Raw genomic sequence first — 57671 nt, 5'->3', positions numbered from 1 at the left:
TCTGCTCCTTGCTGTGCCAGTGGGCGCCCACCGCCATCTTCAGCGCGCCTTCGCCCAGCTGCATCAGCTCGCGGCTGCCCGAAATGTCGAAGTAGGTCAGGTCGGACTCGAGGGTGTTCGAGAAGCGCGGGATCACGTTCGCCAGCACGCCGGGCGAGTTGCCGCCGAGCGGATTGTAGCTGCCGTTCAGCACGCCGTTGATCAGCGCCGCACGGTTGACGTAACCGGCGTAGTCGATCTCGGTCTTGACTTTGCTGTAGCCCAGCGCCGCGTTGACGTCCCAGCCCAGCGCCGAGCCGGTCAGGTCGGCCGCGTAGCGGGTGGCACGCGAGGTATTGTCCGACTGGATGCCGGCGCCGGCTTCGGTCACATAGCCGTACAGGCGGGCCGGTGCGCCCAGCTTGTTCAGCGGGTGGTTGGCGGGCAGGCGCGTGTCGGCGATGCGGCCGACGCCCGGGGTCAGCACGCCGTTGTTATAGGTCGTGAAGCCGGCGAAGGTGCTCGGCGAATAGGTGGTCGGGGTGCCGCGGTTGTTCTGGCTGTGGCGCTCGAACATCGACGCCTTCAGCGACAGGGTCCAGTCGTCGCTCAGGCGCTTGGTGCCGCCCACCAGGATGTTCAGGTTGTCCGAGGGCGGCTGGATCCAGGACCAGACGTCGCGCACCACGCACTGGCCGGCGCGGTAGAGTTGGTAGTTGCAGCTCGGATCGAGGAACTGGAAGTTGGCCGCGTTGTTGGCGCCGCCCGGGCCGGCCGGGTTGTACAGGAAGGGAACGCTGGTCGGGGTGACGAAGCTGTTCAGCGGGGTCGGCACGCCACGGCGCAGGTCGTAGCCGCCACGCGCGCGGTAGTCGCCGTTGGCCCACTCGCGGTCGTCGCGCTGCGACAGGCGGATGCCTTCGCCGTCGCGGTACTCGATGCTGCCGAACACGTTGAAGCCCTGCTCGCCCAGGTCGCCATAGCCGGTGGTGATCGAGGCCTTCTTGGTATTGCCGCCGCCGTGCTGGGCATTGCCGGCTTCCGCGTTCAGGCGCAGGCCGTTGAAGTTCTTCTTCAGGATGATGTTGACCACGCCGGCAACCGCGTCCGAGCCGTAGATCGACGAAGCGCCACCCTTCAGGACCTCGACGCGATCGACCAGGTCGAATGGAATGTTCGAGACGTCGACGAAGGAACGCTGCGCGTCGTCCGACAGCGGATAGGAAGCCATGCGATGGCCGTCGATCAGCACCAGGGTCAGGCCGACGGTCAGGCCGCGCAGCGAAACGCCGGATGCGCCGTTCGCGAACGCGCCCGGGAAGCCGGTGCCGAGCGCACCCTGGCCGTTGGCCGCCAGCTCGGCCAGGACTTCGGCAACCGAGGTCTTGCCGGTCTTCGCCATTTCTTCGGCGGTGATCACCTGGATCGGGCTCGGGGTTTCCAGGTCGCCCCGGCTGATCAGCGAGCCGGTAACGACCACGCGCTGCGGCGATGCGCCTTCGGCGGCGGCGGTTTGCGCGAATGCCGGAGCGGCGCCGACCAGTGCGCCGCTGGCGATCACCGATGCGACCGCGAACGGCAGCGACTTCAATTTGAACGTCATGGGTACTTCTCCTTCTTGGCTTTTCTTGGATGGTTTTGTGCCACCGCCCGCAGGGCTCACCCGCGCAACGGCCGTCTCCTGCAAACCCTGCGCCGACTGCGCGCTCCCGGCTGCGCTGGTGGCGGCCGGGGGGTTGAAGGGCTGAAACATGCATATAACGCTACGTCTGTATATCGCCGTTTTTTAACAGCAATATTCTTCCGTGCCTGGACATCTAGGACGTGTAGCCTCGAATAACGGTCAAATGGAAAATGTTATTCAAGTAAATATATGGAACCATGGCGCCCAGAAAAGTGTCAATTGAACACGGATAGGTATGAGTGTCACGCCCCCCGCATTCGCCGCTAACACGGCTGACAAGCAGCGTGCCGGCGACCGGACCGGGCGCCGGGAAAGGGGACTGGCAATCGGGCGGATACGCGCGTTTCGCGCGAGAAGATGGCAGATTGGCCGGAATTGACGTAATGACGAAGGTGACATCTGCATATGTCACGCCCTGGCCGATGGTCATGGACCGCATATGCATGTGCAGCCCTGGAACGGGCACCGCCGCCCTGCTGAAGCGTTGCGCAATCACAACGCTTATTGACATGCATATTTCACACTCTCCTCCTAAAGAGAGAGCGCAGAACCGGTCCCAGGCCTGGGCCGGAAAGAACAACACCCTATAAGCCTGGAAGCTTATAGGGTGAAGGGGGAGTATCTCGGCAGCCGCCCGAAGGCGGCTTCAGCAGTAAAAGAGCCTGGGAATCAGAACTCGTACTGCGCCATGAAGCGGAAGCTGCGGCCGGTCTGCAGCGACAGCGGCTGCAGGTAGGTCGGGTTCGGCGTACCCAGTGCAGATTCGCCGGCCTCTTCTACCGAAGTCACGCCGCGTTCGTTGAAGACGTTCAGGACATCAACGCTGAAGGTCGTACCTTTCAGCCACTTCGGCTGGTAGGTCGCCTGCAGGCCCAGTTCACGGGTCCACTCGAGGTTACCGAGCGTGCCGCGCGGGTTCAGCTCGCGGTTGCACCAGAACGATGCTGCGCGGTAGTAGATCGACACTTCGTCCAGGTTACCCGCGTAGTAGCCGATGCAGTTCACCGGACGGCCACTCTGAACGATCGCGTTCGCACCGAGACGCCATTCCGGGGTCACCTGATAGGCGCCAAACAGCTTCAGGGTGTGACGGCGGTCGTTCGGCAGGTAGCCATAGGCGCCTTCCATCAGGCCTGGGTAATCCCAATCCTGACTGATGCCGGCGTCGTCCTGGCCGATGTCCGACTTGACGTAGCCTTCGGTATTGCCGCGCGACTTGGCCCAGACGTAGGAACCCTGCAGGTTCCAGACGCCGTCCCAGGCACGCTCGAAGGTGAACTCGAGCGCGGTCCACTTGCGCACCGGCTTCTCGAAGCCGAGCGAAGCTGCTGGAATCGTGATCTGGGTGAAGCCCTTGCCGTCTTCCAGGTCGATGTTCGCGGTCAGGTCGCCGCCCGGGTTGTACAGGAAGCAGTGGTCGATCGCGCCGCCGATGATCGCGGCCTGATCGGCACTGTAGTTATTAGCCAGCGCCCATTGTTCGGCGCCCGGACCGTTACACATGTCGTCCATCACGCTCTGCAGCTTGCGGTGGGTGACCTTGGCGCCGACCGACCAGCGGTTGCCCAGGGCCTGCTGGAAGCCGACGATGAACTCGTCCTGGTACATCGGCTTGATGTTGGGGTCGACCACCGAGCGCGGATCGCCCGCTTCGCCGTTCGAGCTCACCACACGCTCGCCCAGTTGCTCGCCGAGGATCGGACGCTGGAAGGCGTCGCTGGTGTTGGTGCCGGTGTAGCGGAAGTAGTCGGTGTAGTCGAGCTCAGCGCCCGACAGGCGGACGTTGGTGTTCGACATGACCGGGATGTAGTAGCGGCCGGCGTTAGCGAAGATCTTCATCGACTGGTCGCCCTTGACGTCCCAGCTCAGGCCGAGGCGCGGCGCCCAGGTGTTCTTGACCTTGATGAAGGTTTTGTCTTCAGCGTTCAGGTTCTCGAACGATTCGTTACGGATACCGATGTTCGCCACCACGTTCTTGGTGACCTGCCAGTTGTCTTCCAGGTAATAGGCCGCGTTCTTGGTGGTGAAGGCGCCGCCGTTCTGGAAGAAGCGAACATCGACGTAGTCGAAGGCCGCACCGGTGTTGTTGGTGTAGCCGCTTGCCAGGCTCGAGCCCGGGTTCAGGGTGCGGATATTCTGCACGCCGCCGCCGGTGCTGGTGCTGCCGCTGATGACCTTGTATTCGTCATTGTCCAGGCCGAAACGCAGGCCATGGTCGCCCAGGTTCCACTCGGCATCGATACGGTAGGCGCGGCGCTCGTCCATCGCGTTCGGATCATTGAACGCGGTGTTGGTGCCGCAGCCGATCAGGCGCGCCGGCGCCTTGCGGCGATCGACGATGTACGGGCAGGTCGACGAACCGATGATTTCACCCTTGTTGTAGCGGCCCAGGCCGGCCAGGGCGGACACGGTGAAGTCGTCGGTCAGCCACGACGTCAGCTTGGCGATGTAGTTCTCGCCACCCGTGGTGAACTCGTCCGGCGCCTTTTCGGTGGTGCGCGATTCGCGGTACGGCGTCGCCAGGTTGAAGGTACGGACCTTGTCCTTGGACTTGTCGCTGAAGGCGGTGACTTCGAGTGTATTGCTGTCGTTGATGTTCCAGTCGGCCTTCACCAGGTAGCGCGGGGTGCTGTTCTTCGTTTCGGTCAGGGTGCTGGCGCCATAGGTCTCCTGCTTGATATCGGCGCCCTGGACCAGGCCGAAGATGAACAGCTTGTCCTGGACGATCGGACCGCCGGCCCAGACGTTGGCCTGCAGGTCATCGACGCCGCCCGGACGCTCGCTCAGCAGCCAGGAACCGTTGGTCGGGCTCTTTTCGGTGTACACCGACTTGGCGCGCAGGTCGACCGGGGTCCAGATGACGTTGGCGCCGCCCTTCCACTCGTTGGTGCCGCGCTTGGTGGTGACCGCCAGCACGCCGCCCAACGAACGGCCATATTCCGGACCGTAGCCGCCGGTCTTGACCTGCTGCTGTGCGATCGCTTCGAACGGCGCTTGGTTGAACGCCACGCCGTTGAGCATGTTGGTGACGTTGAAGCCGTTGATGTAATAGACGTTTTCCGCCGGCGAAGCGCCGCCCAACGAAGGCACGTTGCCGGCGCGCAGGCTGGTCTGGCCGATACGGGAGTCGCCGCGGGTCGCGCCCGGGGCCAGCAAGGCCACGGCGGTCACGTCGCGCGCCACCGGGATGCGGTCGATCGCGGCTTCGTTCAGGACCAGGCTCGACTCAGGCGACTTGACGTCGATGCGGCTCAGGCGGCCGGTCACGACGACGGTCTTGGTGGCGGCGTCGAAGTTGGCCGAAGTGCCCTCGCCGGCATTGACCGACACGGTGCGTTCCTCGATCGAACCGTCCGGACGCTTGGCGCGCACGACGTAGTTGCCCGGAGCCAGCATGGTCAGCTGGTAGTCGCCGTTCTTGTTGACGGTCAGGGTGCGGGTGAAGCCGATCGACTTGTTTTCGATCGTGATCACGGTACCTGCCGCGGCGCGGCCAACGATGTCGCCGGCCGAGTTCGAGGCAGCGTGGGCGCTGCCCGACACCAGGACGACGGAACCAAGCGAGGCGGCAAACGCGATGCCCAAGGCACGTGCCAACACGGTCTTTTTCAACATATTATGAATCCTATGATTGCGGGCCGATTCTGCGAGCCCGCTGTGGTTGTTATACGAATCATGGAAGGCCGGCAGCGCTGTCCTGACTACTGCATGCCGACGATTGTCCTTCTACCAACAAGTAGTGAACTTTCAACATAGAAACATGCATATATAGACAAGTCAAACTTTTCAATACGTCAATACGCATGGAAACAACACATTGATTTCATTAGCTTTTTTCCCGACCAACCATAGTGCAGCGCAGCACCACGGTGGCGCGGAAAAGCACAACATTGGTGCAAATGTAGATGCATATAAAGGCTTGTTCGTGTTTGCGCGCCGCAACAAAATCGGCCGATGGAAAATGCGATGCCGTCCCGCCGGCGCCGGCTCTTGGGTAAAATAGCGGTTTGAGCGGCCTTCCCGGCCGCTCCTCTTTTTGTTGCATTGCCAGCAACCTCTTCGATTACTCCCATGCTCCGAATCAGCGAACTCAAACTCCCCCTCAACCATCCGGAACCCGCCCTGCGCGAAGCCATCCTGGCGCGCCTCGGCATCCAGGCCGCCGACCTGGTCGATTTCACCGTCTTCAAGCGCAGCTACGACGCGCGCAAGAAGTCAGCCATCGTGCTGATCTATGCGATCGACGTCGAGCTACGCGACGAAGCCGCGGTGCTGGCGCGCTTCCAGCAGGACCAGTACGTCGGCCGCTCGCCCGACACCGGCTACAAGTTCGTCCCCGCCGCCAGGCCGGCGCCGGGCACGCCGCGTCCGGTGGTGGTCGGCATGGGTCCCTGCGGCATGTTCGTGGCCCTGATCCTGGCCCAGATGGGCCTGAACCCGCTGGTGCTGGAGCGCGGCAAGGTGGTGCGCGAGCGCACCGTCGACACCTTCGGTTTCTGGCGCAAGCGCAAGCTCAATACCGAGTCGAACGTGCAGTTCGGCGAGGGCGGCGCAGGCACCTTCTCGGACGGCAAGCTGTACAGCCAGATCAAGGACCCGAAGCACTACGGCCGCAAGGTGCTGACCGAGTTCGTCAAGGCCGGCGCGCCGGAAGAGATCTTGTACGTGAGCAAGCCCCACATCGGCACCTTCCGCCTGGTGAAGATGGTCGAGCAGATCCGCGCCGAGATCACGGCCCTGGGCGGCGAGATCCGTTTCGAGACGCGCGTGGACGACATCTACGTGAGCGAAGAGGCCGGCGTGCGCCAGGTGCAGGGCGTGCGCCTGTCCAGCGGCGAAGAAATCCCGACCCGCCACCTGGTGATGGCGATCGGCCACAGCGCGCGCGACACCTTCGAGCTGCTGTACGAGCGCGGCGTCTACGTCGAGGCCAAGCCCTTCTCGATCGGTTTCCGCGTGGAGCACCCGCAATCGCTGATCGACGTCTGCCGCTTCGGTCCGAACGCCGGCAACAAGCTGCTCGGCGCGGCCGACTACAAGATCGTGCACCACGCCTCCAACGGCCGTTCGGTGTACAGCTTCTGCATGTGCCCGGGCGGCACCGTGGTGGCGGCATCGAGCGAGGAAGGCCGCGTGGTCACCAACGGCATGAGCCAGTACTCGCGCAACGAGCGCAACGCCAACAGCGCCATCGTGGTCGGCATCACGCCCGAGGATTATCCGGGCCATCCGCTGGCCGGCATCGCCTTCCAGCGCGAGCTGGAGTCGCGCGCCTTCGTGCTCGGCGGCTCCAACTACGACGCGCCGGGCCAGTTGATGGGCGACTTCGTGAAAGGCGTGGCCTCCAAGGAGTTCGGCTCGGTGGTCCCCTCGTTCAAGCCGGCGGTGCACCTAACCGACCTCGCGCCTTCGCTACCCGACTACGCGATTGTCGCGATGCGCGAAGCCTTCGTCGCCTTCGACAAGCAGATCAAGGGCTACTACAAGCACGACGCGGTGCTGACCGGGGTCGAGACCCGCACCTCCTCGCCGATCCGCATCAAGCGCAATGACGGCGACCTGCAAAGCCTGAACACGCGCGGCCTGTTCCCGGCCGGCGAAGGCGCGGGCTACGCCGGCGGCATCATGTCGGCGGCGGTGGACGGCATCCGCGTGGCGGAAGCCGTGGCGCTGGCGATGGCTGCGTGAAACCGATCGCAGGTGCGCCGGCAGGCAGCGGGACCCTCGGTCCCGGCCTGGCGATCCTGGCCTCGATGGTGTCGGTCAACGCCGGCGCCGCCTGGGCCAAGCACCTGTTCCCGCTGGTCGGCAGCCAGGGCGTGACCGCCGTGCGGGTCGGCCTGGCGGCGCTGATCATGCTCGCGCTCGTGCGCCCGTGGCGCCGCCTGCCGGCGCGGCGCGATGCGCTCAACCTGCTCGTCTACGGCCTGATGCTGGGCTGCATGAACCTGCTCATCTACGGCGCCTTCGCGCGCATCCCGATCGGCATCGCGGTCGCCATCGAGGTGGTCGGTCCGCTCGGCGTGGTGGTGCTGTCCTCGCGCCGCGCGCGCGACTTCGGCTGGGTGCTGCTGGCGGCCTTTGGCCTGTGGCTGCTGGCGCCGGTGCATGCGGGCGTGGCGCCCCTGGATCCGCTAGGGGTGGCGTATGCGCTGGGCGCGGCCTTCTGCTGGGCGATGTACATCGTGTTCGGCAAGCGCGTCTCGCATCTCGACGGCGGCCAGGCGGTGGCCTGGGGCATGCTGGCGGCGGCGCTGTTCACGGTGCCGGTCGGCGTGCTTCATGCCGGCGGCGCGCTGCTCCTGCCGTCCGTGCTGGCGGGCGGCCTGGCGGTGGCGGTGCTGTCCAGCGCCCTGCCCTATACCCTCGAGATGGCCGCGCTGGCGCGCCTGCCGCGCCGCGTGTTCGGCATGTTGGTGAGCGCCGGGCCGGCGTTCGCGGCGCTCGCGGCCTGGGTGGTGCTTGGGGAGATGCTCACAATGATGCAGTGGCTGGCGATCGCCTTAGTAGTGGTGGCCTGCGGCGGCGCAGCGGCCACAGCCAAAAAGTGAGCGGTCAACAACCGCCTATCAATCGAACGAACTTGAAGTTTGCGAGAGTTCGTTGACATATAGACCTGATTCAGCCGAAAAATTACCCAAAATTTCCCCGTCCACTCTCGGAAAACCAAGTCCAGATATCGGGTCGGAGTGTTGAAACTTCGGGAGAGATAGAAGCTCACCGATCATGGTCGGCGGCGCAACATTAAAGTCAGATTTCGTCTCGCGCTCCGCTATAAACTCGAAGTTTGCGTGGGGCTCCTGGAAAGACTATGACATGTCGGTGATTGGTGTAAATAGGGAAAGTCCCTGCTGATATCGCACTTCTGGCCTTCACCAGTCGGCATGCACGCTCGAACGATTATTTATACTGCATGGAATCCACTATTGAGAGGCATGCATATGTGGAATACAATTCCTTACGCTATTGGGAGTAGTCGTCTCAATAGTGAATAGATGGTTTCGTAAAATTTTCTCTAGTAAGGAATACCTATGAAACGTAAGACTCTCATGCTCGCTCTCATTGCGAGCCTCTTCAGCATCACTAGTATTGGGTATGCTGCAATCAATAAGGGATATCGGGCAGTCTATTATTCAGATGCGACTTTTACGACGCCTGTGGGCGAAGGCGGAATCTCGTGCTTTAACAACGACAAGTTTATGTGGTGGGGCGTGAGAACTGAGTTTTATGTTAAGGTGGAAGAATACGATTGCTGTCTAAATAGTTGCCTGCCCCCAGAGGGCAGCTATTAACGCGCATTAGACAAATCAAGAACCGGTCCGGTCTGTAGCCAGTTGAGGGGCCACTGGACCATATTTCCCCCTCCCTCTGCATTCAAATTCAATTTCAATTTCAAATTTTCCAGCTACATATTTGTCGACTTAACTAAGGATATTTAAGTGCCGGCGGTTTAGTATTCTCTGTGAGTTCAGCGACTCTCTTGATCCGTGCCAGCGAAGCTTCGCGGTAAAGCCAATGCGAGAGAGTGCCCTGCAATGAATAGCATAGGCGCCCGATGAACCCGGGTAAAGTAATCAAAGCCATCCTGCCCTCTTGAAGCGCCGGTACAGGTAGAAGCACACCCCGGCCATCGTGCACAGCGCCACCGGGTACCCGTACTTCCACCTCAGCTCCGGCATGAATTCGAAGTTCATGCCCCAGATGCCGGCAAAGGCGGTAAACACGGCGAAGATCGCCGCGTAGGAAGCCAGCTTCTTGCTGATGTCGTTTTCTTCGATCGCCACCATCGACAGCGTCACCTGGATCGCGGTGTTGATGGTGTCGCGCACCGCATCCAGCCGGCCGAGGATGCGCAGCAGGTGGTCGTGGACGTCGCGCAGGTAGTCCTGGGTCTCGATCACCACGCCGGGCACGCGCCCGCCGTGCAGGCGCCCGATCGCATCCATCAGCGGCACCACCGCATGGCGCAGGATCTGCGACTTGCGCTTGAGCTCATACAGGCGCTCGACATTGCCGCGCTGCGCGCCTTGCTGGCCGAAGATGTGGTCCTCGATCGACTCCAGTTCGGACTCGAGCATGTCGGCCACCGGGAAGTAGCGGTCCACCACCGCGTCCACCAGCGCGTACAGCACGAATCCGGAACCTTTCTTGAGCTGGTGCGGCTCGCGCTCGGCGCGGGCGCGCACGCCCAGGAAGCCGCGGTTGGCGTCGCGCCGTACCGACAGCACGTAGTTCGGGCCGGCGAAGATCGCCAGTTCGCCGGCGTTGATCTCGTCGCCATCGAGCTCGATGATGTGCACGGTCATGAAGACGCAGTCGCCGTACTCCTCCATCTTGGGACGCTGGTGGCCGCGCGCGGCGTCTTCCACCGCCAGTTCGTGCAGGCCGAATTCTTCCTGCATGGTGAGGATCTCGGCCTGGTCCGGATCGCGCAGGGCGACCCAGACGAAGGTTCCGGGTTCTTTCAGGTGTTCGCTGATGTCCTCGACCGCGATGTCGGACAGTTTCTTGCCTTCCTGGTAGGCGACGCAGTTAATCAGCATGGCGGTGGTGTAAGTGCATGAAGCCGCAGCTTACACCATCGCCCCCGCGCGCCGGGCGCGCTACTCTTCGCGTGCGCCATCGATGCCGAGTTCGCCGATCTTGCGCGTGATGGTATTGCGGCCGATCCCGAGCCGCACCGCGGCATCGTTCTTGCGTCCGTGCGTGTGCTTGAGGGCGGTCTTGATCAGGGCCGATTCGAACTGGCGGCCGAGCGTGTCCATCACGTCCACCTGGCCGGCGCTGAGCATGCCGGCAGCCTGCTGTTCGAGTAGCGCGATCCAGCCCTCGGGCAGGATCGGCGCCACGGCGGCCGACGGGGATGCGGCGGCCTGCGGCGTGCCGGCCGGCTCCGGCGCCTGCTGGCCCGAGGGCGCCGCCTGGCCCTGGATCAGCTCGCGCGGCAGGTCTTTCACCTCGACGGTCTGGCCGGGGGCCATCACGGTAATCCAGTTGCACAGGTTTTCCAGCTGGCGCACGTTGCCCGGTAGTTCGAGCCCGGCCAGGCAGCGCATCGCGCCCTCGCTCAGCCGCTTCGGTTCGACGCCCAACTGGCGTGCACTCTGCACCAGGAAGTGGCGCGCCAGGATCGGTATGTCCTCGCTGCGCTCGCGCAGCGACGGCAGGCGCAGGCGGATCACGTTCAGGCGGTGGTACAGGTCTTCGCGGAACAGGCCGTCGCGCACGCGCTGTTCCAGGTTCTGGTGGGTGGCGGCGATGACGCGCACATTGGCCTTGACCGGCTGGTGCCCGCCGACGCGGTAGAAGTGGCCGTCCGACAGCACCCGCAGAAGACGCGTCTGCAGGTCGAATGGCATGTCCCCGATTTCATCCAGGAACAGGGTGCCGTTCTCGGCCTGCTCGAAGCGGCCGCGCCGCATGGCCTGGGCGCCGGTGAAGGCGCCGCGCTCGTGGCCGAACAGTTCCGATTCCAGCAGGTCTTTCGGAATCGCCGCGGTGTTCAGCGCGATGAAGGGCTGCGCGGCGCGCGGGCTGTGCTTGTGCAGGGCGCGCGCCACCAGCTCCTTGCCGCTACCCGATTCGCCCGTGATCAATACCGTCACGTTCGACTGCGACAGGCGGCCGATGGCGCGGAACACTTCCTGCATCGCCGGCGCGTGGCCGAGGATCTCGGGCGTCTCGGCGGGCGCCGCTTCCACGCTGGCTTCGCGCAGGCTCTCCTCCAGCGCGCGCCGGATCAGGGCGACGGCCTTGTCGATGTCGAAGGGCTTGGCCAGGTAGTCAAACGCGCCGCCCTGGAACGAGGCAACCGCCGAGTCGAGGTCGGAGAACGCGGTGATGATGATGACCGGCAGGCCGGGATGGCGCGCCTTGACCGCGCCCAGCAGTTCGATGCCGGATTCGCCCGGCATGCGGATGTCCGACACCAGCACCTGCGGGGTGTCATGCTCGAAAGCGGCCAGCGCGTCTTGCGCGTTGGCGAAGCTGCGGGTCTGCAGGCTTTCGCGCGCCAGGGCTTTTTCCAGCACCCAGCGGATCGATGCGTCGTCGTCGACAATCCAGATTGGTTTCATGTGTTCGTGCTTCCCGCAATATGGATGAACGGGGACTCACGGCAGAACCCGCTTACCCTTGCGCAGTTTTCTACGGCAGCGGCAGCAGGATCCGGAAATCCGTCAGTCCAGGCCGGCTTTCGCACTCGATCACACCCAGGTGCTGCTGCACGAAGGTCTGCGCCAGCGTCAGCCCGAGGCCGCTGCCGCCTTCGCGCCCGGAGACGAGCGGATAGAAGATGCGGTCGCGGATCTCGGGTGCGATGCCCGGTCCATTGTCGATGATATGCAAATCTAATGCCAGCCCATAACGGACCTTGGCCAGGGTGACCTGGCGCGCCACGCGGGTGCGCAGCACGATCTCGGCGTCGCCCGCCGCGATGCGCCCCTTCAATGCGTGGGCGGCGTTGTGGGCGATGTTCAGCACTACCTGGATCAGCTGCTCCATGTCGCCCCTGAACTCGGGGATCGAGGCATCGTAGTCGCGCCGGATGGACAGGCCCGCCGGGAACTCGGCTAGGATCAGGCTGCGCACGCGCTCGCACACTTCGTGGATGTTGACGTCACCCACGATGTGCGGCTTGCGGTGCGGCGCCAGCAGGCGGTCGACCAGGGTTTGCAGGCGGTCGGCCTCCTTGATGATCACCTGGGTATATTCGGTCAGGTCTGGCTGGTAGCGGGGCGGCAGCTCCAGCTCGAGCAGCTGGGCGGCGCCGCGGATGCCGCCCAGCGGATTCTTGATCTCGTGCGCCAGGTTGCGGATCAGTTCCTTGTTGGCCTGGCTCTGGTCGAGGATGCGTTCCTCGCGGTCGAGCTTGAGCTGCTGGACGTTCTCGCGCAGCTCGATCAGGAGTTCATCCTCCCCCAGCGCGCTGACGATGCTGTTGACGTGCAGGGGTTCGCGCCCGGCGCGCTGCAGGACCAGGTCCTGGCGCAGGTCGGCGTACTGGTGCGCCAGCGCCTGGGCGCACAGCGCGGCCAGTTCATGGCCGTTGGCGAACAGTTCGGGCAGCGGCGCGCGCTGCAAGGACTTGAGCGAAAGTTCGAGCAGGTTCTCGGCCGCCGGGTTCGCGTAGCGCACCTCGCCCGCGGGGCCGAGCAGCAGCACGCTCGAGGCCAGCAGGTCGAGGCCGGCGAAGCGCGACGGTGTCCCCGGCGCGCTCATCGGATGTTGTTGATCTCGCGCTGCAGCGCTTCGATGTTGCGCTCGGTACGGCCGATCTCCTCGCGCATCGAGGCGACCCGCTCCTGGTACTTGGCGTAGTTGCGCTCGTTGCCCTGGCGTTCCGGCTCGCCCTTGTTGAAGTCGCGGCGCAGCTCAAGCAGTTTCTTCTGTTCGATGCGCAGCTCGTCCTCGAGCACCTCGCGGCGGTCGTCGTCGCGCGCGCGCTGCTGGGCGGTGTCGACGCGCGGGAAGCTGGCCGGGCTCGCGGTTGCCGCCGGCGGCTGCGGGCTGATCGGACGCACCGCCGGAATCGGCGCCGAAGCGCGCGGCGGCGGCGGCGGCGCATAGCCCGGCAGGTCGAGGGCCTTGCAGCCGCGGCGGCTGGTGTCGGTGAATTCGACGCGGCCCTGCTCGTCCACGCATTTATAGACGATGCCCTGGGCCTGCGCGCCGTTGTGGAGCGCCAGGCCGGTGGCCAGCACCATGGCGAAACGTCGGAAGAAGCTGATTGTCATTCCCATCAGAAATCTATTTGCACAATAAACGTGCACCAAGTGTAGTCCACCGCGACTATACCCGATCCCAAAAACAACGCGGGGAAAGCCCTCGCTTTCCCCGCATTTGTTACACCGGCTTACAGCCGTTGAGTCCCTTAAGCAACAAACTCAAGCAAAAACTCAAGCCAGCAAGGGCGACAAGGCGCTCGCCGCGTCGATTACGACGAGTAGTACATGTCGAATTCGGCCGGGTGCGGGGTCATGCGCAGGCGCTGCACTTCCTGCATCTTCAGCTCGATGTAGGCGTCGATCATGCTGTCGCTGAACACACCGCCGCGGGTCAGGAACTCGCGGTCCTTGTCGAGTGCTTCCAGGGCTTCTTCCAGCGAGGCGCACACGGTCGGGATCAGCTTGTCTTCTTCCGGCGGCAGGTGGTACAGGTCCTTGGTCGCGGCTTCGCCCGGGTGGATTTTGTTCTGGATGCCGTCCAGGCCTGCCATCAGCAGCGCGGCGAAGCACAGGTAGACGTTGGCCAGCGGGTCCGGGAAGCGGGTCTCGATGCGGCGGCCCTTCGGGTTCGCCACGTGCGGGATGCGGATCGAGGCCGAACGGTTGCGTGCCGAGTAGGCCAGCTTGACCGGGGCTTCGTAGCCCGGCACCAGGCGCTTGTACGAGTTGGTGCCCGGGTTGGTGATCGCGTTCAGGGCGCGGGCGTGCTTGATGATGCCGCCGATGTAGAACAGCGCGTTTTCCGACAGGCCGGCATAGCCGTCGCCCGCGAACAGGTTCTTGCCTTCTTTCCAGATCGACTGGTGCACGTGCATGCCCGAGCCGTTGTCGCCGTTCATCGGCTTCGGCATGAAGGTCGCGGTCTTGCCGTAGCTGTGGGCCACGTTCCAGATCACGTACTTCATGTTCTGGGTCCAGTCGGCGCGCTCGACCAGGGTCGAGAACTTGGTGCCGATCTCGTTCTGGCCGGCGCCGCCCACTTCGTGGTGGTGCACTTCGACCGGGATGCCCATCGATTCGAGGATCAGGCACATTTCCGAGCGCATGTCCTGGAAGCTGTCGACCGGCGGGACCGGGAAGTAGCCGCCCTTGACGGTCGGACGGTGGCCGCTGTTGCCGCCTTCGATTTCGCGGTCGGTCGACCACGAGGCTTCGTCCGAGTCGATCTTCACGAAGCAGCCCGACATGTCGATCTTCCAGCGGATCGAGTCGAAGATGAAGAATTCCGGTTCCGGACCGAAGAAGGCGGTGTCGCCGATGCCGGTCGACTTCAGGTAGGCTTCGGCGCGCTTGGCGATCGAGCGCGGGTCGCGGTCGTAGCCCTTGCCGTCCGACGGTTCGATCACGTCGCACTGCATGAACAGCGTGGTCTCTTCCATGAACGGGTCGAGGTTGGCGGTGTTCGGGTCCGGCAGCAGCAGCATGTCGGACGCTTCGATACCCTTCCAGCCGGCGATCGACGAACCGTCGAAGGCGTGGCCCGATTCGAACTTGTCTTCGTCGAAGTGCGAGACCGGAACGGTGACGTGCTGCTCTTTGCCGCGGGTGTCCGCGAAGCGCAGGTCAACGAATTTCACTTCGTTGTCTTTGATGAGTTGGATTACATCTGCAGCCGTCTTTGCCATTCGTATCTCTCCTGATTGAAAAGGGGGTGCCGCGCGCTCAGTCCGCAGCACGGCAACTTGCTATCCATAAAAGCATGAAGCGTGCCACCCCAGCGTTATGAGTAAATGCACAATGCTTCGTTGGAAAGCCTTGGTGTTTGGTCCTACAATCGCCATGCATCACCGGCGGACATGCACCAGCATTCGCACCAAAATGGTGCAAAGCAGGCGCAACGCACCATCGCAGCGCAGGATACACCGAACCAAGTTGGTGCACGCCTTTTTCTTTGCCTAATCGGACTCGACGCTCTTACCGGACCAGACATCATGACGACAACTGAAGCCATCCTCGCCGCCGCGCGCCAACGCGCCTCCGGCCAGCCCTATGCCGGCGCCGTCACGCCCGGCGAAGCCTTTGCGCTCGTGCAGGGCGACCCGCGCGTGAAGCTGGTCGACGTGCGCACCAATGCCGAGCGCGACTGGGTCGGCCGGGTGGCGATTCCCGCGGCCCAGCACCTCGCGGTGGAGTGGGCCACCTACCCCGGCGGTGCGCCGAATCCCGCATTCGGTGCGCAGCTCGAACAGCTGGCGCGCAAGGACGAGGTGCTGCTGTTCCTGTGCCGCTCCGGCGTGCGCTCGCGCCATGGCGCGCGCGTCGCGACCGAACACGGGTTTGCCGAGTCCTACGACATCCTGGAAGGTTTCGAGGGGGACCGCGATGCCGAGGGGCATCGCAAGACGGTCGGCGGCTGGTGCATGGCGGGATTGCCCTGGATCGGGGCCTGATGACCCCGGAGCACGGGCGGGTCCTCCCGCCCACGCGGTGACCGAGGGCACGCGCGAGCCGCAGCGCGTCCGTGCAAACGCTGCTTGCCCACCCCACGACATCACTGCGCCGGCATCACCATCAGCTGCAAGCCTGATGCCGCGCCCGGCGCGCGATACACCCGCTGGGTCGCCTTTTTAAAATCTTCCGGCTTGGCCTGCGGGATGTGGGTGAAGGTCTGCGGGTTCAGGTCGATCAGCGGGAACCAGGAGCTCTGCACCTGCACCATGATGCGGTGGCCGCGGCGGAAGGTGTGGTTCACTTCGCCGATGTCGAAACTCAAGGCCTCCTGCTTGCCCGGGGTGAAAGGCGCGGGCCGCTCGAAGCTGTTGCGGAACTTGCCGCGCAGCGGATTGCCGCGCACCAGTTGCTGGAAGCCGCCCAGGTTCACGCTCGGCGGGCCGACGTCGCTGCCCTTGCGCTCGGCCGCCGGAGTCGGGTAGTCGGCCGGATACACGTCGATCAGCTTGACCACCCAGTCGGCGTCGGTGCCGGTGGTGGACACGAACAGCTTCGGTTCCACGGAACCGACCACGGTGACATCCTCTTCCAGCACCTCGCTCTGGTAGACCAGCACGTCGGGACGGGTGGCGGCAAAGCGCTGGTCCGACACCATGTATTCGCGCGGCACGCCGGTGGCCGGGTAGCCGATGAAGGGCACGGGCTTCCTCGGATCGGCGACGTACTCGTCGTAGCCGGCGCCGGAAGCTGCCGGCTGCTGCCAGCCCAGGCTGCCGTTCGGGCCGAAGTACAGGGTGCGTGCCCTGGCCGGGGCCGGCGGCCAGGCGGCATAGCTACGCCAGACATTGGTGCCGGTCTCGAACGCGCTCACGGCGGGCAAGGCGCGCGCCGGCTTCACGCCCTTCAGGTGCTGTTCAAAAAACGGGAACTGGAGCTCGCGGCGGAAGTACTCGCTCGTCCTGGCGTCGAAGCTCACATGGCCCAGGCGCGCGCCGTCGCCGCGCGCCCAGCCGCCATGCACCCAGGGGCCGATCACCAGCGCGTTCGGCGTGCCCGGGTTGTGCTTGCCCACTGCCTTGTAGATCGCGAACGGGCCGGCCGGGTCTTCGGCGTCGAACCAGCCGCCCACGGTCAGTACCGCCGCCTTCACGTTCTTCATGTGCGGCGTGATCGCGCGCGTGCGCCAGAATGCGTCGTAGGTGTCGTGCTCGATGGTCGGCACCAGCAGCTCGCGCTGCTCGTCGCTCAGGCTGGCGAGGATGTTCGGCATCGTCAAGCGCTTCAGGAAGAAGTCGTAGGCGTCGGCCTCGCCGTATTCGAAGCGCGAGCGCGCCTTGCTGCCCACGGTCGGATTCTTCTGCGGCAGGAAGGCCGAGTAAAAATCGAAGTTCGCCGACAGCATGAAGGCGCCGCCGTGGTAGGAGTCGTCGCCCATGTACAGGTCGGCGATCGGCGCCTGCGGCGAAGCCGCCTTGATCGCCGGGTGCGAATCGATGATGCTGGCCGCCGTATAGAAGCCCGGATAGCTGATGCCCCAGATCCCGACCCGGCCGTTGTTGTTCGGGATGTGCTTCAGGAGCCACTCGACGGTGTCGTGCATGTCCTCGCTTTCCTGCCCTTCGCCCCGCTCGCGCTTGCCCTTGGCGTGCGGGGTCATCTCCTGCCAGCTGCCTTCGGACATGTAGCGGCCGCGCACGTCCTGGGTCACGAAGATGTAGCCGGCATCTTCCAGTTCGCGCGAGGGGCCGAGCGCTTCGGGGAACCAGTCCACGCCGTAGCGCTGCTCGCCCTGCGCATACACGCCGGCGCCGTAGGGCGTACGCTGCATCAGGAAGGGATAAGGCCTGGAACTGTCCTTCGGCACGTACACGGCCGTGAACAGCGTCACGCCGTCGCGCATCGGGATGCGGTATTCGTACTTGGTATAGGCTTCACGCGGGCTGCGCTTGTGCGCGGCGGCGTCGGCCGGTGCGGCGGACTCGGTTGCGGCCTGGGCCCCAGCGGCACAGGCCAGCATCACGCCCAGCGCGAGGGCGGAAAACGGACGGCGGATCATGACTTCCTTCGGGATGCGGAACAAAGACCGCCAGTGTAATCCGTTTCCGCCGGCGTTTGCTATTTCGCCAAGGGCACGGTCGCCCTGCCGTGCTGGTCGATGGTGCCGCGCACGCGCTCGCGTACGAAATTGATGTGGCTGCGCAGGCGGTACAGTTCTTCGGCGTAGGCGAGCGGAATCGAGATGTGGTTGACGCGCTCTTCGATGTCGTCGAGGCGGTCCAGCAAACCTGCGCGCGCGGCCGCCCGTTCTTGCGGGGCGCTCGCTTCCCGTTCGCCCTCGAGCTCCTGTTCGACCTTGCGCAGTTCGCCGTACCAGCGGTACACGCGCGAGCGCACCCGCCACACGTAGATCGGCGGGACGATCCTGGAGAGCGGAATCAGGAGCGCCGCCAGCGCCACCGCCACCACCCACAGGCGCTCGAACAGGTTGGCCAGCCAGAAGCGCAGGTAGCGCTGCATGAAGGGCGCGCCGTCGCGGTAATAGCGCGCCGCCTCCTGCGCCACCGGGATCTCGGTGTACTTCGGCGAGGGGAACTGGCCCTGCTGCTGGAACCAGCCGGCCTTGCCGTGGATCTCGCCGGCCGACTTCACCAGCAGTCCGACCAGGGCCGGGTGCAGGTCTTCCCGCGCCACCAGGGTCGCGGTGGGGGCGATCAGGTGGTAATCCTGGGCCGGGATGTCGCGCCCGAGGTCGACGATCCCGCGCGGCAGCACCACATGGGTCAGGAAAGGCAGGCGCCGCGTGTAGGCCTCGGCCCGGCTGAAGTTGAACAACTGGATACCGGGCGTCTGCAGCAGCATCTGGATCAGCGGCGCTTCGGGCGCCGAGCTGAACACCAGGCCGTCGATGCGCCCCGCCAGCAGTTCCACCGTGGCCGGCGTGTTCTCGAGCGCGCCGATCGTCAGCTCGCCCGGCGCAATGCCGTTCGCGTCCAGCACCTGGCGGAACAGGCCGGGCACGCCGGTGCCTTCCGGGCCCAGGTTGATGCGCTTGGCCCGCAGGTCGGTCAACTGCGCGACCTGGGCGCCTTCGCGCAGGAACAGCCAGACCGGCTCGGTGAACAGGCTGCCCAGCGACACCAGTCCGGCGGCCGCGGCCTGGCCTTCTTCGGTGGAACCGCTCTGCACGAAGGCGACGTCGGCCTTCCCGTCGATGAGGCGCCGCAGGTTGTCCGCCGATCCCAGCGAAGGCTGGAGCGTGAGCGTGATCTCGTCGCGGGCAAGCCGCTTGGCGTACTGGCGGCCGAATTCTTCGTAGGCGCTGTTGAACTGGCCGGTGGCCATGGCGAGCCGGCGCGGCGGCGCCGGGTCGACCCACAGGTAGGCCAGCACCGCCACCGCGATCGCCGCCAGCAGCGTCGGGCCCGACGCGACCAGCAGGTCGCGCAGGGACACGATGCTGAACTGGCGCATGCGCGTCATGGCACGCAGCACCGCTGAACCGCGCGCGCCGGAAGGTCCTTTCAACGGACGCACTGGCGCTGGGCGCCGCCCGGCGTACCGGCGACGCTGGCCGGCGGCGGTTCGATCATGGGCATCAGGCTCGGCGCCAGGTTGGTCAGCAGCTGCACCGGCAGCGCGCTGGTGAAGTCGTAGTTGCCCGACTGCGGGCCGTGCACGTAGGCGGTCATGCTGCCGAAGTAGCGCTCGCCGATGTTGAAGACGAAGGTGGCCGAACGGTTCACGTAGCGCGATTCGATCACGCGGCCGCCGCGCGCATACACCTCGAAGCGCTGGTCGCCGGTGCCGGTCTTGCCGCCCACGGCGATCACGCTGCCATCGCTCTGCTTGAAGGCGGTCTTGACGCGCTTGGCGGTGCCGTCGGTGACCACGCCCTGGATGGCGTCGGCCACCGCGCGCGCCACCTCGGGCGCCAGCACCTGCTCCTTGCCGCCACCCTTGCTGCGCTTGACCAGGGTCTCGTAGGGCGTGTTCTTGGCGAAGTGCAGCGAGTCGATCCGCTCGACCGGCTTGCGCACGCCCTCGTTGACGATGATGCCCATCAGCTCGGCCAGCGCGGCCGGACGGTCGGCCGAGGCGCCCAGGGTGGTCGCGTACGACGGCACCAGCGAATCGAAGGGATAGCCCATCTTCTTCCACTGCGCGTGGATCTTCAGGAAGGCCTCCACCTCGAGCAGGCCGGCGATGCGCTTGTCCTGGGCGTGCTTGCGGTGGGTCTTGAACAGCCACGAATACACGTCCTGGCGCTCCTTGACGCTGGCGTTGGTGATTTCGGTCCAGCCGGCATTCGGGTGGCTGCGCAGGTAGCTCACCAGCCACAGTTCGAGCGGATGCACCGAAGCCACGTAGCCGCGGTCGGCCAGCGACATATTGCGCGGGTCATACATCTCGTACATCTTCGGAATGCGCTCCGGATCCATGTCGTGCGACGCCGGCAGGTTCTTGTCGACGAAGGCGCCGAACTGCGCCATCGTCGCGTTCGGGAACACGGTGCGGTGGGCGGCGGCCAGCTTGGACGCCAGCGGACGCACGCCCGAGAACAGCAGCTCTTCGATCTCGGCCGGGGTCTTGCCCTTGTACTTGTTCCAGAACCGGGCCATGAAGACCTTGCCTTCGTTGTCGGCGAAGCGGGCCAGATAGGCGGCGCGGCGCGGGTCGTCGGCGTCGGCCAGCAGCTGGGCCGAGGAGCCCGGCAACTGGAACATGTAGTAGCGCACCACGTCGCGCATCATGCGCACGAACACCAGGTTGGTCGAATTGCGCAGCGCCTCGGTGACCGTCATGATCTTGCTGTTGTCCAGCCTGCTGAAGTTGCCGAAGGTGTGCAGGCCGCCGCCGGTGAAGAAGGACTCGCCCGGGTTGGCGGAGTACTTGCGCTCCAGCGCGGCGGCCAGCATCGGCTTGAGGCCGCGGTCGGCGCCGTTCGGCAAGCCGCGGAAATATTCCAGTGCCCATTGCGACATGCGGTCCTTGGCATCGACCTCGACGCCCATCAGGCCGATCTCGTCCATCGGCTCGAAGCGCTTGTGCAACTGGTCGACGATGTCGAGGTAGGTCACCAGGGTGCGCAGCTTGGCGGTCGAGCCCAGGTCGAGCTTCGCGCCTTCGTTGATGTCGAGCGGCTGGTCGTAGTTGTCGGTCTGGACGCGCAGGTAGTTGACGTGCTCGCCGCGCTCCATCAGGGTGAAGCTGTACACCACCTGGGACGGGTCGCCGTTGCCGAGCAGACCCTTGCCGGTCAGGCCGGCCGCCTTCGCCTGCTCGGCGTCGTTCAGATTGCGCAGCGTGTCGGTGACGGCCTTCTGCACCTGGGCGTCGAGGGTCGATACCACCGAGAGATCGAGGCGGTCGAGGTTGTACAGGCGCGAATCGCCCACCAGGTAGCCGAGGTGGTTGCGCACCGCGTTGGCGGCCTTGCGCGTGACAAACGCGTCGGCGCCCGGCGGCGCCACGCCCGAGCCCTTGGCCGGGTGCAGCTGGGCCTTGAGCGCGGCGTCGCGCAGTTGCGGCGAAATCACGCCGGCCTGCGCCAGCACGCGCAGGTGACTGTTGGTGAGCGTTTCGAGGTCTTGCTCGCCGGCGCCCAGGTAGTAGGCCGGACGGCGCTGGGCGATCATCAGGGACAGGGCCTCCTTGTAGGCGGTGACGGCTTCCTGGCTGTCCATCGGGCCGCGCAGCATGCTGCTCAGCTTGGCAAAGTCGCGGCCATACCAGACCCACATGCCGTCGCCGATGCCGTTGACCTCGCCGTAACCGGACTTGGCCGACAGCGGCACGGTGTTCAGGTAGTCGAGCACGATCTGGCGCCGCGCCCCGGTCGTGTCCTCGCCGTCCTGGTAGGCGCGCAGCGTGGCCGAGGCCATCTGGATCATCTTGTCCTGCAGCGAACCGGTACGCCCTTCGGGCGAATGGCGGTACTTCTCGATCTGGGTCGCCAGCGTGCTGCCGCCGGCGACGCGGCCGCCACCACCCAGGCCGACGCTGCTCAGGGTCTTGTCGAACACCGCTTTCGAGAAGCGGTCCCATTCGACCGCCGGGTTGCGGCGCGGGTAGGCCGGGTCGAGCAGCTCGCGGTTCTCGATGAACAGCAGGCTGTGCACCAGCAGCGGCGGCGCGTCCTCGAACTTGTGATAGTAGCGCTCCGGGAAGCGCGATGCGAACAGCGGCTGGGCGCGGCAGTCGAGGATCTCGAGGCCGACCTGGGTCTTTTCGTGGTAGGTGGCGTACAGGCCGCGATCGGCGAATTCGACCATCCTGGGCGAGATGCGCGCCTGGGCGTCGATGACGTAGCCGCGCGATTGCAGCTTTTCCAGGTAGGCCGGCAGGTTGGCATAGCCGAGGCGGGTGTCGTAGGGGCTGGCGGCCGGGAAACGGATCGACTTGCTGACGCCTTGCTCCATATGGAAGTTCAGGTCGTCCGCCATCTCGGCGAAGATCTTCGCCTGCAGGCGCGAGGAGCGCATCTCGAACGCACCCCAGCCGGCCAGCAGCGCCAGCAGGATCAGGAGGACAAGGTAGAGCCAGGGCTTGTAACGACGCTTGCGCGGCGCCTTCTCGGGCGCGCCTTCGGGGCCGCCTTCGGAAGGGTCTGGCGGCACCGGCGCGCCCGACGGCACGCCGCCGCCGGCCGCCAGGTGCGGATAGGCTTCGTACAGCGGAACGTCGTTGCCGCCCGCGGATGCGAGCACGGGTGCGCGGCCAGCCGCTGCCTGGGCGAGTTGTCCCAGCCACCGACTGACTGCGCGAATTAGCTTACTGGGCCGCTTGGTGCGGCGAATACTTTCCATGATGGCTCAACCGGTTTGAATCAATTTCGTGCTCAATCCCTGCCAAGCTGCCCGCCATCCTTGCCTCTGCCTTGTTCGAGTGAGTGGGCCCTCGTCAGTATGCAAAAATGTGCGGCGCAAACTCACTCAGGATTGCACCTCCACAGGTATCATTCCACCACATCAACAGGACCCGCGCGAGACACGGTTTAACAATTTTGACCCGTGCGAAGTATTTTCGCAAAAAAACAACGGCCGAGTTAACTGGACGGCATGTAGTCCTACAAAGTGCGGAATTCGGCCCGGCGGCGCTGCAGTTCTGCCTGCATGGCAAGGAAAGCCGGCTCCACCTGCGCGGGCGCGCCCTTCACTCCCAGTTCGATATGGCGGCGGGTCTGCGCGTCGCCCACGCTGGGCAGGCTGAACACCCGCACGCCGGGGTAATCGCGCTCCAGCGCCTCCATCAGCGGGGTCAGGAGCGCCTCCGCCTGCTCATAAACGATCAGTGAGCGTTCCAGGTGGACCGAGGCGTGGAATAAATGTGCGTAGTGGGTGTCGAGCACCCACGCGAGCATGGGCCAGGCCATCACGGGAAAGCCCGGCACGAAGTGGTGCCGCCGCACGGTGAAACCGGCAATGCGGTTGTACGGGTTCGGAATCAGGTCCGCGCCTTCGGGAAATTCGGCCATCTTCAGGCGCTGCAGGTTGTCGGGCGCCTGCAGGTCGGCTTCGTGGCCAGCCTCGCGCGCGGTGTCGCGAATGCGTTGCTCGATGTTGCGGCGCCCTTCCGGGTGCAGCGCCAGGGGCAGCCCGAGCGCCGCGGCCGCGCACTGGCGCGTGTGGTCGTCCGGGGTCGCGCCGATGCCGCCGCAGCAGAACACGATGTCGTCCCCGCCGAAGCTGCGGCGCAGCAGTGCCGTCAGGCGAACCGGGTCGTCGCCGATGAATTCGGCCCAGGACAGTTGCAGGCCGCGCGCGCCGAGCAGCTCGACCACTTTCGAAAAATGCTTGTCCTGGCGCCTGCCGGACAGGATCTCGTCGCCGACGACAATCAGACCGAATTCCATCGAAGCCCTCCTTGTCAAGCGGGTGGAATACCGCCGCGCAATTCTTCCAGCGCGCCCAGGCAGTAATACTGGAACCACAGCCCGGCAAACAGGAAGATCATGATGTACAGCCACAAGGACAGCAGGGCCAGGAAGGGGAACAGCACGATCGAGATCAAGGCCCCGCCCATCCAGGCGATGCCGGGCAGCGCCCCGGCCAGGCCGGAGGCGAAGCCGATCGCCAGCAGCGCGCCGCGATGGCGGCGCATCAGTGCGCGCCGCTCATCGGGACTGGCGTGCGCGGCCAGCGCGTCGTAGCTCATCACGCGCGAGGTCACCCAGGCCCACAGGCCGGCCTGCACCAGCCAGGCCAGCGGCGGCAGCGCGTACAAGGGCAGCGTCAACAGCCACAGCACCGCGAACACCGCGGTGCTGCCGACGTTGACGGCGACGCTGCCGATGAAACTGCCGCCCTCCTTCTTCTCCAGCTTGGGATACAGGCTGTTGCCGACATGGCGCTCGATCACCGGCATCGCGATCACGCCCATGAACAGCAAGGCCGAAGCGATCATCAGGGGCAGCAGCAGCGCGATCGCCAGCAGCGGCACCACCATCACCTTGAGCATGCCGAGGCCGAGCATCGACAGCATGCTGCCGCTGGTCTGGAACAGGTCGTAGTCGGCGAACACGCCCTGCAGCCAGTCGAGCAGCGGCTGCAGCCCGGTCCACAGCAGCGCGCCCCACAGCAGCAGCGACAGCGCCAGCGGCGCGCCGGACAGCAGCAGCATGCGGCGCGAGAACTGGGCGCGCAACGCGCGCCGGTAGGCGGTGCCGACGCCCTTCATCGGGCAGCCTCGTGCAAGATCGGTCGGGAACGGTGGGGCATGGCGCTTCCTTGTCTGGGTTCCAATATTGCCATTGTACGCAGATGCGCCGGCGCGCCACGCGCCGGGGCCGTTTGGCGCACCTCGGGTGCATGCACTACAATCCCCGTTCAACTTGAACAACAGGAAAAACCATGTCCACCATTACCACTGATTCCGGCCTGCAATACGAAGACACCGTCGTCGGCAACGGCGCCGAGGCGAAAGCCGGCCAGCACGTGACCGTCCACTACACCGGCTGGCTGCGCAACGATGACGGCAGCCAGGGCGCCAAGTTCGATTCGAGCAAGGACCGCAACGACCCGTTCCAGTTCGCGCTGGGCGCCGGCCACGTGATCCGCGGCTGGGACGAAGGCGTGCAGGGCATGAAGGTCGGCGGCCAGCGCCGCCTGACCATCCCGGCCAGCCTCGGCTACGGCGCGCGCGGCGCCGGCGGCGTGATTCCGCCGAACGCCACCCTGCTCTTCGACGTCGAACTGCTGGCTGTCTAAGCCGCGTAGGGTGCACGGCTTCGCCGTGCGCGCGTTCAAACCTCGGGTAAACAGACGCGCTGCGTTCACGCTCGCGCCGGTTGAACGCGCGGTCGGCGAAGCCGACCACCCTACCCCGAGCATCTCCTCTAAAGTTCACGCCGTTTGGCCGTGAACGCGCCCCGCCTGCGCTAAGATCCCCTCCTGCATTACACATTGCCAACGCAACCACCACAGGAGTATTCATGAGCTTGCAGGAACAGTTCGCCCAGGCCCAGGCCGAATCGAAGAATCTGCCGGAACGCCCGGACAACATGACCTTGCTGAAGATTTACGCGCTCTACAAGCAGGGGTCGAGCGGCGACGCCACCGGCGAGCGCCCGGGCATGACCGACTTCGTCAACCGCGCCAAGTTCGACGCCTGGGCTGCCCTGAAGGGCACCTCGCAGGAAGACGCGATGCAGCAGTACATCGACCTGGTCGAAGAACTGAAGGGCTGATCGCCCCGATACGGCAGGGCCGCCCGGACGGTGGCCCTTGCCTGCCCGCGCATCAGGCGGGCACGAATACCTTGCGCATCTTTTCCGCCACCTTGGCCTCGATGGCCGACGCGAATGCCGCCATGAAGAAGCCCAGGCGGATCCGCAGCGCGGCACGCTGGCCTTCCAGGCTCAGGGCCCCTTCCACACCGCTGCGCTCGAAGCGCAGCACGTCGCCATCCCACTTGCATGCCAGGCCGTATTCGGCCGCGATCCGTTGCGCCACCTGCTGGGCGGCCGCGCGCGCCTGCTCGGGGGTCAACGTGTGTTCCTGGACGATGCTAATTTCCGACATGCTGGAGAATCCTTTTTCTTAATTCGTTGCAAGAAAGCCCGCCATGATGCCAGTTGACGGCGCAGTAAGCCAGTCTGCCGGGCGAATCGGATCTCGAACCACGTCAATTGACCCTAGTCAATGCCTGCGCCGCCGGGCGCGCGACCATGGAGATGCCGCCCGACATTTCGCAAGGAGCCGTCATGGAACCAGGTGCCCTCTTGCCGGACGAACTGGACACGTCCCGTGACCAGCCGCCGGTTCGCTTCATCCCCACGCCCAGCGCCCCCTACCAGCAGCAGCACCGCCTCGCCAGGCTGCTCGAGCAGCCGGTCGATCCGGGCGGCGAGCAGCCCGGAACCGGCGCCGCGCAGCTGGAGGACGAACTGCAGGCCGAAGCGCCGCCGCTGCCGCACGCCTTCGGGGCGCGCGTGCTGATGTGGAAGCAGGACCCGTCGGTGGGCGAGATCGGCACCCGCCGCGCCTACCTGCCCGGCCCGGTGCTGGCCGGCCCGCGCGACGCCCGCATCGCCCCCGGCACGCCGGGCATCGATCCGGTCGAGCCGAACGCCTTCGGCGACTTCGTCACCCAGCCCGATACCCCGCAGTTCGACGCGGTCCACACCTTCGCGGTGGTGCGCCAGACCCTGACCATGTACCAGCGCGCCCTGCTGGCCGCCGGCCTGGACATGCCCCTGCCCTGGCAGTGGAACACCAGCATGGACACGCGCCCGCTGATGGTCCATCCCTACGGCCTGCCGAACGTGATGAACGCCTTCTACAGCCGCAGCCAGGCCTGCCTGAAGTTCGGCGACTTCATCCCGCCCGGAGCGGCCGCAGCCGCGGCGGATGCCGAAACGGCGCGCGTCTACACCTGCCGCTCGTTCGATATCGTGGCCCACGAGACCGCGCACGCCGTGCTCGACGGCCTCAAGCCGCAGTGGCTGCAGGCCGACGCCCCGCCCCAGACCGGCGGCCTGCACGAAGCCTTCGGCGACCTCACCGCGATCTTCCTGGCCCTCTCCCAGCTCGACCAGTGCGAGGCGGTGGTGGCCCAGACCAAGGCACACCTGCACGACAAGACCTACCTGGCCGACATCGCCGAGCAGTTCGGGATGGCGCTGGGCGGCGGCACCGGCCTGCGCAATGCCGACAACGACCTGACCCTGAGCCAGGCCGGCACCCAGGTGCATGCGATCTCGCAAGTATTCACCGGGGCCATGTACGACGTACTGGCCGACATGTTCGCCTACGAGCGCAACCCGGTGCTGGACGACTGCGCCGCCGTGCTGCACCGGGTGGCGGCCTACCTGCGCGGGCTGCTGCTGCGCGCCCTGATCGCCGCGCCGGACCGCGCCGCCACCTACGTCGACGTGCTCAACGAAATGCTGCGCATCGTGCAGGACGACGGCAAGCCGCCCATCTACGCCGCCTTCATCCATAACCAGTTCGCGCGCCGCGAGGTGGTCGAGCACCCGGGCGAGGCCGCCATGGCCCAGCCGCCGGCCGCGCCGCTGGCGCCGAAGGTCTGCGACAAGCCGGGGGCACGCCAGGACCGGCGCGCCTGCTGCGGCACCATGAACCTGCCCGAGTACCACCGGGTGAACCGGGTGCTCGACAGCGAATCCGCGGCGCTGGCGCGCTGGTGTGCGGCCAATGGCCGGCTTGGCGAATGCCTGTTGCCGTCGGCGGCGGTGGTGCCGGTGGCCGGGGTCGAGCCGGCAGGGGCGGAGCGCGCATGAAGATCAGTGCGCGCGCCTGCGGCGGCTTCGCCGGGCTGGCCGAAGCCTACGACCTCGACACCGCCGCCCACCCCGGCGGCGGCGAACTGGAGGACCTGTTGCATCGGGTCGACTTCTTCTCGGCCTCGCCCACCTGCCCGATCGGGGCCGACCTGCCGCGCTGGGAGATCACGGTCGAGGACGGCAAGCGCTGCCACACCGTCTTCCTGCGCGAGGACGGCAGCGGCGGGGACTGGCAGGCGCTGCTCGACCGCCTGCGCACCAGCGCATGAGCGACAGCTGAGCAGCAGCGTGGCCGGATCGGACCGTGCCGACGCTCCATGGGGCGCCGGCACGGTCCACATTTGCTTATATATATTGTGTATAAGCCCAATTTGTGGGAAAACCCGAATTGCCCTAAAATACAGTGCTTTGCAAGTCCCGCCGGCCCATTGGGCGCCCGGTGCCGCGACACCATATCAACTAATAGGACTGTTATGACCCACGTTGTCACCGAATCGTGCATCCGTTGTCGCTACACCGACTGCGTCGATGTATGCCCGGTAGATTGTTTCCGGGAAGGCCCGAATTTCCTCGCCATCGACCCCGACGAGTGCATCGACTGCGCCGTCTGCGTGGCCGAGTGCCCGGTGAACGCGATCTACGCGGAAGAAGACGTGCCGTCCGACCAGCAGCAGTTCATCAAGATCAACGCCGACCTGTCGCGCTTCTGGCCGTCGATTACCAAGACCAAGCCGGCCCTGCCCGACGCGGATGAGTGGAAAGACGTCAAGGACAAGCTGGACCAGCTGGCCCGCTGATTCTTCCCGGCCGGGCCCGCCATGGGCCCGGCCGGCGCAGGTTCGTCAATCGTGGCACACTAGCGGCCATCGTTCCACCCATACCCAAAAAACACAGGATTTAAGCGCATGACTATCAGTGCCTCCCACGAAGCGGGCAGCATCGCTCCCAACAGTTCGTTCGCCGGCGCGATCGACGCCGATGCCGTGATCATCGGCGCCGGTCCGGTCGGCCTGTTCCAGGTCTTCGAACTCGGCCTCCTCGAGATCAAGGCCCACGTCATCGACTCGCTGCCGGCCGTCGGCGGCCAGTGCGTGGAACTGTACCCGGACAAGCCGATCTACGACATCCCGGCCGTGCCTGTGTGCACCGGCCAGGAACTGACCGACAACCTGCTCAAGCAGATCGAGCCGTTCGAGCCGACCTTCCACCTGGGCCAGGAAGTCACCACCGTCCAGCGCCGCGAAGACAGCCGCTTCAACGTCGAGACCTCGACCGGCACGCGCTTCATCACCAAGACCATCTTCATCGCTGCCGGCGTCGGCTCGTTCCAGGCGCGCACCATGAAGGTCGACGGACTCGAAAAGTTCGACGGCACCCAGCTGTTCTACCGCGTCAAGGATCCGGTCCTGTTCGAAGGCAAGAACCTGGTCATCTGCGGCGGCGGCGACTCGGCCCTCGACTGGGCGCTGAACTTCGTCGGCAAGGCCGAGTCGGTGGTGCTGCTGCACCGCCGTGAGGACTTCCGCGCCGCGCCGGCCTCGGTGGCCAAGATGAAGGCCCTGTGCGACGAATACGAGATGCAGCTGATCATCGGCCAGGTCACCGGTTTCGAAGAGAAGGCCGGCCAGCTGAGCGAAGTGAAGGTCACCGGCGCCGACGGCGTCACCCGCCGCGTGCCGCTGGACATGCTGCTGGTGTTCTTCGGCCTGTCGCCGAAGCTGGGCCCGATCGCCGAGTGGGGCCTGGACATCGAGCGCAAGCAGCTCAAGGTGGTGGACACCGAGAAGTTCGAGACCAACGTGCCGGGCATCTTCGCCGTGGGCGACATCAACACCTACCCCGGCAAGAAGAAGCTGATCCTGTCGGGCTTCCACGAAGCCGCGCTGGCCGCCTTCGGCGCCGCGCCCTACATCTTCCCGGACAAGAAGATCCACATGCAGTACACGACCACTTCGCCGAAGCTGCACAAGATCCTCGGCGTCGAGACCCCGGTCTTCGACTAAGACGTCCAGATGCCCCGACGGCTGCGCCCTCGGGGATTGTCAGACATCCTGCATGGAAGCATGTGGTAAAAATGCCGCCCGGCGCAAGCCCGGCGGCATTTTTCATGGCTGCGCCCGGCGCGCCGTTCAGTTTGTACGGCGCAACGCAAGCCGCTGTCGGACACGGCCTACCCGCTTATGTGGGGCGGTTCACCGAAAGGATTTGCACAAATATGCTACAAGTGAACTGTGAACACAGGGAAGTGAAAACGACTGTTTCCACAAGTAAATCACTATCCCCTATAATTGATTGAGAGCATGCACGCGCTGAAAACATCGGCGGTTGCGACGCCCAGTCTATCCGAAGGAATTATTTATGCTTTACCAACTGCACGAGATGCAACGCTCCTTCCTGACCCCGCTGATGCAGTGGGCAGATGCGTCCTCGAAACTGTTCTCGAACCCTGTTTCGCCATTTGCGCACACCCCGTTCTCGCAGCGCATCGCTGCCGGTTACGAGTTGATGTACCGTCTCGGGAAGGATTACGAAAAGCCGGCATTCGGCATCAAGAGCGTCTCCATCAAGGATGCCGAGGTCGGCATCATCGAGCGCACGGTGCTCGACAAGCCATTCTGCGAGCTCCGCCACTTCAAGAAAGCCCTGAGCGACAAGGAATTCGCCGCCCTGAAGCAGCCGACGGTGTTGCTGGTGGCGCCGCTGTCGGGCCACCACGCGACCCTGCTGCGCGACACCGTGCGCGCCCTGCTGGTCGAGCACGACGTCTATGTCACCGACTGGATCGACGCCCGCATGGTGCCGCTCTCGAGCGGTCCGTTCCACCTCGACGACTACATCTACTACGTCCAGGACTTCATCCGCCACCTCGGCCCGGACGTGCACGTGATCTCGGTGTGCCAGCCGACCGTGCCGGTGCTGGCCGCGATCTCGCTGATGGCGACCAACAAGGATCCGAAGCTGCCGAAGACGATGACGATGATGGGCGGCCCGATCGACCCGCGCAAGTCGCCCACCGCGGTCAACGACCTGGCGATCGAAAAACCCTTCTCGTGGTTCGAAAACACCGTGATCTATTCGGTGCCGGGCAACTACCCCGGCTTCGGCCGCAAGGTCTATCCGGGCTTCCTGCAGCATGCCGGCTTCATCGCGATGAACCCGGGCCGCCACGCCCAGAGCCACCGCGAGTTCTACCAGCACCTGGTGCGCGGCGACGACGACTCGGCCGAGTCGCACCGCCAGTTCTACGACGAGTACAACGCCGTGCTCGACATGCCGGCCGAGTACTACCTCGAGACCATCAAGACCGTGTTCCAGGAACACCGCCTGCCGAAAGGCACCTGGGAAGTCGGCGGCCAGCTGGTGCGTCCGCAGGACATCAAGACGGTGGCGCTGTTCACCGTCGAGGGCGAGCTGGACGACATCTCGGGCCTGGGCCAGACCCAGGCGGCGCACGACCTGTGCAGCGGCATTCCGAAGGACATGCAGCAGGACTTCGTGGCGCCGAAATGCGGCCACTACGGCATCTTCTCGGGCCGCCGCTGGCGCGAAATCATCTGCCCGAAGATCGGGGAGTTTATCCGCAAGCATGCGTGATTGACGTAAAAATGCCGGAGCTTGCTCCGGCATTTTTTTTGTTGCGGGCACGCGGCTCTCACCTGCGCACCAGCACCTGCTGCACCTCCCCGGTCGCGATCGCCACCAAGGCATAGTCGCTGCCCGCCCGCACCCACTGGTGCCCGGGCGGCGGTTCGGTCAGGCGCTGCGCCTTCCAGTCCTCCACCACGTAGTTATGTGCCCGGTAGCGCGGCGGCAGCTGCTCGCCGCGCTTGAGCCGGCCGCTGGCCTGCACGCTGCGATAGGGCCCGGCCTGGATCGCTTTGGCCTGCTGCACGCGGGCCTCCTGTTCGCCGCGCTCGTGCACCTGGGCCGCGGCGCCACCGGCCAGCACCGCGGCGGCCAGCAGCGGAACGATGAATTTGTTCATGTGTGCTCCTCTTCAGCGTCGAGGCCCCAGTACATCACGCGCACGCGCGCCGGTCTGTTCGCTCCAGCACGCACACTCCCAGCGGTGATGGCAATTTCGCACCGCCCCGTCTTTTGGCGGATAATGTCGGCTTTGACCGCCGGCTTTCATTGCCCGCCTCCGCACCGTGACCAAGACCCTCGCCGACCAGATCGAAGACGTACTTCCGCAGACGCAATGCACCAAATGCGGCTATCCCGCATGCCGCCCGTATGCCGAAGCGATCGCCTGCGGCGAAGCCGAGATCAACCAGTGCCCGCCCGGCGGCATCGAGGGCGTGCGCCGCTTGTCCAGCGTCACCGGCCGGCCGGTGATCCCGATCAATCCGGCCAACGGCATCGAGCGCCCGCGCCCGGTCGCCTTCATCGACGAGTCGCTCTGCATCGGCTGCACGCTGTGCATCCAGGCCTGCCCCGTGGATGCCATCCTGGGCGCCGCCAAGCAGATGCATACCATCCTGCCGAGCCTGTGCACCGGCTGCGACCTGTGCGTGGCGCCCTGCCCGGTCGACTGCATCGCGATGGTCCCGGTGACCGGCGAACGCACCGGCTGGGACGCGTGGTCGCAGGAAGCCGCCGACGCGGCACGCAGCCGCCACGACTTCCGCACCGCGCGCCTGCGCCGCGAGCGCGAAGAGAACGAGGCCCGCCTGGCCGCCAAGGCGCTGGAAAAGATGCGCGCGGTGACGGCGGAAGCCGCCAACACGCCGGAAGAGCTGGCGGAGAAAGAGCGCAAGCGCGCCATCATCGCCGCCGCGATCGAGCGCGCGCGCCAGAAGGCAGCCGGCAACGGGCCCGATAAAACCTGAGCAAAACGAATGAATCCCGCCAAGCGTCTAGAAATCTTCACGCGTTTTCGCGCCGCCAACCCGAAGCCGACCACCGAGCTCGAATTCGGCTCGCCCTTCGAACTCCTGATCGCGGTGCTGCTGTCGGCGCAGTCGACCGACGTCGGCGTCAACAAGGCCACGCGCCGCCTGTATGCGGTGGCGAACACGCCCCAGGCCATGCTCGACCTGGGACTGGACGAGCTCAAGTCGTACATCTCGACCATCGGCCTGTACAACAACAAGGCCAGGAACGTGCTCGCCACCTGCCGAATCCTGGTCGACCAGTTCGGCGGCGAGGTGCCGCGCGAGCGTGAAGCGCTGGAAGCCCTGCCGGGCGTGGGCCGCAAGACCGCCAACGTGGTGCTCAATACCGCCTTCGGTGAGCCGACCATGGCGGTCGACACCCACATCTTCCGGGTCGCGAACCGCACCAGGATCGCACCGGGCAAGAACGTCGACATCGTCGAACAGAAGCTGCTCAGGTTCGTGCCCAGGGATTTTCTTCACGATGCCCATCACTGGCTGATCCTGCACGGCCGCTACACCTGCGTGGCGCGCAAACCGAAGTGCTGGAACTGCCTGATCAGTGACCTGTGCGAGTTCAAGGACAAGACCCCGGCGCCCGCCGGGGTGATGGACCCGGCCGCCGACCTGGCGGCGCAACCCGGTTAGGCCGCATCGGCCGGGCCGCGTTTGTGCTGTCGCGAACGAGGCATGGATGAATGTTGCTCGACGCTAAAAGCGCCTAGATGCCTGGGCGCCTAGGCGGCAAGGCGTGGCGGGGCGCGCAGGCCGATCACCTTGCGCCCTTCGCCCGCATGCGCCAGCTTGAACACCGCGACCACCTCGTTCAGTGCCTGCGTCTGTTCGCGCAGCGACTCCGCCGCCGCCGCGGCTTCTTCCACCAGGGCCGCGTTCTGCTGGGTGGCGGTGTCCATTTCGCCGACCGCCACGTTAACCTGCGCAATGCCCGCGCCCTGCTCGGCGCTGGCGGTGCTGATCTCGGCGATGATGTCCATCACGCGGCGCACGCTGGTGACGATGTCGCCCATGGTGGCGCCGGCCTCGCCCACCAGGCGGTTGCCGGCGTCGACGCGCTGCACCGAATCGTTGATCAGCTCCTTGATTTCCTTGGCCGCCGTGGCGGAACGCTGCGCCAGGTTGCGCACCTCGCCCGCCACCACGGCGAAGCCGCGGCCCTGCTCGCCCGCCCGCGCAGCTTCGACCGCTGCGTTCAGCGCCAGGATGTTGGTCTGGAAGGCGATGCCGTCGATGACGCTGATGATGTCGACGATCTTGCGCGATGAATCGCTGATCGAGGCCATGGTGCCGACCACCTGCTCGACCATGTTGCCGCCTTTGGATGCCACTTCGCACGCCGAGATCGCGAACATGCTGGCCTGCTGAGCGCTCTCGGCATTGCGCTGCACCGTGGCGGTGAGCTCCTCCATCGAGGAGGCCGTTTCCTCGATCGCGCCTGCCTGCTGCTCGGTGCGGCGCGACAGGTCGGCATTGCCGTGCGCAATTTCATCGGAAGCCACGGCGATGGTTTCGGTACCGCTGCGCACCTGGGCCACGATGGCCTGCAGGCTGCCCGTCATGTCATTCAGCGCCTGCAGCAACTGCCCGGTTTCATCATTGCCGCGTACCTCGATGAGGGTGCGCAGGTCGCCCGCGGCGACGCTTTGCGCCGCTTCGACGGCATCTTCGATCGGACGGGTGATCGAACGCGACACCAGCGCGCCGGCGACCACCGCAGCCACCGCGCCCAGCAACATCAGGCTGTAGCTCAGCAGCGTGGCCCGCTCGCCGACGGCCTCGGCCTCGACAACTGTCGCGACCGCCTGTTTCGACATCGCGTTCTCGGCCTGTTCCAGCAGTTCGGCGGGTGTCCGGTCCATGCCCTTGACAGCCCGGTCACCGGCGCCGGCGTCGAATTCGGCGCTGCTGAAGTCGGCAAACCCGCGGCGATAGCCCTCGCCCATCTTCGCATGCGCGCTCGCGAAGCGGGTCAAGAGCTCGCGCACTTCGCCAGCCGGCAGCGCAGCAATCAGGCCCTTCGCTTCAGCGGCGACCTCGGTTTCGTGCTTCTGGAACGCGCTCCAGTACTTGTTGCGCTGTTCCTCGTCCTTGCCGCGCAAGAGCGTGTTTTTCCATTCCTGGGTCTGCAGGCGGAAACGCGACAGCAGGCCTCCGACACGCTGGGCATGGCCCGACTGGCTGACCGCGTCGTTGGAGGTGTCGAGCGCACGATTCATCTGGCTCATGCCGAAGAACCCGGCGCAGGCGACGAGCAGGGTGACGGCTGCAAAGCCAAGGGGAAGCTTACGGCTGAGTTTCATAATGGCTCACAGATCGGGGCAGGGTTGTCAATACGTATTTAATTTCCTCAAGTCTAAAGATTTTGTATCCGCAAGGCAAAATTTATGTGATTTGACGATGCGGGCGCCCAAAGAAAGTGTATCCATATAGCAACATATCCAGCTTAGCCTCAGAGCAACACCATGTTATCGCGGTGCACCAGTTCCGGTCCTTCGACATAGCCCAGGATCCGCTCGATCTCGGCCGACGAATGACGCATGATGCGCCGCACTTCGCTGCTGGTGTAGTTGGTGAGCCCGCGCGCCAGCGGCTTGCCCGCCTCGTCGATGCAGGTGATCACCTGCCCGCGTCCGAATTCGCCGCGCACCGCGACCACGCCGATCGGCAACAGCGACTTGCCTTCGCGAGTGAGCTTTTGCACCGCGCCGGCATCGATCACGACTTCGCCGGTCGTGTGCAGGTGGTCGATCATCCACTGGCGGCGCGCGGTCAGGCGCCCGGTCGGGGCGAGCAGCTGGGTGCCGATCGCTTCGCCGGCGGCCAGGCGGGTGAGCACGTTATCCTCGCGGCCCCAGGCGATGATGGTGTGGGCGCCCGAGCGCGCCGCGCGCCTGGCCGCCAGTACCTTGGTCAGCATGCCGCCGCGCCCCAGGCTGGAGCCGGCGCCGCCGGCCATCGCCTCCAGCGCCGGGTCGCCCGCCTGCGCCTGGTCGATCAGGCGCGCGTGCGGGTCCTTGCGCGGGTCGGCGGAGAACAGGCCGCGCTGGTCGGTGAGGATCGCCAGCACATCGGCTTCGATCAGGTTCGCCACCAGCGCGCCCAGGGTGTCGTTGTCGCCGAACTTGATCTCGTCGGTGACGACGGTGTCGTTCTCGTTGATGATCGGCACCACGCCCAGGCGCAGCAGAGTGGTGAGCGTGGAGCGTGCGTTCAGGTAGCGTTCGCGGTCGGCCAGGTCGGCATGGGTGAGCAGTACCTGGGCGGTCTGGATGCCGTGGCTGCGGAAACTGGTCTCGTAGATCTGCGCCAGGCCCATCTGGCCGCAAGCGGCGCAGGCCTGCAGTTCGTGGATGTCGGTGGGACGGGCGGCGAAGCCGAGGCGCAGCATGCCTTCGGCGATCGCGCCCGACGACACCAGCACGACCTCCTTGCCAAGGGCGCGCAAGGCGGCGATCTGGAAGGCCCAGCGGGCGATGGCGGTGTGGTCCAGGCCCCTGCCTTCGTCCGTGACGAGCGAGGAACCGACCTTGACGATGATGCGGGAGGCTTGCTGGAGCGTTGAATGATGAGCTGAGGTCATGGCGACAGGAATTTTCCTCGCGGCCGTAAGGCCAGCAGGGAAAGTCCTGCCAACAACTCGACCGCGCAGACTGCTAATAATACCCCCTTCGGCAATCCGATCGCGAAAGCCGCGACCAGGCGCCCGGCCGGTTGGGCCAGGAGGAACAATGCGGTGAGGTCGACGAGCAGGGGCTGGTCGCCCTGTCTCGCTGCCAGCAGCGCCAGCATCGCGGTAGCGAGGCGCATGCCCACGTAGACGGCGTAGAACTGGCTGTAGCCGTTCACGCCGACGAGAAAGATGCCCATCGCCGACGCGATACGGTCGGGATCGAGCATGGCCGCCAGGGCCGCCAGCGAACTGGCGGTGGCGACGAGTTGCAGCAGCTGGCCGCGCAGCCAGCCGCGGTTCAGCGCAGCCGCAGCCAAGTTGACGCCTTACTCTTCGATGATCTTGAAGCGCGGATCGTCCGGGTCGATCGAGTTGATGCCGCGCGCTTCCTCGGTCATCGTTGTCTCTTCGGCGCGGTGTTCGCTGGTGCGCTTCTCTTCCAGGTGCAGGTAGATCGCATTGACCAGGTCCTGGCAGCCTTCGCGGTTCAGTGCCGAGATCTCGAACACAGGCCCTTTCCAGGCCATGCGCTTGACGAAGTCTTTCACCCGCTTCTTGCGCTCGGATTCGTCGACCACGTCGAGCTTGTTCAGCACCAGCCAGCGCGGCTTGTTCAGCAGCTCTTCGTCGTACTTTTCCAGCTCCTTGACCAGGGCCTTGGCTTCCTTGACCGGATCGGCTTTCTCATCGAAGCCCGAGAGGTCGACGATGTGCAGCAGCAGGCCGGTACGCGCCAGGTGGCGCAGGAACTGGTGGCCCAGGCCCGCGCCTTCGGCGGCGCCCTCGATCAGGCCCGGGATGTCGGCGATCACGAAGCTCTTCTCGTGCGACACGCGCACCACGCCCAGGTTCGGGTGCAGGGTGGTGAACGGGTAGTCGGCGATCTTCGGCTTGGCGTTCGAGACGGCCGTGATGAAGGTTGACTTGCCGGCGTTCGGCATGCCCAGCAGGCCGACGTCGGCCAGCACCTTCAGCTCCAGGCGCAGGGTGCGGCGCTCGCCTTCCTTGCCCTCGGTCTTCTGGCGCGGTGCGCGGTTGGTCGAGGTCTTGAAGTGGATGTTGCCCCAGCCGCCCTCGCCGCCCTTGGCGAGCAGTTCGGTCTGGCCGTGTTCCATCAGGTCGGCGATGATTTCGCCGTTGACGTCGTCCACGATCAGGGTGCCGACCGGCATGCGCAGGTAGACATCTTCGGCGCCCTTGCCGTAGCAGTCCGAGCCGCGGCCCGGTTCGCCGTTGCGTCCATGGTGGGTCTTCGAGTAACGGAAGTCGACCAGGGTGTTGATGTTACGGTCGGCCACCACGTAGATCGAGCCGCCCTTGCCGCCGTCGCCGCCGTCCGGGCCGCCGAATGGGCGGAACTTCTCGCGGCGGAACGAGGCGCACCCGTTGCCGCCGTCGCCGGCGATGACTTCAATTCTTGCTTCGTCGATAAACTTCATGATGGTGACCGATAAAAACTAAAAAGGCTCTACCGTGGGCAGAGCCTTTCGATGGAAGGCTTGCGCCTTGCAAAGAGCGCCGCGTATGCGGCGCGTGTGCTTACTTATTAAGCAGCGACTGCTTCGTTAGCAACGACGGTCACGAACTGCTTCGAGCCGACGCCTTGCTTGACGAACTTGACGGTACCGTCGACCAGCGCGAACAGGGTGTGATCCTTGCCGGTGCCGACGTTGGTGCCAGCGCGCACCGGGGTGCCGCGTTGACGGATGATGATGCCGCCGGCGTTGATCGCCTGGCCGCCGTAGACTTTCACGCCGAGGCGTTTGCTTTCTGAGTCACGGCCGTTGCGGGTAGTACCGCCACCTTTTTTGTGTGCCATTTATTTGCTCCTTGATGAATGAACTTGGTGAATCGAACGGGATTAGCCGTTGATCGACACCACCTGGATTTCGGTGAAGTTCTGGCGATGGCCCTGACGCTTCTGGTAGTGCTTACGACGGCGCATCTTGAAGATGCGGACCTTGTCGTGGCGACCGTGAGAAACAACTTTCACCAGGACCGAGGCACCTTCGACCAGCGGAGCACCAAACTTGATGCTGTCGCCCGCGCCGAGCGCGAGAACTTGATCGATGGTGAGTTCGGAACCAATGTCAGCAGGTATCTGTTCTACTTTGAGTTTTTCGCCAGCGACAACTTTGTATTGCTTGCCACCGGTTTTTATGACCGCGTACATGATTGAAACCTCATCAAATGTTAAAAGAATCCCACCGGCGTCGAGACGCTGGACTGTTCGGATGCCGGGGAACAGGGGATTATACATAATTCGTGGCAAGCGGTCAAAAGGCCTTGACGATTCTTGCGGCCCGTGTTGCAAGTTGGCGCAATGGCAAGGCTTGCGGCGGATGCGGCCCGACCAGGCCGACGGGTGCTGAGTCATCAGTGGGACACCCTTCCCTTGCATGTCGTATAATCCCCGCACAAAATCCACGCCATTTAGTAATACTCACTGTTTATCGCAGGTTCGCCTTGTCAGCCGCTACCCAACACGCACAGAACACCATCGCCCAATCGATCGCCACCGACATGGAGGCCGTGAACGCGGTGATCCGACAGCGACTGCACTCCGAAGTGAGCCTGGTAAACCAGATCGCCGAGTACATCATCAGCGCAGGCGGCAAACGCATCCGCCCGGTGCTGGTACTGCTGCTGGCCAACGCCTATGGCTACAAAGGCAGCGCGCACCACGAACTGGCGGCAGTGGTCGAATTCATCCATACCGCCACCCTGCTGCACGACGACGTGGTCGACGAATCCTCGATGCGCCGCGGCCGCCAGACGGCCAACGCCCTGTTCGGCAACGCCGCCTCGGTGCTGGTCGGCGACTTCCTGTATTCGCGTTCGTTCCAGATGATGGTCGGCCTGAATGACATGCGCGTGATGCGCATCCTGTCCGACGCCACCAACGTGATCGCCGAGGGCGAAGTGCTGCAGCTGCTGAACATGCACGACCCGGACGTCACCCACGAGAGCTACCTGAAGGTGATCCGCTCCAAGACCGCCAAGCTGTTCGAGGCGGCCGCCGAGCTGGGCGCCCTGGTCGGCGGCGGCGATGACGACGCCATCGCCGCCGCCGGCGAATACGGCCGCTCGCTGGGCACCGCCTTCCAGCTGATCGACGACGTGCTGGACTACGCCGGCGACGCCGCCGAGATCGGCAAGAACCTGGGCGACGACCTGCGTGAAGGCAAACCGACCCTGCCGCTGATCTGGCTGATGGAAAACGGCACGCAAGAGCAACGCCAGCTGGTGCGCAACTGCATCGAGCACGGCGACGAGGAACAGTTCGAAGCGGTACTGGCGGCGGTGACCTCGAGCGGTGCGCTGGACTACACCCGCCGCCAGGCGGAACAGGCCGCCGAGCGTGCGGCCGAAGCCATCGCCGGCCTGCCGGACAATGTCTACAAATCGAGCCTGCTGCAGCTCTGCAGTTTCGCTGTTGACAGGAACCATTGAGCCGAATATAGTAATGCCTTCCCGAGATTTCGACCACGAAGTCTCAAACAGTCGGGGTGTAGCTTAGCCCGGTAGAGCGCTACGTTCGGGACGTAGAGGCCGGAGGTTCGAATCCTCTCACCCCGACCACAGAATATTCTTACAAAACAGCGAGCTTCGGCTCGCTGTTTTGTTTTCCGCATGGCGGTTCCATGATTCGAGTCGCTTCCCCGCCCCCGAGCCGGCTCGAGCGCGGACTGCAGGCCATCGCCGGTAGTGCTACTCGTCGAGACCCGCGGCCTGTCCCAGCGCTTCGGCTTTTCCCGGTTCACCGCATACCGCGAGCCGGATCGTGAAGACGCTTCCCCGGTTAAGCCCTTCGCTGAAGGCTTCGATCGTTCCTCCATGCATCTCGACAATACGGCGGGCCAATGTCAGGCCGATGCCGAGCCCTCCGTCCGAGCGCGCCAGAGAACGCGGAAGCTGCGTGAACAGTTCGAAAACGGAATCCAGCATCGATTCGGGAATTCCGCTGCCGTTGTCCTGCACGGTAATTGTCGCGATGCCATCATCGACCTGCGCGGCGATGGCGATTTCGCCGCCGCTCGGCGTATATTTGGCCGCGTTGTTGAGAAGATTGCTGAACACCTGGGTGAGCCGTGTGATGTCCGCGTGAACATGCACCGAACGATTCGGTACCGTCATCGACAAGGCGTGCCCACGCTGGTCGATCAGGGATCGCGCCTGCTCCACGGCCGTTTCGATCACGTCTGCCAGGGGGGCTGCCTTTTTTTCTAACTGGATATGTCCTCGGGTTACGCGTGCGGTGTCCAGGAGATCGTCGACCAGGCGGGTCAAGTGATTCGCCTGACGCTTGAGGACGATCGCGCTCTTGGCGATGACAGAGCCGTCAGGCGCAAAAGTATTGATCAGTTCTGCCGCGGTCTGGATCGGGGCCAAGGGATTGCGCAATTCATGGCCCAGCATGGCAAGGAACTCGTCGCGCGCGTTGAGTGCAGCGTTCAGTGCAGCGGTTCTCGCCAGGACGCGCTCCTCGAGCTCGGTATTCATCCGCAGCAAACGGTCCTTGGCGACCTTGAGCGCAGAGCTCTCCAGCAATTCCCAGTCCCCTTCACGTCGTGTGAGAGCGAACTGATGATGCCGACACACATCGAGCACATCGGACGAGTTGCAGTTATCCAGCGCATACGTACAGAGCGCTATCAGCTTGCGCTCACTGAACGCTTCGTTGACCTGGCTCTCGTACGCCATGAATTCCGCCCATCCCGAGCGTTCCACCCAGCTAGTGTCACCGGTCAAGCGCAGGCCGACAAAACCTTTTTCGCGCGAACGTGCTTCGCGCTCGAGCCAACTGGCCAGCACTGTGTCGGCGTCGAAGCCCGCAGCTCCTTGATACCAGTCGGAAATCGAAACGATCTCGATTTGCCCGCTTGCGAGGTAGTCATCCAGATCGGGAACGGATTGCGCGAGCAGGGTCTTCGCCTTCTGCACGTCGAGTACGCCTGATGTCACCCATAAGCATGCTTCGTTCGCCGCCAGACCTGCCGTGAAGAAGGGAACGAGCGTTTCGATGAGATCCTGCTCGCTCTGGTAAAACTGGCAAAAGTGAGCGCCCCATGGAATATCTCCGACGGCATCGATGCCCGACCTGCGAATCGTGTTGCTCATTAATCATTCTCCCCGGGGCCGCTCAACAAAGGCAAGCCAGCATCATACACGCGCAATGGCGCGCCTTGACGCTGTTTCGCAGGCAGCGCCCGACCCGGGCCTTCATTCACGGCGCTCCCGGCCGCGCATCCATCGCAAGGAGGGCCGGCAGCAGGAACCCGCAGCACGTCGGTCCCGGGCCGATCGCTTCGTGTCGGACATGAAGCTCATCCATACTCGGCCGGCGCGGATTCCCGCGTTCGCTCGCGCGCGCGCGCCGTCTCCGGCGCACGCGCCCCCAACCCCAGCGCCAGCGCGCCACCAAGCAGCCACGCCAGGCCGATCCCAAGCTCCCCCAGCAGCAGCATCCGGTGCACCGCGACCAGCAAGGCTACCGTGCCGCCCACCACGCCGGCCCAGCGCAGGGCCGTGACGGCGATCGTGCGCGCGCCGCGGCGCTGGCTGGTGCCGGGCCAGAAGCCGACCGGAGCGATGTCGGCGACGAAGCCACGGATCGTCTCCGGGGCGGTCGGCGGGCCCCACAGCATGCCGGCGGCCAGGCCGAGCAGGCTGGCGCCGGCGATGACCAGCAGTTCCGTTTCATAAGGCAGGGACACCCAATTCAGCGCGAGCGCCGTGGCCAGGCCGGCTGCCATCGCGGCCAGTTCGCCGGCCGCGTTCACCCGCCACCAGACCCAGCGCAAGGCGGTCGGGGCGCCGAGCGCGGCGCCGAGCGCGGCGACCCACTTCCAGGCCTGCTCGATGGTGTCGATCTGGAAGCTGACCAGCACCGCGCCCACCGCGAAGGCGAGCACCGCCAGGCGCGCCACGCCGATCTGGCGGCGCACCGAGGCCTTCGGCGCCAGGCGCAGGTAGACGTCGTTGACGATGTAGGAGGCGCCCCAGTTCATGTGCGTGTCGATGGTGCTCATGAAGGCCGCCAGCAGGCTGGCCACCATCAGGCCGAGCAGGCCCGGGTGCAGCAGCACGCCCATCAGCACCGGATAGGCCTGCTCGCGGTCGCCCGCCACGCGGGCGGCCGCCCCGCCCAGGGCCGTGCCTTCGGCGCCGATCGGGATCAGGACCAGGGCCGCCAGCCCGACCACCAGCCATGGCCACACGCGGATGACATACTGCAGCACCAGGAACAGCAGCGAGGCCTTGCGCGCATCGAGCGGCGAGCGCGTCGTGTTCAGGCGCTGCATCAGGTAGCCGCCGCCGTCGGCCGGCACGTTGGCATACGATTGCACCAGCATGTACAGGCCGAACAGGGCAAAGGCCACGGCCCCTGCCCCCGGCATGTCGGGGAACAGGTCGAGATAGCTGTGCTCGGCGCCGTACAGGCGGCTCAAGCCTTCGGTCAGGCCGGCGCGCCCGCCCACGGCGGACCAGGCCAGCCAGGCGAACCAGAAGCTGCCCACCAGGGCCAGGCCGAGCTGCACCAGGTCGGTGACGATCACGCCGCGGATGCCGCTCAGGCCCGAATAGACCACCACCAGGCCCAGCAGCAGGACGATGGTGAGGCCGTCGGAGGCGGTGCCCATCGGGGAGTTGGCCGGCCAGTACAGCGCGAAGCCCTGCATCAGGCCGGGGAACCAGGTATCCCAGTGGAAGAAGGGCGAAGCGATCTTGACCATCGCGCGCAGCACCCAGCCGAGGATGATGGCGTTGTAGACGATGCCGTACAGGCCGGCGCGTGCCGTGCGCAGCACCGAGGCCGGCCGGCCGGAATAGCGCTTGGCGATCAATTCGGCGTCGGTCATGACGCCGCTGCGGCTCCAGCTGTCGGCGAACAGCACGACCACGGCGGCGTGCACGCCCATCCAGGCCAGCCAGATCCAGTTGCCGCTGATGCCCTTGGTGGCGATGATGCCGGCCACCGCCAGCGGCGTATCGGCGGCGAAGGTGGTGGCGGCGATCGAGGCGCCGGCCCACCACCACGGCAGCGAACGGTCGGCCAGGAAATAACTGCGTACCCCGCTGCCGGCCAGCTTGCTGGTCCACAGGCCGACCCCCAGGGCCAGCGCGAGGTACAGGCCGATGACGGCCCAGTCGATGGTGTGCAGCGCCAGCGTTTCTCCCATCAGGCAGCCCGCGCAAGAATGGATGGATACAAGGTCGATCTCCTTGGAATGCGCCGCTCGCGCCGCAGGGTGCGCCCTGCTTGCCTGTAGGTGGTCCGTTGGGGGCCCAAAGCGGCCCGAACCGGCCTGTGATCCGAGCGGCCTCGATGAAAGAACGCCACGGCAAGCGCGGTCCGCGGTGGCGATGCGACGAGATATTGACAGTGACACTGCCCGGCGTCTTGCGACGCTGATAAGCAGTCAGTGGGAAATATTGTAACGGCAACTATGATTGAGGGGCAACCCGTGCGGCGGCAAGGGTGTCGTGATCGCCTATTCGCCGGGCCCGGTGCCGGAGGCGGCAGGCACGAGTTCCACGCTCAGCGTCGGCGACGGCAAGGCGATGCCGGCGGCGCGCAGGGCCTCGATGACCGCGAGCCTGGTGCGCGAGGCCGTCGCCACGAAGTCCGAACGGCGCGAGTCGGTCCAGAAGCGCAGCTCCAGCACCAGCGCGTCCTTCTCGAACTGCAGCACCCGCACCGCCGGCGCGGGCTCGGACAAGACCTCGTCCACCTTGGCGGCGGCGTCCAGCAGCACGGCGCAGCAGCGCTGGAGATCGGTGTCGTAGTCCGTGTAGATGCGCAGCGACGCCCGGCGCACCGGACTGGCGGTGTTATTGGTGACGCGCGAGGTGAAGGTCTCCGCATTCGGCACCGAGACCACCCGGCCGTCGTAGGTCCGGATCAGGGTCGCGCGCAACTCGATCCGTTCCACGCTGCCTTCGGTCTCGCCGATGATGATCTGGTCGCCCAGCTGGAACGGGCGCAGGATCAGAATCAGGAGCCCGCTCACGAAGTTCGACAGGATGTCCTTGAGGGCGAAGCCGAGTGCGATGCTGGTCAGGCCCAGGCCGGTCGCGACGTCTTCCGGGTCGAGGCCGAAGGCCCCGGCGGCGACCATCAGCCCGAGCCCCCAGACCGCGTAGTAGCCGACCTGCCGGATCAGGTTCTCGACGGTCAGGTCGGACAGGAACTGACGGAACACCAGGCGCATGATCCAGCGCACCAGCCGGGCCAGCAGCCAGAAACCGAACAAGACCAGGGCGGCGGCCAGCGCACGCGGAATCACCACGATGGCCGACTCCAGCAGGCGTGCGAAGGCGGTTTCGATGCTCGCCTGCACCGCGGTGACGAAACGGCTGCCGGCGGACGTGCGGCGCTCGGCGCCGCGCGCCAGGGCGCGCTCGATGATGCCGCCCCATTGCCGGGCCAGGTCCTGCGCCGGCAGGCCGGCGTCCTGCGCGTCTTCCGTGCCGACCGTCACGATCGGCCGGTCGGCCACGGTGATCAGGTAAGCGCCGGGCGGTGCGGGCGCGGGGACGACACGGATGCTGCGCTGCCGGCTCGGTGCGTCGAGCAGCGCGCCGAGCCTGTCCTCGATCTGCCTGGCGCGGGCGCGCGCCGGCTGGCCGGCCGCATCTCCCACCACGAACAACAGGCGGCCGTCCAGCAGCACCGCCGCCCGGGTGCTTTGTGCCTGCACCCCGGACGACAGCGAAAGCAGCCAGGCGGCAAGCAGGGCCAGCAGCGTCAACCACGAGCGCCGCGAGCACGGGAATCGGGACGGCAGCCCTTGCTCCAGCTGCACGGCTCAGAAGATGAGGCTGAATAAGCCGCTGACGACGAGCAGGCCGATGACGAAGATGATGATGACCGCCCACAGCAGGAATTTCATCATGATGCTCTCCTTGAACAATATCCGATCCCTTATGGTCGCATCGGCGGCGATCGCACAGCGCATGCTTGCCGGGACAGGTCCTGGCGCCGCCCGGTCAATGCGCACCTTCTCCGGCACCCGCAGGCCGTTTGTGAAGGATGTCTTCCACGTACCACATCCTGATCATCACCATGGCCGCCACGGTCAGGGGCGTGGCGAAGACGACGCCGGCAATGCCCGCGACGACCCCGAACAGCACCTGCATCGTCAACAGGAGCGCCGGCGGCATGTCCGCCAGCTTTTGCTGCAGGAATGGTGTCAGTCCGTAGGTCTCGACCGCCTGGACCGCCGCGTACAGCACCAGCACGTACAGTGCCCGTTCGGGCCCCTCGACCAGTGCGATCAGGGCGGCGGGAATGACGGAGAGGATCGGGCCGAAGTTCGGGATGAAGGACAGCAGGGCCGCGATCAGGCCGAGGATCAGCGCCAGGTCGATGCCGAGCAGCATGAGGCCGGCGGTCGTCAACACGCCGACCAGGGCCATCGACGCGAGTTTGGCCAGCAGCCAGTTGCCGAGCATCGTCCCGGTTGCGCACAGGACCTGGCGCGCGCGTTCCTGGCGCGCGGACGGCACCAGCAGCAACAGGCCCTTGATGTACAGCGCCGGCTGGAGCGAGAGGAACAGGCCGACGACCAGGGCGAACAGCAGGTTGCCGAAGACGCCGAGCGTGGAAGAGAAAAAATTGGCGACGTACTGGGCGGTGTCGGAATCGTCCGGCGCCAGCGCGCGCAGCTGGTTCGTGCTTTCCCAGACCCGCGCCACCAGCTCGTATTGCATGAGCTGTTCGCGCAGCCGTTCGGCGGCCCGGGGCAGCCGCTCCGACAGCTTGCCGATCTGGTCGCCGATGTCGGGGGCGATCGCCCACGCGCCCAACCCCAGTGCCAGCAGGGGAAGCAGGATCGCACCGGCCAGGGCCAGCCTTTCGTTGATCCTGGTGCCCGCGTGTATCCAGTGCGCGATCTTGTGGAACAGGATCGCCAACAGGATGCCGCCGAACAGCATCAGCAGGACATCGGCGGTGGCGGCAATGAACAGCAGGAGCACCACGACGAGCGCATACACCGTCGCGTTGACCAGGGCGATACGCGCGACCGAGCTGCTTTCCACGTCAGCCTCTCCTTCCAGATGTTCGCCGGCAGGCAAGAAGTGATGAGCCAGCGTGCGCTTGATTCTAGAGAATTTCATGTGCAGGGGGCGCTCGGCTACCGCCGCCCCCGCCGCTTCCGTCCTGCAGCGCGGGCGCCAGCCACCGGGAAAGGGGCCGGCCAGGCATGTCGTGGCGGAGTCCGGAGCGGGCTCATCTCTGATCCATCACAGCGCGCCCCCGGCCGGCCCGCCCTACTGTAAGGCTTGCCACCGCTCGCCGGGTCCGCCATGACCCGGCGGGGTGGCGCCAACCGGGAAAGGAGTCTGCCATGGCAAGATTCGGAGTCGAAGCGATCCGGTACTTCAGTCATGCGCGCGCCGCAGGCGTGAGCACGGCTGGAGACCTCACCTACACATTTAATCGAAGTAACGGTTTCGACGCAAAGCTGCGCGGTGCCGGCCACACCCGCGCATTCTACTGGGCCAATACCGACTGCTGGGAAACCGATATCCGCGACACCGACCAGGGCGGCGACGACCGCAACTGGGTCGACGCCGTCGACCTGTTCTGGATCGAGACCCATGGCGGCCACGAAGCGGACGGGCGTGCCCGCATGCTGTACGACACCGCGCGCACCGACTGGCGCACCTATTCGAACCGCTGGCAGCTGGGCGAGGACTGGAACAGCGAATGGGTCATGGCGTATTCCTGCGAAACCGTGAACCGCGAGCGCGTGACCGGGTTGTGGAACATCTTCGCGCGCCTGCACATCTACTGCGGCGCCTGGGAAACCATGTACGACGGCATCACCACCGACGAATGCGGCGAGGACGTGGCCGACAACCTGACCGACGGCGACACGGTGTGCAAGGCCTGGCACAACGGCGTGTCCGACTGGTGGGTGGACAACCACCCGATCACGGTGTGCGTGGGCGATGCGGCCACCTGGAACGGCGGGAACATCCGCTGGGAGCGCTCCTACCTGAACCGCGACCACCTGTGGGGACACGGCAACGTGGACCCGGACCTGGCGCCGGCCCGGCAGGCCTGCATCCTGTGGTACTGGACGGAGGGTTGACCATGAACGAACAAGCCTTGATCGACAGCCTGGCCGCATCCTGCCCCGGCAACCTGCCCGGCCGCGCCGACGTGCTGCTACTGCGCCAGTTCACCGAGGATGAGGTACGGGCGCGCGCCACCCGCTTTGTTTCGCTGCTGCGCGAGGTCGATGCCTGCTCGCGCGACCACGCCAGCTTCGGCATGCGCGACGATCGCACGGTGGTGCAGCTGACCGGCGGCGCGCATGCAGTCGTCTACCACGCGTCCGGCGCGCTGCAGTTCAACGCCGGCATCGGGCCGCTGGAGGCGCCCTTCGCCCACGTCGAGGAACGCGAGCAGCTCACTCGCCTGGTGGGCGAAGCTGCGCAACGCCTGCGGGTGAGCGAGTGGACCGGCGACGGCGGCACGCTCGCCTTCGAGCGCCTGTGGCTCACCAAGGGCCAGGGTGCGGACCCGAACCAGCGCCTCTCCGAGCCGGTCCTGTTCCGCGCCACCGGCGCCTGGCGCCATGCGATAGGGGGCGTGCCGGTGCTGGGCGCCGCCTCGGTCGCCATCACGCTGGCGGGCGACGGCCTGCTCCACGGCCTGCAGGTCCGTATCCGCCCCGGCATCGAGGAAACCCTCGACAAGGCCATCGTGACGCCGCCGGAAGCCGGCGCGCAGCTGATCGCCCACAAGCTGCTCAGCGTGCTGGGCCAGGCCAAGGAAAGGCTGCCGGCGGACGCCGTGCGCGTCGAAACGATGCGCTTCGGCTACCTCGACCTCGGCAAGCGCAAGGCCCAGCGCGTGCTGGCCCCGGTGTACGTGGCGCAGGTACAGATCCGGCACCGGCTGGAGACGCAGGGCTACGTGTTCGCCGTGCCGGCCACCGAACGCCTCTACCAGGAGCTGCCGCTGTTCGGCAGCAGCCAGGTGGCGGCCCGTTCGCGCGCGCTGGCGGGCAAGCCCTGTCACGAGGCTTTGCGCCAGGGCCTGGCTGACTGAGCACATCGTCGTGACAGCAGCATTCTTGTCATGAGCCCTGCGCTGGTCGGCCTGGCCGACCAGCGTAGGGAAATTCGCTATCCCGTGCCCGGCATCAGTCGGGCCGCCCCTGGCGCGCGGCAAGGCGGCGCGGTGCTCAACGTGGCGGCAAAGAGACATTCACAGCGTAAATATCAGAAAGAATTTAGAGGGCAACAATTATTCATAATGATGATCGCCGAGATCATCAATCTAAAGTTTATTTATGGCGCTATCCTCCTTATACTGCAATGCAACATCGGAACAAAGACTTTCTCAGGAGGCTTCATCATGACCGTCACCCGCCGCTTCTTCGCCAATGCCCTCGCCGCAGTGCGCAGCTTCTCGATCGAACTGTATGCCGCGCACGGCGGCTGGGCCCCGACCGTCCGCGGCTGAGCATGAGCACCGTCGACACCCTGGTCGTGGTCTTCGCCATCGTGGCAGTCGTGGCCCGCATCGCCATGTTCCTGCCACGTCCGTCGACAGGCGCGGACCATCCGGCCTGAGCGCTGCAACGCAACAGCTGTATTGATCGGTATGGGGCCGGCCCACGTATGTACGTGCGCCGGTATGTACCTTTTTAGCAGGCCCATTCTCCGTATCCCCCGCAGCGTGGAATGCTGAGCTAGAATGCACATCGCATTTCCTGGCAAGAAAGTCCCCTTTCACTCAGCTCCTACGACACGATGCGACTACCAGCACTCACGATCTTCGCAGCGCACCTGGCACTCTTCGCGCTGCCGGCGGCGGCATCCACGCCCATCACCCTCGACCAGGCCATGGCCCATCCCGACTGGATCGGCACCCCGGCGGAAACCGCCTGGTGGAGCTGGGACGGCAAGCAGGTGTTCTACAAGCAGAAGCGCACCGGCTCGCCGATCCGCGACACCTGGGTCGTCGCACAGGGCGCCAGGCCGAAGCTGGTGAGCGATGCCGAAGCGGCGAAGATCGACGCCGCCGCCGTGGTGTACAACCCGGGCCAGACCCGTGCCCTGATGCTGCGTAACGGCGACCTGTTCGAGCGCGACCTGAAGACCGGCGCGCTGGTCCAGATCACGCGCGGCGCCAGCAAGCTGGAAGCGCCGCAATATGCAAGCGACGAGCGTAGTGTCCACTACCGCATCGGCACCGACTGGTATAGCTGGGATCGCGCCACCAGGGTGGTCGGCCCGATCGCACTGCCGCGCGCCGCCAAGGACCCGGCGCTGGACGACGCCGATCCGCTGCGCGAGCAGCAACTGCGCCTGATCGCCACCCTCAAGCGCCAGAAGGACGAGCGCGACGCACTGCGCGAGCGCCAGAACGCGCAGCGCCGCGTCGACCCGACCCTGCCCCCTGCCCCGATCTACCTGGGCGACAAGCTCGAGATCGAGGGCAGCGCCCTGTCGCCCGACGGCCGCTGGCTGCTCGTGGTCACCGCGCCGAAGAACGGTGACAAGGGCCGCGTCGGCAAGATGCCGCGCTACGTGACCGAGTCGGGCTACGAAGAATTCGACGACCAACGCACCCGGGTCGGCCGCAACATGCCGGCGCCGCATGCACTGAAGCTGGTCGACCTGCGCACCAACAAGGTGCAGGACCTGTCCTTCGACGTGCTGCCCGGGATCACGGTCGACCCGCTGGCCGAACTGCGCGCCGCCGCCAAGAAGGAGCCGCTGAAGGGCAACCGCGCGGTGCGTATCGGCGACGGCGCCGACCCTATCGTATGGAGCGCGAACGGCGCCAAGGTCGCCGTCATGCTGCGTTCGGTGGACAACAAGGACCGCTGGATCGCCACGGTCGACCTGGCGGGCGCCAGGCTCAAGCCGCTGCACCGCCTGACCGATGGGGCCTGGGTCAACTACGACAACAACGAATTCGGCTGGCTGCCGGACAACCGCAGCGTGTGGTACCTGTCCGAGGAAAGCGGCTATTCGCACCTGTACACCCGGCCCGCCGAAGGCGGAGCCGCCCGCGCCCTCACCTCGGGCAAATGGGAAGCTTCGGACGTGCGCTGGTCGCATGACGGCAGCGTCGCCTACGTGATGTGCAACCGCGCCACGCCCGGCGACTACGAGGTCTGCGCGGTCGACGCGAAGAACGGCGCGATCCGCGAAGTGACCAAGCTGGACGGCGTCGAACGCTTCCGCCTGTCGCCGGACGAGCGCAAGCTGCTGGTGCACTGGTCGAGCAGCTACACGCCGGTGCAGCTGGCCACGGTGCCGGTAGGCGGCGGCGCGGCCGTCAAGCTCACCGACACCCGCAGCGACGCGTTCAAGGCGCGCCAGTGGATCGAGCCGCAATACGTGACGGTGCCGTCGAGCGCCGGCGGCGATCCGGTCTGGGCCAAGCTGTACCGCCCGGCGCAGCTCGAACCGGGCAAGAAATACCCGGTGGTGATGTTCGTGCATGGCGCCGGCTACCTGCAGAACGTCAGCAAGCGCTACCCGAACTACTTCCGCGAACAGATGTTCCACAACCTGCTGGTCCAGAAGGGCTACATCGTCCTCGACATGGATTACCGCGCCTCCAAGGGCTACGGCAGCAAGTGGCGCACCGCGATCTACCGCCAGATGGGCCATCCGGAACTGGACGACTACATCGACGGCGTGGAGTACATGGTCGCGAACCACCAGGGCGACGCGAAGAACGTGGGCGTGTACGGCGGCAGCTACGGCGGCTTCATGACCTTCATGGCCCTGATGCGCGCACCCGACACCTTCAAGTCGGGCGCGGCGCTGCGTCCGGTGACCGACTGGGTGACCTACAACCACGATTACACCGCGAACATCCTGAATACGCCGGACATCGATCCGCAGGCCTACAAGATCTCGTCGCCGATCGAGTACGCCGACAAGTTGCAGGGCCATCTCCTGATCGCGCACGGCATGATCGACGATAACGTGTTCTACCAGGACTCGGTACGCATGGCCCAGCGCCTGATCGAACTGAAGAAGGACAACTGGGAACTGGCCAGCTATCCGCTGGAGCGCCACGCCTACGTCCAGCCGGAAGCCTGGTACGACCAGTACCGCCGCATCTACCAGCTGTTCGAGCGCACGCTCAAGCCGTAACGCGGTAAGATGAAAGGCGCCTTCGGGCGCCTTTCTTTATCGGCTTCCCATTCGTCCCATGCGACAGCTCCGCTTCCTTATCTCCCTGCTTGCCATCCCCGTCCTGGTCCTTGCCGCCATGCCTGCTGCGCGCAGCCAGACCTTGCCGGAATCCGGCAAGGCCGACCTGCCGGCCGGAGGCGGACTCGATGCCGCCCGGGTGGTCGAGCTCCGCTACGGGGCGGCCATGCCGCCGCCAGCCGGCGCCGTTACGGCGCAGCCGCGCCAGGACAGGATTCCCGGCGCGCTGGCGACGCTGGCGTTCGACAGCACCGGCCAGCAGGAACAGGAAAACGTTCCCGTCACCTTCGGCCAGGTGTTCGGCGTGGGCGTCCTGCAGCGCGGCCAGGAGCTGCGGGCGCGGCTCGCCGATGGCAGCACGCTGCCCCTGCAGACCGACGTCAAGGCGCGCCATCCCGACGGCTCGGTCAGGCATGCCGTCCTGTCCCTGGCACTTGCGCAGCTGTCACCGGCCAAGCCGGTGCTGCTCGGGCTGTTCGCCGGCGGCGCAGCGGCTCCCGTCCGCGCCGCCCCCACCGCGGAGCGCAGCCTGGCGGCGCTGCTGCGCAAGGCCGACGACACCCGGATACGGCTCGAACTGGGCGGCGCCAGCTATTCCGCCAGCCTGCGTGCGCTGCTGGAGACGGCACAGCCGCAACCCTGGCTCGACGGCCCCATCGTGCGCGAATGGCTGGTAGCCGGCCCCCTGCTCGATGCCGACGGCCGGCCCCATCCGCACCTTGCCGTCAGGTTCGCCCTGCGCTGGTATCCGGCGCTGGACAAGGCGCGCATCGATCTCACCGTCGAGAACAACTGGGCGTTCGAGCCCGCACCCCGGAACTTCACCTACGACGTCATGGTCACGCGTGGCGACGACACGGTCTACAGCAAGCCGGGACTGCTTCATTACCACCACGCGCGCTGGCGCAAGCTGTTCTGGTGGGGCGGCGCACCCGCCCTGCATGTGCGGCACGACACCCGGCAACTGATCGCGTCGATGGCGCTGCCCAACTACGACCAGTCGGTCGTGGTCGACGGGTCCAGACTCTCCGGCATGCACGCCGGCTGGAACGGTCCGAAGACGGAACCGATGGGCACCGGCATGGCACTGCGGGCGATGCCCACCACCGGAGGGCGTCCGGACATCGGGCTGCTGCCCGGATGGGCGGCCATGTACCTGCTCGGCATGGACCCGCGCGCGCGCGAACTCACCCTCGGGACGGCCGACCTGGCGGGCAGCTGGTCGATGCACTACCGCGACCGCCGCACCGGGCTGCCCGTGAGCCTGCTCGACTACCCGTACATGACGCGCCTCGGCACCCCCGGCGACGCCCGCAACCCGGCCACCGGCAAGAGCGAACTGTTTCCGGCCTGCGCACGGCCGGACGCCTGCAAGACGCCGAACCGGCACGACGTCTCGCACCAGCCGGCATTCTCCTACCTGCCCTATCTCCTGACCGGCGACCACTATCACCTGGAAGAGCTGCAGTTCTGGGCCATGTACGACGTGTTCGCCTCCAATCCGGGCTACCGCGAGAACCGCAAGGGGCTGCTCAAGCCGGAACAGGTGCGCGGCCAGGCCTGGGGCCTGCGCACGCTCGGCGAGGCCGCCTACCTGACGCCCGACACGCATCCGCTGAAACGCCACTTCGCCCAGATCCTCGACGACAACCTGGACTGGTACAACGCCACCTACACCCGCAACCCCACGGCGAACGCGCTGGGCGTCATCGTCAACGGCTATGCCCTGGCCTACGAGGGCAAGCGCGGGCTGGCGCCCTGGCAGGACGATTTCTTCACAGCGGCTGTCGGCCACCTGGCCGAACTGGGTTTCGCCAAGGCGCGGGAACTGCTGCGCTGGAAGGCGAGGTTTTCGGTGCTGCGCATGACCGGCGACGGCAGCTGCTGGGTCCAGGGCGCCATGTACAGCATGCTGGTGCGCGACAGCGCGACGGCGCCCTTCTATGCCGGCATCGGCGAGGCCTATCGCGCCAGTGTGGCGCCGGAGATGAGGAGCCTGGCTTGCGGCAGTGCCGAAATGGCTGCCGCGCTCAAGCTGCGCACCGGCGAGATGACCGGCTACTCCGCCAGCGACTCGGGTTTTCCCTCGAACATGCAACCCGCGCTGGCCTACGCGGCCGATGCGCTGGGCGAACCCGGACGCAAGGCCTGGCGCCGATTCATGGCGCGCAGCGTCAAGCCTGACTACGGCCAGGGGCCGCAGTTCGCCATCGTGCCGCGCTCGGCCTCAGCCTCCGCCGAGGAAGTCGAATAGGGTCAGCGCCACCACCTTGGTGGCCTTGCGCAGGTCGTCCAGCACCAGGCGCTCGTCGGCCTTCTTGGCGTTCGATTCCGGTACCGTGCGCGGCCCGGCGCCGTACAGCACCGCCGGGATGCCGCGCTCGCCGTACAGGCGCGCGTCCGCGTACAGCGGGGTGCCCTGGGCCGTGACCTCTTCGCCCAGGATGGCGCGGCCGTGGCGCTGCAGGCTCGCCACCAGCCGTTCGGAGCCGGGCAGCGGGCGCAGCGCATGCGACAGCAGCAGGCGCCGAATCTCCAGCCGGATGCCCGGCATGCCGGCCACCGCCTCCTGGATCAGGGCGCGCACCTGGGCCTCCACCGCCACCGGATCTTCTTCCGGAATCATGCGCCGGTCCATCTTCATGACGACCTTGCCCGGTACCACATTGGTGTTGGTGCCACCATCGATGCGCCCGACCAGCATGGTGGGCGAATCGATGCCGGGAACCTGCGACTTGATCTTCTTCAGCTCCGGCAACTGGCCGTAGATCGCGTTCAGGATGCGGGTAGCGGCCTGCAAGGCATCCACCGCCGTTTCCGGCATCGCGCCGTGGCCGGCCTTGCCGTGCACCGTGATCTCCAGCTGCAGGCAGGCGTTGTGGGCGGTGACGATGTTGTAGCTGAAGCCGGCCGCGATCACGTAGTCCGGGCGGGTCAGCTTGTTCTCCAGCAGCCAGCCCGGGCCGAGCAGGCCGCCGAACTCCTCGTCGTAGGTGAAGTGCAGCTCGAGCGCGCCCTTGAGCGGCGCGCCCAGCGCTTCCAGCGCGCGCACCGCGAACACATAGGTGGCGAAGTCGCTCTTCGACACCGCCGCGGCGCGGCCGTAGATCGCCCCGTCTTGGATTTCGGCGCCGTAGGGCGGCCTGGTCCAGCCTTCGCCCGGCGGCACCACGTCGCCATGGGCATTCAAGGCCAGCGTCGGGCCGCCCTGTCCGTAAGGGCGGCGCACGATCAGGTTGGTGATGCTTTCCATGCCGTAGTCATGGACTTCCTGCTCGGGCACGGCGTGCTTCTCGACGTCCCAGCCGTAGCGCGCGAGCATGTCCGCCACCGCCTCGGCATGGGGTGCATTGTTTCCCGGCGGGGTGTCGGTCGGGATGCGGATGACCCCCTGCAGGAAAGCGAGCTGCTCGTCGAAGTGCGCGTCGATCCATTCCAGGAGCTGCTGCCGTTTTTCTTGGTCCATGATGATTGTCCGGTTTATTGTTGCCCTGTTCGTGCGCCGGCTTCGAACCAGGCGCCGATCTGCGCCCGTTCGGCATCGGTCATGTGGGTGAGGTTCGCCAGCGGCATGGCCTTGAGCTGCACGGTCTGCTGGTAGATGCGCTGCGCATTCTGGCTCACCAGTTCGGGCTGGTGCAGCATGACGCCGGCCGGCGCCGTCGCAAAGCCCGGCTGGGTCGGCTGCTGCGCATGGCAGGACACGCAGCGCTGGTCGATGATGGTGCGCACCTGGGCAAAGCGCGCCGCGTCATCGCCCCCCGCCGCCGCCTGGGTTCGCACCGGCGCCGCGGGCGCGATGAGGAAGGCCAGCAGCGCGAGCAGTGCCAGGCCGGCCGCCGGATACTTCCACTCGACGCGGCCCTTGTGGCGCAGGTTGAAGAAATGGCGGATCAACACGCCCGCCGCCATGATCACGCCCAGCACCGCCCATGCGTGCTCGTGGCGATAGGTCATCGCATAGTGGTTGCTGATCATGATGAACAGCACCGGCAGGGTGAAGTAGTTGTTGTGCACGCTGCGCTGCTTGGCCTTGATGCCGTGGACGGGGTCGGGCTGTCGTCCCGCCAGCATGGCGTTCACCATCTTGCGCTGGCCCGGAATGATCAGCATCGCCACGTTCGCCACCATCATGGTGCCGATCATCGCGCCCACGTGCAGGTAGGCCGCGCGGCCGCTGAGCAGGTGGGTGAGCACATAGCTGCTGGCGACCAGGAAGCCGAAGATCACGAGTCCGAAGGCCAGGTCGTGCCTGCCCAGCCTTGATCGGCACAGCAGGTCGTAGACGATCCAGCCGACCACCAGGCTGGCCAGGCCGATGCCCACCGCCTGCCAGCTGCTCAAATCCGCCACGCTGCGGTCGACCATCATCGCCTGCGCATTCAGGTAGTAGACGATGACCAGCAGCGCAAAGCCGGAGAGCCAGGTGGAATAGGCTTCCCACTTGAACCAGTGAAGTTCCTTGGGCAGCTCGGCGGGCGCCACCAGGTATTTCTGCGGGTTGTAGAAGCCGCCGCCGTGCACCGCCCACAGCTCGCCGGCCACGCCCTTGTTCGCCAGTGCCGAGCCCGGCGCCGGCGGGCGAATCGTGTTGTCGAGCCAGACGAAGTAGAAGGACGCGCCGATCCAGGCGATGCCGGTGATGATGTGCAGCCAGCGCACCAGCATGTTGAACCACTCGAGGGCGTACGGTCCAAGATATCCGAATCCATCCATGGAAGGCTTCCTTATCAGTATTCCCCGACGATAGCCTGATTTCATTTTCTGCAACATGAAATTTAGCGTATATTCAACATAACAGTATTGATATACCTGACCCAGACGAACGCCATGGCCAGCCTGCCCCAGCATCTCGACCTGCACCTGATCCGCATCCTCTACCTGCTGCTGCAGGAGAAGAACGTTTCGCGCGTGGCGCTCAAGCTGAACCAGCCGCAGCCCTCGATCTCGGCTTCGCTGCGCAAGCTGCGCGAGCTCACCGGCGACCCGCTGCTGGTGCGCGGCGCGCGCGGCATGGTGCCGACCCAGCACGGCGAGAGCCTGCTCAAGCCCGCCAAGCGCATCCTGGACGAAACCGAGAGCCTGTTCGTGCGCAAGTCGCCCTTCGTGCCGGAGGAAGCGGCGCGCACCTTCCACATCGCCGCGCCCGACTACCTCGACACCCAGTTCCTGCCGGGCGTGGTGGCCTCGCTGCGGCGCGGCTCGCCCAACAGCAAGGTGGTCATCCATGGCCTGGGGCCGGGCCTGGACTACCTGCGCATGCTGTCCGACGGCGAGATGGACCTGGTGATCGCCAACTGGGACGAGCCGCCCGCGCACCTGCACATGTCGAAGCTGTTCGAAGACCCGATCACCTGCACCATGCGCGCCGACAGCCCGTACGCAAGGCGCACGGCAAGCGACGCGATGACGGTCGAGGATTACCTGTCGCTGCCGCACGTGGCGCCTTCGCAGATGCTGCCGGGCTACCACGGCGTGATCGACGCCCACCTCGACCGCCTGGGCCTGCAGCGCAAGGTGGCGGTCGAGTCGCCCTACTTCGGCGTGATTCCCTACATGCTGACCCAGACCGACCTGGTCCTGACCACCGGGCGCCAGTTCATCCGCTTCTACGAACGCACGCTGCCGCTGAAGAGCTTCACGGTGCCGATCAAGTTTCCGCCGATGCGCTTCTACCAGCTGTGGCACCAGCGCGTGCACCAGTCGCTCGAACACAAGTGGCTGCGCGACCAGGTCAGCGCCGCGGCGCGCGCACTGCTTGCCAGGTAAATCCGTGTAATTCCAGGCAAGCGCAATACCCCTTATGCGCCCCGGCGTATAAGCTGGATGGGTTGCAGGAATTATCATCATTGATTCCAATGAGGCGATGCATACCATGACCACCCTGCCGGACCTGAACCGCTGCGCGCCCGACGCCTTCGTCGAGGCGCTGCGCGGCATCTACGAACACTCCCCCTGGATCGCCGGACGCGCCGCCGGCCTGCGCCCCTTCGCGAGCATCGCCGCCCTCAGGCAGGCCTTGCAGGCGACCGTCGTGCAGGCCACGCAGGACGAACAGCTGGCGCTGCTGCGCGCCCACCCGGAACTGGCCGGCAAGGCGGCCATCGCCGGCGAGCTGACGGTCGAGTCGACGGGCGAACAGGCGGCGTCCGGCCTTAACCGCTGCAGCCCGGAAGAGTATGCGCTTCTGCACGAACTGAACGCGCGGTATGGCGAGAAGTTCGGCTTTCCTTTCATCCTGGCGGTCAAGGGCCCGACCGGACAGGGCCTCAGCCGCGCCGCCATCATCGAGACCTTCGCGCGTCGCCTGAACAACACCCGCGACGACGAGATGCGCGAGTCCCTGCGCCAGGTGCACCGCATCGCCGAGATCCGCCTG

At 65.7% G+C, this 57671-nt stretch carries 48 protein-coding genes and 1 tRNA gene (2 of these 49 running past the window's edge); 21 read left to right on the top strand and 28 right to left on the bottom strand.

Annotated features, from left to right (window positions below; genetic code table 11):
• From IM543_06640 to IM543_06630, 3 genes are all read right to left on the bottom strand, one after another.
• On the bottom strand, positions 1-1582 hold the 5' portion of the coding sequence (locus IM543_06640) for a TonB-dependent receptor (GenBank protein ID QOY95529.1). Its footprint begins 1265 nt before the window's first position; 1582 of the gene's 2847 nt are visible here — the first part of the coding sequence; its start codon is at positions 1580-1582; its stop codon lies off the left edge, out of view.
• Between the two features lie 750 nt (positions 1583-2332).
• The gene (locus IM543_06635) at positions 2333-5278 is read right to left on the bottom strand and encodes a TonB-dependent receptor (protein ID QOY95528.1); all 2946 of its coding nucleotides are present in this window, start codon (positions 5276-5278) and stop codon (positions 2333-2335) included.
• Between the two features lie 211 nt (positions 5279-5489).
• Complete coding sequence (locus IM543_06630; GenBank protein ID QOY95527.1) at positions 5490-5708, bottom strand: hypothetical protein; 219 nt, start codon at positions 5706-5708, stop codon at positions 5490-5492.
• A 26-nt stretch (positions 5709-5734) separates the two neighbouring features.
• Between IM543_06630 and IM543_06625 the strand changes: the two genes are divergently transcribed.
• Complete coding sequence (locus tag IM543_06625) at positions 5735-7351, top strand: NAD(P)/FAD-dependent oxidoreductase (GenBank protein ID QOY95526.1); 1617 nt, start codon at positions 5735-5737, stop codon at positions 7349-7351.
• A 65-nt stretch (positions 7352-7416) separates the two neighbouring features.
• Complete coding sequence (locus IM543_06620; GenBank protein QOY96550.1) at positions 7417-8214, top strand: EamA family transporter; 798 nt, start codon at positions 7417-7419, stop codon at positions 8212-8214.
• Between the two features lie 1023 nt (positions 8215-9237).
• Here the strand turns inward: IM543_06620 and corA are convergent.
• The 5 genes from corA to glnA all read right to left on the bottom strand — a co-directional run bounded on the left by corA (position 9238) and on the right by glnA (position 15014).
• A complete protein-coding gene (gene corA / locus IM543_06615) occupies positions 9238-10206 on the bottom strand; it encodes a magnesium/cobalt transporter CorA (GenBank protein ID QOY95525.1) in 969 nt (322 codons plus the stop codon).
• Positions 10207-10266: 60 nt separating this feature from the next.
• Positions 10267-11739 carry a nitrogen regulation protein NR(I) gene (gene ntrC, locus IM543_06610; GenBank protein ID QOY95524.1) on the bottom strand — a complete coding sequence of 491 codons (1473 nt, stop codon included), beginning with the start codon at positions 11737-11739 and terminating at the stop codon, positions 10267-10269.
• A 70-nt stretch (positions 11740-11809) separates the two neighbouring features.
• The gene (locus tag IM543_06605; GenBank protein QOY95523.1) at positions 11810-12883 is read right to left on the bottom strand and encodes a PAS domain-containing sensor histidine kinase; all 1074 of its coding nucleotides are present in this window, start codon (positions 12881-12883) and stop codon (positions 11810-11812) included.
• The gene (locus IM543_06600) at positions 12880-13398 is read right to left on the bottom strand and encodes a DUF4124 domain-containing protein (protein QOY96549.1); all 519 of its coding nucleotides are present in this window, start codon (positions 13396-13398) and stop codon (positions 12880-12882) included. Before IM543_06600 ends, IM543_06605 begins: the two co-directional genes overlap by 4 nt.
• A gap of 200 nt (positions 13399-13598) precedes the next feature.
• Positions 13599-15014, bottom strand: a complete 1416-nt coding sequence (gene glnA / locus IM543_06595; protein QOY95522.1) for a type I glutamate--ammonia ligase — start codon at positions 15012-15014, stop codon at positions 13599-13601.
• Positions 15015-15320: 306 nt separating this feature from the next.
• On the opposite strand from glnA, the gene IM543_06590 reads away from it, so the two are divergent.
• On the top strand, positions 15321-15779 hold the full coding sequence (locus tag IM543_06590; protein QOY95521.1) for a rhodanese-like domain-containing protein: 459 nt from the start codon (positions 15321-15323) through the stop codon (positions 15777-15779).
• Between the two features lie 101 nt (positions 15780-15880).
• Here IM543_06590 and IM543_06585 read toward each other — a convergent pair whose 3' ends face one another.
• The 5 genes from IM543_06585 to IM543_06565 all read right to left on the bottom strand — a co-directional run bounded on the left by IM543_06585 (position 15881) and on the right by IM543_06565 (position 24456).
• On the bottom strand, positions 15881-17836 hold the full coding sequence (locus tag IM543_06585; GenBank protein QOY95520.1) for a CocE/NonD family hydrolase: 1956 nt from the start codon (positions 17834-17836) through the stop codon (positions 15881-15883).
• A 59-nt stretch (positions 17837-17895) separates the two neighbouring features.
• Positions 17896-19260 (bottom strand): ABC transporter substrate-binding protein, encoded by a 1365-nt coding sequence (locus IM543_06580; GenBank protein QOY96548.1) that lies wholly within the window; start codon positions 19258-19260, stop codon positions 17896-17898.
• A 41-nt stretch (positions 19261-19301) separates the two neighbouring features.
• On the bottom strand, positions 19302-22487 hold the full coding sequence (locus tag IM543_06575; GenBank protein ID QOY95519.1) for a transglycosylase domain-containing protein: 3186 nt from the start codon (positions 22485-22487) through the stop codon (positions 19302-19304).
• Positions 22488-22846: 359 nt separating this feature from the next.
• Positions 22847-23632, bottom strand: coding sequence for a competence/damage-inducible protein A (locus IM543_06570; GenBank protein QOY95518.1), 786 nt, complete (start codon positions 23630-23632; stop codon positions 22847-22849).
• Positions 23633-23646: 14 nt separating this feature from the next.
• Positions 23647-24456, bottom strand: a complete 810-nt coding sequence (locus IM543_06565; protein ID QOY95517.1) for an EI24 domain-containing protein — start codon at positions 24454-24456, stop codon at positions 23647-23649.
• Positions 24457-24629: 173 nt separating this feature from the next.
• Here IM543_06565 and IM543_06560 point away from each other — a divergent pair, with 173 nt between their 5' ends.
• Together IM543_06560 and IM543_06555 are read left to right on the top strand one after the other, a co-directional pair.
• Entirely contained in the window at positions 24630-24986 is a 357-nt protein-coding gene (locus IM543_06560; protein QOY95516.1) for an FKBP-type peptidyl-prolyl cis-trans isomerase, read from the top strand.
• 224 nt (positions 24987-25210) lie between these two features.
• A complete protein-coding gene (locus IM543_06555) occupies positions 25211-25465 on the top strand; it encodes an acyl-CoA-binding protein (GenBank protein ID QOY95515.1) in 255 nt (84 codons plus the stop codon).
• Positions 25466-25517: 52 nt separating this feature from the next.
• Here the strand turns inward: IM543_06555 and IM543_06550 are convergent, their stop codons facing one another.
• Positions 25518-25799 (bottom strand): polyhydroxyalkanoic acid system family protein, encoded by a 282-nt coding sequence (locus tag IM543_06550; GenBank protein QOY95514.1) that lies wholly within the window; start codon positions 25797-25799, stop codon positions 25518-25520.
• A 182-nt stretch (positions 25800-25981) separates the two neighbouring features.
• Here IM543_06550 and IM543_06545 point away from each other — a divergent pair, with 182 nt between their 5' ends.
• The 5 genes from IM543_06545 to IM543_06525 all read left to right on the top strand — a co-directional run bounded on the left by IM543_06545 (position 25982) and on the right by IM543_06525 (position 31117).
• Positions 25982-27520, top strand: coding sequence for a hypothetical protein (locus IM543_06545; GenBank protein QOY95513.1), 1539 nt, complete (start codon positions 25982-25984; stop codon positions 27518-27520).
• A complete protein-coding gene (locus IM543_06540; protein ID QOY95512.1) occupies positions 27517-27792 on the top strand; it encodes a hypothetical protein in 276 nt (91 codons plus the stop codon). The genes IM543_06545 and IM543_06540 overlap by 4 nt, the downstream gene beginning before the upstream one ends.
• A gap of 204 nt (positions 27793-27996) precedes the next feature.
• Entirely contained in the window at positions 27997-28320 is a 324-nt protein-coding gene (locus IM543_06535) for a ferredoxin family protein (protein QOY95511.1), read from the top strand.
• Between the two features lie 141 nt (positions 28321-28461).
• A complete protein-coding gene (locus tag IM543_06530; protein QOY96547.1) occupies positions 28462-29526 on the top strand; it encodes an NAD(P)/FAD-dependent oxidoreductase in 1065 nt (354 codons plus the stop codon).
• A gap of 355 nt (positions 29527-29881) precedes the next feature.
• Complete coding sequence (locus IM543_06525) at positions 29882-31117, top strand: polyhydroxyalkanoate depolymerase (GenBank protein ID QOY95510.1); 1236 nt, start codon at positions 29882-29884, stop codon at positions 31115-31117.
• Between the two features lie 58 nt (positions 31118-31175).
• Here the strand turns inward: IM543_06525 and IM543_06520 are convergent, their stop codons facing one another.
• Positions 31176-31508: an RcnB family protein gene (locus tag IM543_06520; GenBank protein QOY95509.1), complete on the bottom strand. Its 333-nt coding sequence runs from the start codon at positions 31506-31508 to the stop codon at positions 31176-31178.
• A gap of 166 nt (positions 31509-31674) precedes the next feature.
• On the opposite strand from IM543_06520, the gene rsxB reads away from it, so the two are divergent.
• Entirely contained in the window at positions 31675-32355 is a 681-nt protein-coding gene (gene rsxB, locus IM543_06515; GenBank protein ID QOY95508.1) for an electron transport complex subunit RsxB, read from the top strand.
• 9 nt (positions 32356-32364) lie between these two features.
• Positions 32365-33048: an endonuclease III gene (gene nth, locus IM543_06510; protein ID QOY95507.1), complete on the top strand. Its 684-nt coding sequence runs from the start codon at positions 32365-32367 to the stop codon at positions 33046-33048.
• An 89-nt stretch (positions 33049-33137) separates the two neighbouring features.
• Here the strand turns inward: nth and IM543_06505 are convergent, their stop codons facing one another.
• The 6 genes from IM543_06505 to rplU all read right to left on the bottom strand — a co-directional run bounded on the left by IM543_06505 (position 33138) and on the right by rplU (position 38261).
• Complete coding sequence (locus IM543_06505; GenBank protein ID QOY95506.1) at positions 33138-34718, bottom strand: HAMP domain-containing protein; 1581 nt, start codon at positions 34716-34718, stop codon at positions 33138-33140.
• Positions 34719-34867: 149 nt separating this feature from the next.
• A complete protein-coding gene (locus tag IM543_06500) occupies positions 34868-35998 on the bottom strand; it encodes a glutamate 5-kinase (protein ID QOY95505.1) in 1131 nt (376 codons plus the stop codon).
• Positions 35995-36405 (bottom strand): hypothetical protein, encoded by a 411-nt coding sequence (locus tag IM543_06495; protein QOY95504.1) that lies wholly within the window; start codon positions 36403-36405, stop codon positions 35995-35997. The genes IM543_06500 and IM543_06495 overlap by 4 nt, the downstream gene beginning before the upstream one ends.
• Before the next feature lie 9 nt (positions 36406-36414).
• Positions 36415-37527, bottom strand: a complete 1113-nt coding sequence (obgE, locus tag IM543_06490; protein QOY95503.1) for a GTPase ObgE — start codon at positions 37525-37527, stop codon at positions 36415-36417.
• Between the two features lie 107 nt (positions 37528-37634).
• The gene (gene rpmA, locus IM543_06485; protein QOY95502.1) at positions 37635-37907 is read right to left on the bottom strand and encodes a 50S ribosomal protein L27; all 273 of its coding nucleotides are present in this window, start codon (positions 37905-37907) and stop codon (positions 37635-37637) included.
• Positions 37908-37949: 42 nt separating this feature from the next.
• On the bottom strand, positions 37950-38261 hold the full coding sequence (gene rplU, locus IM543_06480) for a 50S ribosomal protein L21 (protein ID QOY96546.1): 312 nt from the start codon (positions 38259-38261) through the stop codon (positions 37950-37952).
• Positions 38262-38554: 293 nt separating this feature from the next.
• Here rplU and ispB point away from each other — a divergent pair, with 293 nt between their 5' ends.
• Both ispB and IM543_06470 read left to right on the top strand, forming a co-directional pair.
• A complete protein-coding gene (ispB, locus tag IM543_06475) occupies positions 38555-39541 on the top strand; it encodes an octaprenyl diphosphate synthase (protein ID QOY95501.1) in 987 nt (328 codons plus the stop codon).
• Between the two features lie 52 nt (positions 39542-39593).
• Positions 39594-39670 (top strand) — tRNA-Pro (locus tag IM543_06470).
• 129 nt (positions 39671-39799) lie between these two features.
• On the opposite strand, the gene IM543_06465 is transcribed toward IM543_06470, so the two are convergent.
• The 5 genes from IM543_06465 to IM543_06445 all read right to left on the bottom strand — a co-directional run bounded on the left by IM543_06465 (position 39800) and on the right by IM543_06445 (position 46213).
• Positions 39800-41209 carry an MEDS domain-containing protein gene (locus IM543_06465; protein QOY95500.1) on the bottom strand — a complete coding sequence of 470 codons (1410 nt, stop codon included), beginning with the start codon at positions 41207-41209 and terminating at the stop codon, positions 39800-39802.
• 206 nt (positions 41210-41415) lie between these two features.
• Positions 41416-43272, bottom strand: a complete 1857-nt coding sequence (locus tag IM543_06460; protein ID QOY95499.1) for a sodium transporter — start codon at positions 43270-43272, stop codon at positions 41416-41418.
• A gap of 312 nt (positions 43273-43584) precedes the next feature.
• On the bottom strand, positions 43585-44898 hold the full coding sequence (locus IM543_06455; protein QOY95498.1) for a mechanosensitive ion channel family protein: 1314 nt from the start codon (positions 44896-44898) through the stop codon (positions 43585-43587).
• Between the two features lie 3 nt (positions 44899-44901).
• Entirely contained in the window at positions 44902-45093 is a 192-nt protein-coding gene (locus IM543_06450) for a hypothetical protein (GenBank protein QOY96842.1), read from the bottom strand.
• A complete protein-coding gene (locus IM543_06445; protein ID QOY95497.1) occupies positions 45083-46213 on the bottom strand; it encodes an AI-2E family transporter in 1131 nt (376 codons plus the stop codon). Before IM543_06445 ends, IM543_06450 begins: the two co-directional genes overlap by 11 nt.
• Before the next feature lie 230 nt (positions 46214-46443).
• Between IM543_06445 and IM543_06440 the strand changes: the two genes are divergently transcribed.
• From IM543_06440 to IM543_06420, 5 genes are all read left to right on the top strand, one after another.
• Entirely contained in the window at positions 46444-47193 is a 750-nt protein-coding gene (locus IM543_06440; protein QOY95496.1) for a hypothetical protein, read from the top strand.
• Between the two features lie 2 nt (positions 47194-47195).
• The gene (locus IM543_06435) at positions 47196-48158 is read left to right on the top strand and encodes a hypothetical protein (GenBank protein QOY95495.1); all 963 of its coding nucleotides are present in this window, start codon (positions 47196-47198) and stop codon (positions 48156-48158) included.
• A 30-nt stretch (positions 48159-48188) separates the two neighbouring features.
• Positions 48189-48575, top strand: coding sequence for a hypothetical protein (locus tag IM543_06430; protein ID QOY95494.1), 387 nt, complete (start codon positions 48189-48191; stop codon positions 48573-48575).
• A 290-nt stretch (positions 48576-48865) separates the two neighbouring features.
• A complete protein-coding gene (locus tag IM543_06425) occupies positions 48866-51232 on the top strand; it encodes a S9 family peptidase (protein ID QOY95493.1) in 2367 nt (788 codons plus the stop codon).
• A gap of 295 nt (positions 51233-51527) precedes the next feature.
• Positions 51528-53546 (top strand): hypothetical protein, encoded by a 2019-nt coding sequence (locus tag IM543_06420; protein ID QOY96545.1) that lies wholly within the window; start codon positions 51528-51530, stop codon positions 53544-53546.
• Here IM543_06420 and IM543_06415 read toward each other — a convergent pair.
• Positions 53520-54758 carry a M20/M25/M40 family metallo-hydrolase gene (locus IM543_06415; GenBank protein ID QOY95492.1) on the bottom strand — a complete coding sequence of 413 codons (1239 nt, stop codon included), beginning with the start codon at positions 54756-54758 and terminating at the stop codon, positions 53520-53522. The two genes, IM543_06420 and IM543_06415, sit on opposite strands and share 27 nt — an antisense overlap.
• A gap of 14 nt (positions 54759-54772) precedes the next feature.
• Positions 54773-56008: a urate hydroxylase PuuD gene (locus IM543_06410; GenBank protein QOY95491.1), complete on the bottom strand. Its 1236-nt coding sequence runs from the start codon at positions 56006-56008 to the stop codon at positions 54773-54775.
• Positions 56009-56122: 114 nt separating this feature from the next.
• On the opposite strand from IM543_06410, the gene IM543_06405 reads away from it, so the two are divergent.
• Together IM543_06405 and IM543_06400 are read left to right on the top strand one after the other, a co-directional pair.
• Positions 56123-57061, top strand: coding sequence for a LysR family transcriptional regulator (locus tag IM543_06405; GenBank protein QOY95490.1), 939 nt, complete (start codon positions 56123-56125; stop codon positions 57059-57061).
• Positions 57062-57167: 106 nt separating this feature from the next.
• On the top strand, positions 57168-57671 hold the 5' end (the start) of the coding sequence (locus IM543_06400) for an allantoate amidohydrolase (GenBank protein QOY95489.1). It continues 1254 nt past the right edge of the window; only the first 504 of its 1758 coding nucleotides appear in the window; its start codon is at positions 57168-57170; its stop codon lies off the right edge, out of view.

It is taken from the genome of Massilia sp. UMI-21 (genome assembly GCA_015277795.1).
Classification (GTDB): domain Bacteria; phylum Pseudomonadota; class Gammaproteobacteria; order Burkholderiales; family Burkholderiaceae_D; genus Telluria.
The sequence above is the reverse complement of the archived record's forward strand: the minus strand, read 5'-3'. Positions and strand labels throughout refer to the sequence as shown.

What these genes read in the sequence shown, in the direction of transcription:
- IM543_06635 (QOY95528.1), bottom strand. Translation starts at nt 5,278, where the DNA reads ATGTTGAAAAAGACCGTGTTGGCACGTGCCTTGGGCATCGCGTTTGCC.
- IM543_06630 (QOY95527.1), bottom strand. Translation starts at nt 5,708, where the DNA reads ATGCAACAAAAAGAGGAGCGGCCGGGAAGGCCGCTCAAACCGCTATTT.
- IM543_06625 (QOY95526.1), top strand. Translation starts at nt 5,735, where the DNA reads ATGCTCCGAATCAGCGAACTCAAACTCCCCCTCAACCATCCGGAACCC.
- IM543_06620 (QOY96550.1), top strand. Translation starts at nt 7,417, where the DNA reads ATGGTGTCGGTCAACGCCGGCGCCGCCTGGGCCAAGCACCTGTTCCCG.
- corA (QOY95525.1), bottom strand. Translation starts at nt 10,206, where the DNA reads ATGCTGATTAACTGCGTCGCCTACCAGGAAGGCAAGAAACTGTCCGAC.
- ntrC (QOY95524.1), bottom strand. Translation starts at nt 11,739, where the DNA reads ATGAAACCAATCTGGATTGTCGACGACGACGCATCGATCCGCTGGGTG.
- IM543_06605 (QOY95523.1), bottom strand. Translation starts at nt 12,883, where the DNA reads ATGAGCGCGCCGGGGACACCGTCGCGCTTCGCCGGCCTCGACCTGCTG.
- IM543_06600 (QOY96549.1), bottom strand. Translation starts at nt 13,398, where the DNA reads ATGACAATCAGCTTCTTCCGACGTTTCGCCATGGTGCTGGCCACCGGC.
- glnA (QOY95522.1), bottom strand. Translation starts at nt 15,014, where the DNA reads ATGGCAAAGACGGCTGCAGATGTAATCCAACTCATCAAAGACAACGAA.
- IM543_06590 (QOY95521.1), top strand. Translation starts at nt 15,321, where the DNA reads ATGACGACAACTGAAGCCATCCTCGCCGCCGCGCGCCAACGCGCCTCC.
- IM543_06585 (QOY95520.1), bottom strand. Translation starts at nt 17,836, where the DNA reads ATGATCCGCCGTCCGTTTTCCGCCCTCGCGCTGGGCGTGATGCTGGCC.
- IM543_06580 (QOY96548.1), bottom strand. Translation starts at nt 19,260, where the DNA reads ATGACGCGCATGCGCCAGTTCAGCATCGTGTCCCTGCGCGACCTGCTG.
- IM543_06570 (QOY95518.1), bottom strand. Translation starts at nt 23,632, where the DNA reads ATGGAATTCGGTCTGATTGTCGTCGGCGACGAGATCCTGTCCGGCAGG.
- IM543_06565 (QOY95517.1), bottom strand. Translation starts at nt 24,456, where the DNA reads ATGAAGGGCGTCGGCACCGCCTACCGGCGCGCGTTGCGCGCCCAGTTC.
- IM543_06560 (QOY95516.1), top strand. Translation starts at nt 24,630, where the DNA reads ATGTCCACCATTACCACTGATTCCGGCCTGCAATACGAAGACACCGTC.
- IM543_06555 (QOY95515.1), top strand. Translation starts at nt 25,211, where the DNA reads ATGAGCTTGCAGGAACAGTTCGCCCAGGCCCAGGCCGAATCGAAGAAT.
- IM543_06550 (QOY95514.1), bottom strand. Translation starts at nt 25,799, where the DNA reads ATGTCGGAAATTAGCATCGTCCAGGAACACACGTTGACCCCCGAGCAG.
- IM543_06545 (QOY95513.1), top strand. Translation starts at nt 25,982, where the DNA reads ATGGAACCAGGTGCCCTCTTGCCGGACGAACTGGACACGTCCCGTGAC.
- IM543_06540 (QOY95512.1), top strand. Translation starts at nt 27,517, where the DNA reads ATGAAGATCAGTGCGCGCGCCTGCGGCGGCTTCGCCGGGCTGGCCGAA.
- IM543_06535 (QOY95511.1), top strand. Translation starts at nt 27,997, where the DNA reads ATGACCCACGTTGTCACCGAATCGTGCATCCGTTGTCGCTACACCGAC.
- IM543_06525 (QOY95510.1), top strand. Translation starts at nt 29,882, where the DNA reads ATGCTTTACCAACTGCACGAGATGCAACGCTCCTTCCTGACCCCGCTG.
- IM543_06520 (QOY95509.1), bottom strand. Translation starts at nt 31,508, where the DNA reads ATGAACAAATTCATCGTTCCGCTGCTGGCCGCCGCGGTGCTGGCCGGT.
- nth (QOY95507.1), top strand. Translation starts at nt 32,365, where the DNA reads ATGAATCCCGCCAAGCGTCTAGAAATCTTCACGCGTTTTCGCGCCGCC.
- IM543_06505 (QOY95506.1), bottom strand. Translation starts at nt 34,718, where the DNA reads ATGAAACTCAGCCGTAAGCTTCCCCTTGGCTTTGCAGCCGTCACCCTG.
- IM543_06500 (QOY95505.1), bottom strand. Translation starts at nt 35,998, where the DNA reads ATGACCTCAGCTCATCATTCAACGCTCCAGCAAGCCTCCCGCATCATC.
- obgE (QOY95503.1), bottom strand. Translation starts at nt 37,527, where the DNA reads ATGAAGTTTATCGACGAAGCAAGAATTGAAGTCATCGCCGGCGACGGC.
- rpmA (QOY95502.1), bottom strand. Translation starts at nt 37,907, where the DNA reads ATGGCACACAAAAAAGGTGGCGGTACTACCCGCAACGGCCGTGACTCA.
- rplU (QOY96546.1), bottom strand. Translation starts at nt 38,261, where the DNA reads ATGTACGCGGTCATAAAAACCGGTGGCAAGCAATACAAAGTTGTCGCT.
- IM543_06465 (QOY95500.1), bottom strand. Translation starts at nt 41,209, where the DNA reads ATGAGCAACACGATTCGCAGGTCGGGCATCGATGCCGTCGGAGATATT.
- IM543_06460 (QOY95499.1), bottom strand. Translation starts at nt 43,272, where the DNA reads ATGGGAGAAACGCTGGCGCTGCACACCATCGACTGGGCCGTCATCGGC.
- IM543_06445 (QOY95497.1), bottom strand. Translation starts at nt 46,213, where the DNA reads ATGAAATTCTCTAGAATCAAGCGCACGCTGGCTCATCACTTCTTGCCT.
- IM543_06440 (QOY95496.1), top strand. Translation starts at nt 46,444, where the DNA reads ATGGCAAGATTCGGAGTCGAAGCGATCCGGTACTTCAGTCATGCGCGC.
- IM543_06435 (QOY95495.1), top strand. Translation starts at nt 47,196, where the DNA reads ATGAACGAACAAGCCTTGATCGACAGCCTGGCCGCATCCTGCCCCGGC.
- IM543_06430 (QOY95494.1), top strand. Translation starts at nt 48,189, where the DNA reads ATGAGCCCTGCGCTGGTCGGCCTGGCCGACCAGCGTAGGGAAATTCGC.
- IM543_06425 (QOY95493.1), top strand. Translation starts at nt 48,866, where the DNA reads ATGCGACTACCAGCACTCACGATCTTCGCAGCGCACCTGGCACTCTTC.
- IM543_06415 (QOY95492.1), bottom strand. Translation starts at nt 54,758, where the DNA reads ATGGACCAAGAAAAACGGCAGCAGCTCCTGGAATGGATCGACGCGCAC.
- IM543_06410 (QOY95491.1), bottom strand. Translation starts at nt 56,008, where the DNA reads ATGGATGGATTCGGATATCTTGGACCGTACGCCCTCGAGTGGTTCAAC.
- IM543_06405 (QOY95490.1), top strand. Translation starts at nt 56,123, where the DNA reads ATGGCCAGCCTGCCCCAGCATCTCGACCTGCACCTGATCCGCATCCTC.